Genomic DNA, 57,671 nt, shown 5'->3' with positions numbered 1-57,671 from the left:
CTGCCCGCCCAGGCTTTTGACAACGGCATCGCTGCCCGAATAGCTTGCATAGGCGATCAGGGCGAGCAGGATTCCGTTCGTCACGTTTTTCCATTTCCGGGGAGAGAAGCGTTGAAGATACTGGCGCTCGGCGCGCATCCTGACGACATCGAGATATTCATGTTCGGTACGATGGCGGCCTATGCGGCGCAAGGCGCAGAACTGACTTTTGCCGTGGCCACGGATGGTGCCAGGGGCGGCAAGAGCGATCCCACGGTTCTCGCCCGTGTCCGTCGCGAGGAGGCAACGGCCGCGGCCGCGCTGCTCGGGGCGGCGCCGCGCTTCCTCGACTTTCCCGACGGCGGGCTGACGGCGGATGCCGCACTGATCGGCGCGCTGAAGACGCTGATTGGCGAGAGCGGACCGGACCTGGTGATCACACATGCGCCCAACGACTATCACGCCGACCACCGCGCGCTGTCGGACGCCGTGCGCATCGCGGCCTCGTTCGCCGTGCCGGTACTGCATGCCGACACGATGGGCGGCACTGGATTCTCCCCGACCCACTATGTCGACATATCAGCCCAGGCCGAGATCAAGGCCAAGGCGATCCGCCTGCACCAATCGCAGGATCCGGAGCGCTTCGTCGAGATCGCCCGCACGCAGAATTATTTCCGCGCCGGCCAGTGCAACGGCGCGCCGGGATCACAGGCGGAAGCCTTCCGCTTCGAGCCCATGTTTCCGTTTGCAGACATTCGCGACCTGCTGCCGCCGGCGCCGCCGATCCGTCCGGTAATGGTGAGCACAAAAAGGGTCGACTGAGCCGGGAGACGGCTCCTCGACACGCTGACCGTGCTCGGCGACGAGACCGGCTTGGGGGGGACGCGCCGGTGCCCTTGGCCACGTGGGAACGCCCGGCCGGACGTTTCTTCCCGGAAGGCCACGATGCCGCACCTTTGCGGCCAGGACCGGACCGGATCAGACGAATTGAGGGAAGACATCGCCGGAAAAAACAGCATAGGCTATTGCCTGGACGGCAAATCTTTCCTGGGGAGGAAACGGATGGCTTCACGCTATCACGAGGTCTATGAGGGCTGGAAACGCGATCCGGAAAAGTTCTGGGCGGACGCGGCTGGCGCCATCGATTGGTACACGCCTTACGACAAGGTGTTCGATGCGGAAGCCGGCGTCTATGGCCGCTGGTTTACCGGCGCCACCTGCAACACCTGCTACAATGCCCTCGACCGGCATGTCGCCGGCGGGCGTGCCGACCAGATCGCGCTGATCCATGACAGCGCCATCACCGGCACCGTGAAGACATTCACCTATGCCGAGCTCAAACGCGAGGTGGTGGCGCTGACCTCGGTGCTGAAGAACCGTGGCGTCGGCAAGGGCGACCGCGTCATCATCTACATGCCGATGGTGGCGGAAGCGGCTATCGCCATGCTTGCCTGCGCCCGCATCGGCGCCGTGCATTCGGTGGTCTTCGGCGGTTTTGCCTCGCATGAGCTCGCCACCCGCATCGACGACGCCAGGCCGAAGCTGATCATCTCGGCCTCCTGCGGTCTGGAACCCGGTCGCGTCGTCGCCTACAAGCCGCTGCTCGACAAGGCCATCGAGATATCCCGCCACAGGCCGGACGCCTGCCTGATCCTGCAGCGCGACCAGTTGCGCTGCGAGCTCAGGGAAAACTACGACATCGACTATGCGGACGCGGTCGCGCGCGAGCGGGCGGCCGGCGCCAATGTCGATTGCGTTCCGGTGCTGGCCACCGATCCGCTCTACATCATCTACACGTCAGGCACGACCGGTCAGCCCAAGGGCATCGTTCGCGACAATGGCGGCCACATGGTGGCGCTCGAATGGACGATGGAAAACGAGTTCGGCGTCAAGCCGGGCGAAGTGTTCTGGGCGGCGTCCGACGTCGGCTGGGTGGTCGGCCACTCCTACATCGTCTACGGGCCGCTGCTGCATGGCTGCACCAGCATCCTGTTCGAAGGCAAGCCGGTCGGCACGCCCGATGCCGGCACCTACTGGCGGGTGATCGCGCAGCATGGCGTGGTCGCCCTGTTCACCGCGCCGACGGCGTTCCGCGCCATCAAGGGGCAGGATCCCAAGGGCGAATTCGTCGGCCGGTACGATCTGTCGAAATTCCGCACGCTGTTCCTCGCGGGCGAGCGCGCCGACCCCGAAACCATCAAATGGGCGGAGCAGAAACTGAACGTGCCGGTCATCGACCATTGGTGGCAGACCGAGACCGGCTCGCCAATGACGATCAACCCCGCGGGGCTCGGCCTGCTGCCGGTGAAATACGGCTCACCCGGCGTGCCGATGCCCGGCTACGACATCCGCGTGCTCGACGATGCAGGCCACGAGGTGCCGAACGGCACGCTCGGCAATGTCGTGGTCAAGCTGCCGCTGCCGGCGGGCTGCCTGCCGACGCTGTGGAACGCCGACGCCCGCTTCCGCCAGGCCTATCTCGACGAATTCCCCGGCTTCTACAAGACGGCGGACGCCGGCATGATCGACGAGGACGGCTACCTCTACGTGATGGCCCGCACCGACGACATCATCAATGTCGCCGGCCACCGGCTGTCGACCGGCGCCATGGAAGAGGTGCTGGCAACGCACCCCGATGTCGCGGAATGCGCCGTCGTCGGCATCGCCGACGCGATGAAGGGCCAGGTTCCGCTCGGCTTCGTGGTGCTCAACGCGGGTGTCTCGCGCGAGAGCGGCCTGATCGAGAGCGAAGTGGTGGGGTTGGTGCGCGAACGCATCGGCCCGGTCGCCGCCTTCAGGACGGTGGTGACGATCAAGCGGTTGCCGAAGACGCGGTCGGGAAAGATCCTGCGCGGCACCATGCAGAAGATCGCCGACAAGGAAGACTGGACCATGCCGGCGACGATCGACGACCCGGCCATCCTCGACGAGATCACGGCGGCGATGAGAGCGCGCGGGATCGGGGTTTAACAGGCGGTTCAATCACGTATGGCAGCGCCGGCCCCCTCTCCGTCTCGGCTTCGAGCCGGAGGGGGAGCGCCATATCCGATTGAGTGAGGCCGTCGCCGGAGCAGACGTCTTACCTGCGGCGCGCAATCTTTTATTGTGCAATGCAGCAATGCGCCCTACAGTCGAAGTTGGGGGGCCATCGACGAGGTCGCATGGCTCAGCAGACAAAAATCACATTCGGCGGCGTCGACATATTGCGTTTCCTGGCCGCCGTCATGGTGATGTTCTATCACTATGGCTTCTGGGTATGGGCATTCCCTGACGGCGTTTCGGCGCGCGCGACCGGCGGCATCCCGCCCCATCCCGAAATGGCCTTCGTCGGCTCCGGCTGGGTCGGCGTGCAGATATTCTTCGTCATCAGCGGTTTCGTCATCGCCTTTAGCGCCGAGAATTCGACGCCGCTGCGGTTTTTCGAGGCAAGGGTGAAAAGGCTGGCCCCGGCGGTCTGGATCTGCGCGCCGGTCACCGCGGCGGTGCTGCTGCTCACCGGTCTGAGCTGGCCGACCGATGCCGTGGTCAGGCTCGTCCGCACCGGCCTTTTCGCCCCCTACGGTCCCTGGGTGGACAGCGTTTACTGGACGCTCGGCATCGAGATCGCCTTCTACGCTGTCGTCTGGATCCTGTTGCGGCTCGGCCGCTTTCACCTGATGGAGACGGTGGCGGTTGTGATCGGCCTCGTCAGCACGCTGTTCTGGTGCCTCTATTATCCGCTCGGCTGGTCCGACCTTGCCGAAACGCGCTGGCTGCAGCTCGTCCTGGTGCACCATGGCTCTTTTTTCGCCGTCGGCGTGCTTATCTGGCTGATGCGGTTCAAGGCGGTGACGGCCTCGCGCCTGGCCTTCTGCATGCTGTTCCTGGGCGGGAGCATGCTGCAAATCGCCAGCTCGGTCGACGTCCACAGCGTCAAGGTCGGTGTCGTGATGCCCTATGCGCCGCCGATCCTCGTCTTCCTGGCCGCCATCGCCCTGATGGCGTGGTCGCTGCGGCTCGACCTCAGCTGGAGCGGCTGGCGCCGGATCGGCCTGATGACCTACCCGCTCTATCTGATCCACGACGTCATCGGCGCGGCGATGCTCGGCGCGATGGTCCGCGCGGGATTTCCCTATCTCCTGTCGATGGCAATGGTCGGCGCGACCATGATCGCGGCAAGCTGGCTGGTGGCGACCGAAGCCGAACCGCGCATCCGGCTGCTGCTCGACCACACGGTGTTCCGCTACCGGCTCAAGGCCGCGTAGAAGCGGACTATCGCAATGGCCGCGCCGTCCAGCGGCAGCAACGCGGCTTCATCGAAGTGCATCGCCCGGATCGCTCCATCGATGTCACCACGCTCCCGGCGCTGGACGATCCTGCGCAATACAATATTTCCCCGGATGTCATCGGTTGCTTCGATGAATGCGACGCGGACCAGAGGATCGAAATGCCTAACCCAGTTGTCGTGCCACTCGCGATCGCCGTTTCAGCATGTCGGTTTCGCTCGACTCTTTTGGAACAGGGGGCTATATTAGTCTTGTCTCAATTATTGGGGGAGGGGACAATGAAAGGGAAATTTTTGTTTACTATTTTACCTTTAACCGTTGCTGGATGCGGCACTTACACGCCCAAGGAAGTTGCCGATCCAAAGGCAATCACACTCAATGCTGCGATGATCGACGTCGCTGACAGCCTGAATGACATGCGAGCAAGGACGCGCGGTCGCGACAATTTTGGACTTATTGTCGACCAAGTTACAGTTACCTTCAACGTGAGTTCTCAGGCAACAAATACGGGAAAACTTGCCGTTACTGCCTCGAACATTCCCGTTGCCGCTGGCATTCTCGGCGCTTCAGCTGAGAATACCCTTGTTGCAACTGGTAATCGTGGGAACCAGATCATCATCACACTTAAAAACCTTGCGACGGCTGACACGAGCAAGGCCACGAACAAAAAACTGGTCGACAGGTGTGCTGTAAAACATCCGCCCCTTGATTGCATAAACATCGCCAATCAGCCGAAGAAACCGGGCGTCACGGGTTAGCATGGCGTCTTTGGATCGGACGCGGCTGCTTGAATTCGCCAGCAGTTCGGAAGCCATCTCGTTATAAATTGGATCATTGAAGATGCCAGTCATTGTTTCGCCGGCTTGTTCGCCTTACGAACGGCAATGACCCTTATCTCTCGCATTGCCGCCCTTGCTTTGCTCGCCGTCATTGTCTTCGCGACGCTGTCGCCAATCCAGATGCGGCCTCACCTGGGTGACCCAGATTTCGAACGCGCCCTCGCCTATGTTCTGTTCGGCGTGGCAATGGGTCTCGGCTTTCCAAACCGCCTGGCTGGAACTGTCACTATCGTCGTTGTCGTAGCCGCTACGCTGGAGCTGATGCAACTCCTCGAACCCGGTCGCCATGCGCGCCTTTCAGATGGCTCGCTGAAGGCTTTGGCAGGCATCCTCGGAATAGTTGTCGTCCATCTCAGCCTTTTGGTGGCCAGCCGCTATTGGCCGCGCAGGCTGACGTTGCCTGCCGAATGATGCCGGGTTTAGACTCCCACTGTAGCCCGCCGCGGCCACAAGGCGAGGACCTGCGTCGTCACTCAGGCACGGAAATCGCCACGGTCGATGTCAGACCGTTGTCTTGCTGCGCACTTCGGTCTTGTCGAGATAATAGCTCGAGTACTGGCCGAAGAATTTTTCGGACGCTCCGAACGAGCCGTATTTGGCGAGCTTCTTGAGATCGACCTTGTTCAGCACCGCGCCGACGATCTTGTTGGCGACATAGGGTTCGGATTCAAGCATCGACCTCACCATTGCGCGCGGGGTGCGGCCCCATTCGGTGACCAGCACGAAGCCGTCGACAAGCGGCGCGAAGGCCTTGGCGTCGACCACCGGCCCCAGCGGCGGCAGATCGACGACGATGTATTCAAATGTCTCCTTGGCGTTGTCGATGAAGCGCCGCATGCCGGCCGAGGAGAGAAGCTCACTGGTATGCGAGAAATTGCCGCGCAGCACGGCCGGAATGATCGCCAGCTTCGTCTGCCGGTCGATCTTGCCGACCGACTGCCAGGTCTGGCCGCTCACCACCGCTTCCATCAGTCCCTGCTCGGCCTCCATGCCGAGGCTACGGCTCAAGCCCGGATTGCGCAGGTCGCCGTCGATCAGCAGCGTCCTGGCGCCGTTGGCGGCAAGCAGTCCGGCCAGATTGGCCGCGACAGTCGACTTGCCTTCGCCCGGAAGGACCGAGATGACGCCGATGACGCGGCTGCCCTGCCCTTCCATGACGACGTCGAAGGCGATCTTTGCGCTGCGCAGCGTCTCGGAGAACATCGACGCCGGAGCATCGACGCTGACGCGCATGCGCGCGCGCTTCTCGACGGCTGCCGGCGATTTGGCGGTTTTGAGATCCGGATCGACCTGCTTTTCCTCCCTGGCGGTCTTGCCGCCGATGACAGGCAGGTAACCGAGAAATTTGAGGCCGACGCGGTCGCGGACATCCTCGCCGGTCCTGAAGAAACGTTCGTTGAATTCGTTGAGGCCGCCGAACCCGGCACCCATCAACGTGCCCAGCACAAGCGAGAGTGCCAGCACCACGATCGTGCGCGGGCTGGAGGCGCTGAGCGGCATCGATGCATCCGAGATGATGCGGATCTTGCCGACCGGGAAGGATTGCTGCTGGGCGGCTTCCTCGTAGCGGCCGAGGAATGTCTGGTAGAGCGTGGAGAGCGCCGTCGCCTTCTGGTCGAGTTCACGCAGCTTCACCTGCGACTGGTTGTCGATGGCACTCTTGCCTTGCGCCGCTGCGACATTGGCCCTGAGCGCGGTCTCGCGCGCCAGCGCCACTTCATATTCGTTGCGATAGCTTTCGGTCAGCTGCTTCAGCTCGCCGAATATCTGCGCCGATATGTCGGCCTTCTCCTTGGCGAGCGCCACCGCCTGCGGATGCTGCGGCCCGAAATTGGCCTCGACATCCTGCTGCCGCTTGGCGACGGCGAGATAGCGCGTCTTGAGCGCCGCGATGACCGAGCTGCTCGGCTGGTCGCTCGATATGGCGGCATCCTTGAAGGCGTTCTCCGAACCGCTTTCGACGATGGACTTGTACTGCTGGTAGCGGGCGCTGGCCCGGGCCGTATCGGCCTGCGCCACGATAAGCTGGGCGTTGAGGTCGGCAAGCTGCTTGGCGCTCATCAGCTGGCCGTCGCTGTTGGCGGACAGTCCGTGCTCGGCCCTGAATTTCTCGACCGCGAGCGATGCCGCCTGCGAGCTTTCGCGCAGTTCCGTCAGCCGGCCCTGCAGCCAGACCGCGGCGCGCTCGGTGGCATCGAAGGAGGCGTCGAGCTGGTCGGCGAGATAGGCATCGGCATAGGCCTTGGTGATCGCGGTCGCCAGTGCCGGATCCGTCGCCTGGTAGCCGAGCGCGATGACATAGCTTCGCCCGACGCGCTCCGCCTGCACTTCGTTCTGCAATTTGAGGATCGCGTAGTCACGACGTGAGGTCGCGATCAGCGCATCGCGGGTGGCCGGGTCGAGCTTGGTGACGTCGCCGACGCCCGGCATGGGAGGACTGGGGCGAACATACTGGATCAGGCCGCGGATCAGGCCGATGCCCTGGGCGAGCGCCGACTGGGGCGGGTTCATGAACGCGTCGTTGCGGTCGAGCTTCAGCTTGTCGACGACCACGGCGGCAAGCCGCGTCGAGGTCAGGATTTCGATCTGGCTCAGGATGGCCGAATCGGTCTGCATGGTCGTCGACGCCGCCGAAATGTCGTCGACGATCTTGTTCAGCCCCTCATCGATCAGCACGCTCGAGACCGACTGGTATTTGGGCGGCGTGGTCTGCAGATAGAGCAGGCCCATGACAAGCCCAATGACCGCGCCCAGGACAACCACCTTGGCCTGCCGCGCAGCCATGCCAAGCAGCCGCTCGACATCGATGAAGTCTTCGCCGTCTCCTGCTTCCGAATTCGGCAATGGCATCCTCTTGTCGAGAGGAAAGTTGGCATAGTTCATCTTCGGTCCAATTCCAGAGCCCGTCCATCCCAATCATCGGGATGGGCTCTATCTCACTGTTTGAACATGATCTTTTCCGAAAACCGCCTTGCGCTTTCCGGGATCATGCCTTGGCTCCCAGGCACTTCGAAGATCGGGAGCATTGCCGAAAAGCAACGCAAGTTCCATGCCGGACGCCACAGGGCCTTCCGGGCATCGAACCGTCAGCCGTCCGACAATGCTCCCGAAACATGGGCATTATGCGGCTTCTTCCTGTCGTTCATGCGACCGGACGAACTCCTGAAGCATCTCGAAAACCGGACCTTTCATGTCATCGCGTGCCAAGGCGAAGGCGATATTGGCCTGGATGAAGCCCTCCTTCGAGCCGCAGTCGAACATGCGGCCCTTGAAGGGCTGGGCAAAGAACGACTGCTCCTGCGCCAGGCGCACCATGGCGTCGGTCAGCTGGATCTCGTTGCCGGCGCCGCGCTGCTGGTTGCCGAGCAGGGCGAAGATCTCAGGCTGCAGGATATAGCGGCCGTTGATGTAGAAGTTCGACGGCGCAGTGGCCGGCGCCGGTTTTTCGACCATCGCCGTCACCTCGAAACCGCCGCCAATGTCGGCGCCGCGGCCAACAATGCCGTATTTGTTGGTCTCGGTCGGGTCACAGCGCTCGACCGCAATGACGTTGCCGCCGGTTTCGGCATAGAGGTCGGTGACCTCGGCCAGACAGCCGCGGCCGCCGAACGAGACCATATCAGGCAAAAGCAGGGCGAAGGGCTCGTTGCCGATGACCTCGCGCGCGCACCAGACAGCGTGGCCAAGGCCTTGCGGGGATTGCTGGCGGATGAAGCTGGTGGCGCCGGCCACCGGCAGCAGGCTTTCCAGCGACTGCAATTGCGCCTTCTTGCCACTCTGCTCCAGCGTTCCGATCAATTCCGGATGCAGGTCGAAATAATCCTCGATGACCGCCTTGTTGCGGCCGGTCACGAACACGATGTGCTCGATGCCGGCCTCGAAGGCCTCATCGACGGCGTATTGCACGACCGGCCGGTCGACGACGGGAAGCATTTCCTTCGGCATCGACTTGGTCGCCGGCAGGAACCGCGTTCCAAGCCCCGCCACCGGTATTACGGCCTTCCTGATTTTCTTCATCGCAAATTCCTTCTGAGGAGATCGATTTCAGTCCATTCGCAGGCCAGGAAAAATCCCTCCCTGTGCCTGCATCTTCACCTCCCCGCCCCCACGGCAAATTGTGCCGCTACTCGTCGCAACCGCACGGCGATCGGCATGCCCATATGCCTGACCGCCGCCGGGTCGCTGAGCGCCGTCCGGATCGCCTTGAGCGGGGACCGCGCCTTGATGTGCTGGACCATCGACAGGAAGGAGGCCGCCTTGCGCAGGCTGCGGCTGCGCCGGGCGAAGGCCGCCTGCGCGGCCGCGTCCATCTGATGGCTTTGAGCGAAAATTGCATCGGCCTTGCGCATCGCCTCGACGTGATGAGGCTCGAGCACGCGCGAAATGGAGCCGCTGCGGATGTGATAGGCATAGCCGATGTCAGGCTCGACCACGCACCTGCCGCCCATGGCCAGGGCGTTGGCCAGGAATATGTAGTCCTCGCCGATGATCAGGTCCTCGTCGTAGCGAAGTCGGTTTTCTTCCAGGAAGCGGCGCTCGAAGATCGGCTTGAGATAGCCGAGATTGAACTTCGATTCGAAGACGACGTTGCCGGCGATATAGCTGGCCAGCGAGATCTCGCCCAATTCCTCCAGATAGCGCGTCGGGAACATCGCATCCTCGATCACGCCGTCTTCGCGGACGACCTGGAGGTTGTCGACGGCGATTTGCGCGCCCGCCCTTTCAGCCCGCGCGATCATGGTGGCGATGCGGCCGGGATAGACCGCGTCGTCGGAATCGAGGACCGCGACCCAGCGGCCTCGGGCAGCCTCGAGACCGGCATTCCTGGCGCCGCCGGGGCCCTTGTTCTGCGCAAGCGCCACGACGCGCACGATGTCCTGCGGATAGGCCCTTGCCACGTCGAGCGTCGCGTCGCGCGACTTGTCGTCGACGACGACGACCTCGACGCTGACACCCTTTTGCGCGATGGCGCTGGCGATCGCCCGGTCGAGGGTCGCCTCGGCGTTGTAGGCTGCAATGACGAAGGAAACGTCCGGGACGAAGCTGACGTCAGGCTGCACGCTTGCCTCCTTCCTGTGGCGAGGGCTGGCCGTAGAGGCGGATCTCGCGGATGCCGACAAGGCCGCTGACGACGCCGACATGCATAATGCCGCGCAGCACGCTGCGGTTCCGCCGCACGGGGCTTCCAAGGAAGGGAAACGCCGCGGCGAAGCAATAGGCTGCCTTTGCTGCGGCAATGCCAACCTGTTTGACCAGGCGAATGCCGCTCGCATTGCGCCCCAGGAGATGGCCATGCGTCTGCCCGACGCGGAAGCGGCGGCGGCCAAGCCAGTCGAAGGCGGCCCTGGTCCTCGGCACGACCTCGTCCACCCAAGCCTCCGGAGAAAAGGCGATTCGGCCGCCTGTCTTGTGCATCTGGTCGAAGAACTCGGTGTCCTCGCCGCCGGTCTGGCCACGTGCCAGGCTGAAGCGGCGCCCGCGCAGGCTGTCCGAACCCATGTCGAGCAGCACGTTGCAGGTGTAGCCGGTGCGGATTTCGCCACGCACCCAGACCGGCAAGGTCGAATGGAAGTCGCCACGCCGCATCCAGTCCGGCGCATCGGCGCCGTAGCGCGCCTTGACCGGGCCCAGCACGGCGGCGGCGCCACTTGCCTGGGCCGTTGCGACGAGCTCGGCAAGCCAGCGCGGCGAAGCCGTCTCGTCGTCGTCGATGAAGGCGACGAAATCCGACGTGCTGGCGTCAAGGCAGGCGTTGCGGGCGATCGAGATGTTGCGCGCAGGGCAGTGGTGATAGCTGATCGGCAGCGAAAGTTCGCGCGCCAGCGCCGTCACCAGATCCCTGGCGCTCGGCGTGTCGTCATTATCGGCGACGATGACACGGACATCGAAACCGGCCGGCCTGTCCATGGCATCGAGCGAGCGCAGCGTGTCGGCCAGTTCCGGCCGGCGGAACGTGCACACGCCGATATCGATGCGGCGGTTCTTGCCTGGAATCGCCATCACGCGACCCCGCGTCGTGCACCGAGGCCGAGAAGCTGTAGCCAGAAACCGACGGACCAGCCGAAATGCATGACCATCGCCGAGACGCCGGCAAGCGCGATGTCGGCATTGCGTTGGCTTACCGCCGTCCACAGGCCGTAGCCGAGGCACACCGACGCCCAGATCAAAAGCGGCACCGCCGCCAGCCAGTGCACGAAGGAAAAGGCCGCGAGCATCACCACCGGCAATACCAGCAGCGGCACCATCTGCCGGACCTTCGGGATGACGCGGTGCTTCAGGACATTCTTGGCGCGACCGCGGCCGTAGCCGAGATACTGGAAGTAGAGGCCGCTGAGCGACGCGCGCGGATAGTAGACCATCTGCGTCCTGCCACTCATCCAGATCCTGTAGCCGGCCTGCCTCAGCCGGTAATCGAGCTCGGCGTCCTCATTATGGCTGAACGTCTCATCATAGCCACCGACGGCCTGGAAGGCAGAAATCCGCATCAGCGCATGATGGCCGTGATCGACCCATTCTCCGGCGGACAGATGCCGGTGCTTGGAGCCGCCGGTGCCGAGCTTTGAGTTCTGCGCGGCCGCGGCCGCCTTCTGCACGGTGCCGCTGCCGCTGGTCAGCATGGAAACCACGACCGAATCGGCGCCCGTGGCCAGCGCTTCCTCGACCAGCCGGTCGCAATAGTCGGCGGGGTAGCCGCCATGGGCATCGATGCGGATCAGATATTCGGCACCATCGCCGAATCTGGCGACGGCAAGATTGATCGCCGCGCTCTGGATGCGCTTTTCATTGTGGAGCAGGACGATGCGGGGATCCTCTTTCGCGCGCTCGCCGACAATGGCCGGGGTACCATCGGTGCTGCCGCCATCGGCAACGACGATCCTGGCGCCGAGCCTCGCCGCCGCGGGGCCGAGCTGGTCGAGCAGCACACCGATATGGGCTGCCTCGTTGAGGCAGGGAATCACGATCAGGCTGGAGGGGAGCGCTTGCATCATCGGGCGATCTCCATCCTAGGCCAAAGCCTCGGCCGCGAAGGGTTCGCGTATTGCGGCCAGGCTGCGGAGCTTCTCGACCAGGGCCCGGCAATCGCTGCGATCATAGCTCCATATCCTGGGGTTGCGCGACAGAACGCGCTCCTTCAACGTGCTGAAGCGGCGCTCCTCCATCTTGCCGATGGCGGCTTCGAGCGCGTCGGGTGAGGCTTCGGGCAACAGAATGCCGATGCCCTGCCGGCCGAGGAACCGCCCGGTTTCCGTGTTGGCCATCGAGATCGGCACCGCGCCGAAACGGCAGCCCTCATAGAGCCGGTTGGGCAGCAGCCAATCGGAATTCTGGCCCGCCTCGAAGAAATCGATTGCCCAGGAGAAATGCACGTCCCGGTAGATCGCCGCCATGTCCTCCGGGTTGCGGTAGGGTCCGCGAAACGAAAGCCAGGGCTCCGCCTCGACGAAGGCGTGGAAATCCGGGAATTCGGTCAAAGCCGGGCGGCCGCGCAGCACGATCTCGAACCGGCCGTTGGCGCGGCGCGAGAAATCGGCCAGGAGTTCGAGCGAGCGGCGGCAGCGCAATGCCCCGAACCAGCCGATGCGCCAGGGTGGTGCGACAGGCGCCTCGGCCATCTCATGCTCGGCCGGCAGGATCGCTGCTGCCTCGAAATATTTGTTTTCGACCAGTTCGACCGGCGCCGTCACCTGGCCGAACGGCTCGAAATAATTGGCGGTGAACGCGGGCGAGCTGGTCACCAGAAGCTTTACGTCCCTGGCAAGGTAACGTTCCGTGGCACGCAACGCCCTGCCGACCGCATCGCTGCGAAGCATCAGGCGATGGATGTCGAGGCATTCATAGACGATCGGCACCGCGGCGCCGAATGCCGTGTTGGCGCGGCGGGCGAGCGCCAGCATCTCCAGGTTGCGCGCGATGATGAGATCGGGCCTCGGCATGCCGCGGAGGCTGGTGCCGATCGAAACCGCCGCCTTGGCGACTGCCGCCAGACGCTGGGCGAATCGCCCGTCACGCGTCGCGCCGAGATCCAGCGGCCGCAATCCCTCGACGTCGGCAATGGGATTTGCCGTGCGGCGGAAGCCTGCGAGCGTGACCTGGGCGCCACCTGCCCTGAGCATTGTTATCCGCCGGCGCACTGCCGGGTCGGAAACGTCATGCACAAGGTACAAGACATTCAGCATGAAAACTCGACCGCTGTTGGCCCACCCATGGGGAACCTAGTACAGGTCTTGCTGCATCGCAACATTTTTGGTGCAGCGTAGCAAAATCCACGTTTTTTGTTGCACTGCAAAATAAATGCCGTAATTTGGCCGCGGCGGCGGTTGCATGGTTCCTGGGCGGAACCTGCACAAGAATCAGGAATCCTGAATTTGGAAGCCAATCCATTCGATCCGCCAGAAGGCTCGCTGCGCAAATCGGTCGGGCGTGGCGCGGTCGTGACGGCCTTGTCGCAGTCCGTGCGGGTCGCCACGCAGATCATTTCCGTCATCGTTTTGTCGCGTCTCCTGTTGCCGCAGGATTTCGGCGTCGTGGCGATGTGCGCGCCGGTGCTGGCCTTCATCGCGCTGTTCCAGGATTTCGGCCTCACCCAGGCGACCATCCAGAAATCGGGCATACGGCACGACGAGGTGAACTACCTGTTCTGGATCAATGTCGCCGTCAGCGCGATCCTGGCCTGCGTGCTTGCCGGCGCGGCACCGCTGGTCGCCGCCTTCTACGGCGAGCCACGTGTGGCTGGCCTGGTGGCGGCGCTGGGCCTGCAGATCATGGCCTACGGCCTCGGTGCGCAGCATCTGGCGCTCCTGACCCGCCGCATGCAGTTCGGCCGCCTGGCCATCATCGATGTCGCGGGCGCCGTGGCTGGTCTTGCCGTGTCGATCGCCTGGACCTTCATCGACCGCTCGTACTGGGCACTTTTCGCCGGCACGTTGACCGGAGCCGTGCTGCCGACGCTGTGCTACTGGGCCAGTTCGCGCTGGCGGCCCAGCCTGCCGCGCAAGGTCGCCGGAATCAGCGAGCTGATCAATTTCGGTGCCGGCATAACCGGCTTCAACTTCGCCAACTTCTTCGCCCGCAATCTCGACAACGTGCTGATCGGAAAATACTGGGGCGAGGCGCAGCTCGGCCTCTATGACCGTGCCTACAAGCTGCTCCTGTTCCCGCTGAGCCAGATCACGAACCCGCTGTCGAAGGTGATGGTGCCGGCTCTTTCCAGGCTGAAGGACGAGCCCGACCGCTACCGCAGCGCCTATCTTCGCGTCATGCCGCTGATCCTGCTGGTGGCGCTTCCCGGCGTCGCTTTCGCCACCGCCATGTCGGACATACTCATTCCGTTCGTGCTCGGCGAGCAGTGGCGCGCGAGCGCCGGCATTTTCCTGGCGCTGGGCTTCGCCGGGCTGCTGCAGCCGCTCAACAATCCGGCCGGATGGCTGTTCGTCAGCCAGGGCCGCTCCGGCGACTTCATGCGCTGGGGCATCATCACGGCGGTGACGTCGGTGCTCGCTTTCGTGCTGGGCCTGCCTTATGGCGCGCTCGGCGTGGCGATCGCCTATGCCGTCAGCGAATATCTGCGCACGCCTTTCCTGTGGCTTTATGTCGGCAGGAGCGGGCCGCTGCGGGCAAGCCACGTGCTTCGCGCGGCGACGCCGTTCGTGCTCGGCGCGCATGTGGCGCTGGCGGCGGTCTGGTTGGTGAAGCCGCTGCTGCCGCAGCAGCATGTCGTCGCCTTGGCCAGCGGCGCCATCCTTGCCTATCTCATCACCATCGTCATCGCGCTGGTCTTCGCAGCCGGCCGTGAAGCCTTGCGCGAGGCCTTGAAAATGCTGCCGGCAAGGCCGCCGGCGGCAGCCCCGCGCGAGGCGCAATAATTTCGGCGCTTTCGACCCTTACCGTTCACCCGAGCATCAGGCCTGATCCATGCATTACCGATCGATCTCAGACATGAACGACGCGATCGTCAGCAACCTTCACCGGTTGCCGCGCGACATCGACCTGGTGGTCGGCGTCCCCAGAAGCGGCGTGCTGGCGGCGACGCTGGTCAGCCTCGCAGCGAACATACCGATGACCGACCTGGACTCCTTCCTCGAGGGTCGCGTCTACACATCGGGCATCACCAAGCGCCGTGCGGTGCTCGACCGCAAGGTCGCGGAAATGCGCAAGGTGCTGGTGATCGACGACAGCGTCTCCGGCGGCAACGCCATGCGCGACGCCCGCGCCCGCATAGAAGGTGCCGGCATCGAGGCCGACTACACCTTTGCCGCCGTGTTCGGGCTTGAGCCGCAGCATGCCGAGACCGATGTCGTCTTCGAGGTCGTGCCGCATCCGCGCATGTTCCAGTGGAACTTCATGCATCACAAATTCCTTGCGCAATGCTGCGTCGACATAGACGGGGTGCTGTGCCTCGATCCGACCGAGGCCGAAAACGACGACGGTCCGGCCTACGAGAAATTCCTCAGCGAAGCGCGGCCGCTCCATACCGCGACCCGCAAGATCGGCTGGCTGGTGACCAGCCGGCTGGAGAAATACCGCGCGCTGACCGAGGCATGGCTGGCCAAGCACGAGATCAAGTACGATCATCTGGTCATGCTCGACCTGCCGAGCAAGGCGGAGCGCCAGCGGCTTGGCGCGCATGGCAGTTTCAAGGCCGAATTCTACCGCAAATCCGATGCCATCCTGTTCATCGAGAGCGAGCACGAGCAGGCGCTGAGGATCACCGAGCTGTCGGGCAAACCGGTGCTGTGCGTCGAAACGCACATGGTCAGCTTTCCCAACGCGCTGTCGCTCCCGGCGCTCGGCCAGGCGGCGCGCAACCTGCCGGCCAGGTTGCGACAGGCCAAGTCACAGGAAGGCCGCAAGGGCGCTGCCAAGGCCCTTGCCCGGGCCCTGCTCGGCGCCCGCGGCTACGAGACGCTGAAAAGCCGGGTCAAGCGCCTGGCCTGATCCGCCAAGGCTGCGAATCCAGATTAACGGGTTCCTTCGGAGTGTTCGCCGGCGCGTCGGTCGAGAGGTATCAAACGAAAAACCCGCCTGTGCGGCGGGTTTCCGGCGCAACTCAGCACCATGACTGAAAATCTACCATAGCTGCCTTCACCCTGTCAAGAAAAAATTCCTATCACGAGACTGCCGGGGTCGGCACCAGCCTGAGCCTTGGCTACGCCGCCTGTCGCGAACGCTGCTGTGTGGCCTTGTCCAGTATGGAAAAGAAGGTGAGGAATTGGCGGTCCGGATCGAGCTCCGGACGCTCGGAGAAGCTGCGCGCCGTGGCCGAGAGCCGGTCATATTCCCGACGGTCGTTCCACAGCAGCCTGACGGCCGCGATCCAGTCGGCGAGCGGCGCATCGTAATCCAGCACCACGCCGCCCGGGCCGATCGCTTCGGGCAGGCCGCCGCGCCGCGAGCCGATGACGGGAATGCCGCTGCAATGGGCTTCCGAGGCCACACGGCCCCAGGCCTCTTCCCATTTGCTGGGCGCAAGCAGGATCCTGGTGCGGCCATAGACGGTCTTCATATCGCCGGTGCGGTTCTCCAGCCTGATGTTGGAGAACGGGGCGATGGTTTGCTCGATGCGGGCGCGATGATCGTCGGCAAGCTTCCAGCTCTCCACGAACAGGAACGGAATCTCGGGGCAGGCGCCGGCGATGCGCACGGCGAGCTCGAAGCCTTTCTCCTCGTAAGGATTGATCAAGGTGACGAACTGGCCCGTGGTCGGCGTGCTGTAGAGGGCGGCATTGATGGTCGGCGGCAGCACCGCCGCATCGATGCCGAATTTCTGTTTGTAGGCGCGCGCGGTGAATTGCGAATTGGCGATGTAGAGCGCCGAATGCAGCTCGCGCAGATCGCCGCCCAACTCATGGAACTCGACGTTCCTGAGATAGACGACCAGCGGCACGCCTTCGGCCTGCAGCGCCTTGCCCACGGGAACCGACTTGTGGCACTGGACGACGGCCACGTCCGGCCTCAATCTGCGGACGGCAAACTCGGCCGCCTTCCAGGGAAACCAGGCCCGCACCACCGGGTAGCCGGGAAAACTGTCGATGACCGCCGGCTGACGCAGCAGCTTCATCTTGGCGCGCGCCTTGAAGCCGAAGACGCCGTCGCCGAACAGGGCGGCCAGTACGGCCGCCTCATGGCCGTGCTCGATCAACTGCTCGGCCAGATGATGGGTGCTCGACTGGACGCCGCCGCTGAATTCGGGCGTGTATCCGTTGCCGCCTGCAAAAAGAACTTTCATGGTTCTGGCTCCTGGTTCTTTCGCGTTTCGTTCAATGTGGCCCGAGAGCTTGCTCCGGCACCGCTTCAGGCATTCTGTTGCTCGAGATTGGCGAACGGATTGGTGCATGGCTGCCATCCGGTGAACCGGATCGGATCGCCCGGCGAACTGCGCCAGGCGTAGTCGGTCAGCATGTGGAATTCGGCGATCAGCCAGCGGTCGAAATGCAGGAGATCCTGCTTCTTCTGCTCCGGCAGCAAGGCGCGGGCCTTGCCCAGCCTTGTCTCCTCGAGCAAGGTGACGGCGTCGCTGAGTTTCTCGCTTGGGAATATCCACGGGTTCCTGTCGCGGAACGCCAGGACGAACTGCTGCAAATGCTCGATGCGCATGTTGAGCTTGCCGAGATATCTCTCGAGCGTGACGCGCACCAGATCCTCATCCGAAAACGAGGACACGGCCGCGTAGGCAATGCCCGTCGATACCACCCCGCCCGCCAGGACGGCCAGTGCGGAGCGTCGCGAGATCTCTATCATCCGGTTTGCTCCTTCACGCCATCCGGCTCGCCGCCCGCAGGGACAGCGCTGCCGCGGTCAGGCTCGGATTGGCGCACGAACAGCTCGGATAGGTGCTGGTGCCGACCACGACCAGGTTCCTGAGCTGGTGATGAATCATGCCGCTGTCGACGACCGAATCGGCCGGGCCCGTTCCCATCCGGAGCGTACCCTGGACATGCGATTCGGTTGGCCGGATGCCGCGATCGAAAAGCTGTTCGACCGGCAGCGGGGCAAGCAGCCCGGGCAGTTTCTCCAGCGCCCGCGCCATGCCCTTGACCGCGTAGTCCGACGGCGCCTTGAAGCTGACGAAGGCATTGTCGTCCTCGTCGAGCGTGACGAAATTCTCATGGTCGAGCAGGTTCTCGGTCACCACGACAAGCGGCAGCGCCTGGCGCAACCGCCCCTTCTCGGCGCGCATGCCGTGTTGCCAGCGGTTCTCGAAATAGACCAGCGCCGCGGCGTGCTCGGACCGGTGCGGACCGTCATAGAGGCCGAAATTCAAGCCGGTGGTGATGGTGCTGCCGTCGAAATTGTCGACACCGTCGAGATAGACCTCGAAATTCCAGCCATAGGATTCATGCAGGCCGCGGCCGACGAATTCGCCTCCCAGGCCGGAGCGCAGCATGATCGCCGCGCTCTGGATGGCATTGGCGCCGAGAACGAAGAGGTCGCCGCTGACCTGATATTCCTTGCCGGCGTGGACGAAGGTGACCGAGCGGACCGCCCCGCCGGCATGGTCGAGCCGGCGCACTTCCGAACCGAGGCAGACCGACACGTCGGGATGCTCGAAGACATGCATCAGGCCGTTATTGGCCGTGAATTTGGCGTCGACCGGGCAGAGCCAGCATCTGAGGTTGGCGCAGCACGAGGTGCGCTGCGCGGTCGGCACCCGGGCGCGCGCCGTCGGCATGACGAAATGCTGGCCGGGCTGCGCCGCCTTCATCATCCGGTCGGGCGTCGACATGCGGTGCGGCGGCTGCGGAAACGGCCTCGAGCGCGGCAGCAGCGCCGCCATGTCGGGATCGCCCGAGATCGACATGATGTCTTCGGCGTCGCAATAGAACGGCTCGACGTCGTCATAGCTGATCGGCCAGTCATTGCCGATGCCGTAAGTGCTTTTCAGCCTGAAGTCGTTGGGATGGAATCTCGGTGTCTGTGCGAACCAGCAGTTGGTGCCGCCGCCCAGCCCGATCGTGTAGTTCCACGGCTTGTCGGAATTGGTCTTGTAGGTCGATTCGTCCTCGATGTCGGTGTTGACGTTCTGCTTGAGCTGCCATTCATGCGTGTTGTGCCGGCCCCATTCCAGGAGCAGGACGCGCGCCTTACGCCGCTTCGTGAATTCGTGCAGGAAGAAGGCCGAACCGAAACCGGAACCGATCGCGACAACGTCAAAGTGGTCCCTGGTGATCTGCTCCGGCTTTACGTCCAGCACCATCAGCCGCAACTCCTTTCCGGGTCTTGTGCGTTCGTCATCGCAAGCAAACCGGCCGGTCGCGGCGATCCCACATTGGATTGCCCAAACCCGGTCTCATGCCGCCATCCTGCCGATCGAGTGATATTCGATGCCATGGCGGGCGATGACCTTGGGATCATAGAGGTTGCGGCCGTCAAAGATGATCGGCGTGGTCAGCGCGTCCTTCAGCGCGTCGAAGGACGGCGCGCGAAAACTCTTCCACTCGGTGGCGATCAGCAGCGCATCGGCGCCACGCAGCGCCGCTTCCTTGGTGCCGCACAGAAGCAAATCGTCGCGCAGCCCGTAGATGGCCTGGCATTCCTGCATCGCCTCGGGATCATAGGCCTGCACGGTCGCGCCGGCGTTCCAGAGCGCCTCCATCAGCACACGCGCAGGCGCCTCGCGCATGTCGTCCGTGTTGGGTTTGAAAGCCAAGCCCCAGAGCGCGAAGGTCTTGCCCTTGAGGTTGCCCTTGAAATAGCGGTTCACCTTGTCGAACAGCACGGATTTCTGCTCGTTGTTGCGCTCCTCGACGGCGCGCAGCAGCTTGGCGTCGAACTTGACGCCTTCGGCGGTCTTGATCAGGGCGCGCACGTCCTTGGGAAAGCAGGAGCCGCCATAGCCGAGGCCCGGATAGATGAAGTGGTAGCCGATGCGCGGATCGCTGCCGATGCCCTTGCGCACCTCTTCGATGTCGGCGCCGAGCTGTTCGGCCAGGTTCGCCATTTCGTTCATGAAGCTGATCTTGGTGGCGAGCATGCAATTGGCCGCGTATTTGGTGAATTCGGCGCTGCGCACGTCCATCACGATCATCTTCTCGTGGTTGCGGTTGAAGGGCGCGTAGAGCTCGCGCATCACCGCCTCTGTGCCCTCGCTCGATGTGCCGACGATGATCCGGTCCGGCTTCATGCAATCGGCGACGGCGGACCCTTCCTTGAGGAATTCCGGATTGGAAGCGACGTCGAAGGTCAGGTCCTCGCGGCCTCTTTTCTTCAGCGTTTCGGCGATCCTGGCCTTGATCTTCTCGCAGGTGCCGACCGGCACGGTCGACTTGCCGACGACGATCTTGGGCGCATCCATTTCCCGGCCGATCGTCTCGGCGACCGCCAGCACATATTTGAGATCGGCCGAGCCATCCTCGCCGGGAGGCGTGCCGACCGCGATCATCTGGATCTCGCCATGCTTGACGGCGGCCGCCGCGTCGGTGGTGAACTTGATGCGGCCGGCGGCGTGGTTCTCCCTGACGATGCTTTCGAGGCCCGGCTCGAAAATCGGGACGAGACCCTGGTTGAGCCGCTCGACCTTGTCTGCGTCGACGTCGACGCAGACGACCTGGTGGCCGACTTCGGCAAGCACCGCGGCCTGCACGAGACCGACATAGCCGATACCAAACACCGTCAGATTCATTCTGTTTCGTTCCTGTCCAGGGCAGCGGACCGTGGTCGGCCCAACCGTTTCAAATCGACTTTTCCAATAGGTTCTACTTTACGCTGCATGCCAGCGATTCCGGAAACTGGCAGGGGTCGCCCTGCGCGGTGAAGGCGACGCGCTCGATCTGCAGCGAGAGCTTGCGGCCGGGATCGGCGAATGCGCCCAACCATCCGGTCATCGTATCGCTGCCCCAGAGGCTGAAGAAGATCTTCTGCGCATGGCTGGGCAGCTTTGCCGGATCGGTGATGGTGTTCACCAGCTGGCCGTTGACGTACCAGCGCAAACTGTCCTTCTGCCAGACGAAGGCGTAGTCGTTGAAGGCCTTTTCCGTGCCGCCCGGCACGTCGACCAGCTTCTCGTTCTTGCCCTTGCCGGCGATGTAGGCATTGACCTGAACCTTGGACGTGTCCTTGGTCAGGATCTCGAAGTCGATCTCGTCCCAGGGCTGCTTGTCCGACGGGCCGATATAGGAAAAGAAAGCCGCGTTGAGGCCGGGACCGGTATCGGTCTTCATGCGCGCCTCGTAGGTGCCGTAACCGAACCGCTGCTTGGTCTGGATTTCGCCGCAAGCGTAGTCGCGGTCCTTCGTCTTCTGCTTCTCGAAACCGAGCGACAGCACGCCGTCCGCTAGGCTGACCTGCCCCTTCGCCCAGGTGCAATTCTGATGGCCGCCATTCGTCCAGCCATCGGAAACATACCAGCGCTGGCGGTTGAAGCTGGTGAAATCATCGACGAATGAGGGCGCCGACTTCAGATCCTGCGACCATGATGGCGCCGCCCCGGCGAACAAGCCAGCGAGAGCGACCAGCGCGACCAGGGCAGTTCTGCGTCCGGTGGAACCGCCCGGGCGGGCTTGCCTGGCCTGGCGCGTTGACGACATGCCGCGGACTGCGACGGTGGACGTGGTTCTCGGATCCGCATTCATACGAAACTCAACCTTTGTGCTGTGCATCCCCAACCCAAAGTAGACATTCGAGCGATTGCCAAACGGCGCTTTCCTTCTGTCGTCAGCCCCTCCCCAAGCTGCCTTCCCGCCTCGCGCCAAATCCACCCTTCAGCCTTCACCCTCTGCCGGCGCCCGCCGGTTTGGCGAGCCTCTGGCTGGCCGTCATATCGGACGACCCGTCCTCATCGAAAACCATATCCAGCGAATGACGAAGCTCACGGACCATGCCGTTCTGGCGTGACAACGCCGCGATGCGGCGCTCGCAATTCAGGATCGACGTCGTCAATTCATCGACCTCGGCGGAACGGCGCGCAGACGCCGAGCCGTTCTCCATGGCCTCGACCAGAAAGGCGGCGTTCGTGGCGGTCGCCTTGTAACGATTCTCCAGCCCGTTTCGCTCCGCCTCGATCTCCGCCGCGATCTGCTCGAACAGCTTCGCCAGGCGATCGAGACGCGAAATGTCGGTCTGCCGATCGCGGGCCGGATTCCTTGATCTGAAGCCGAATATCGAGGCCATGCGTTCAAAGTCCTGTGGTGGTCCGACCGTCGGCCGGGCCCCTTACCGGTTCAATATCGGGCAGTCCGATCGGAGGCCAGCTCGTTGGCCATCCTAATTGCTGCACCGCAACATAGACTGCCATTCCCGGGCCGCGTAGGCAACCACCCAATTCGTAAACTCATAAATCCGCCCGAAATGGTTTGCGCGACGCGCTGACAAGAGCGCGGCCGGACGACCGCATTCAAGGCTCTTTGCCCGTGCTGGTGCCGGCCATGAGAAAACGCGTTGGCGGCACATGCTGATGCCTGGAGCCAAGCCCGACGCGGCGAAACAGCGCCTCGAGCTTGTCGGACGCCACGCCCTGGACGATGGGAACCAGGTTGGATTGGCTTGCGAAGGCATAGGCCGCGGCCGACGCCAGGCCCCGCTCGGCCTTCACGTCGAGGAAATTGCGCAGCCGGTATTTGTCGCGCACGTGGCGCTCGTGGCGGCGCAGCACCGCTTTGGAGCCCTCAGGCAGGCTGTCGATCGCCAGCAGCGCCAGGTCGGCGTCGGCAAGACGCTTCAGGTCCTGCGTCTTGTGGCGGCCGCTCAGCGAATCGGCCCGCACGATGGCGCCGTAACCGCAGGAGCGGATGACCTTGAAACGCGCGCCCTTGGCGACAGCGCGCGCGTAGAGCTCGTAATCCTCGCCCAGACGCAAGCTCTCGTCATAGCGCAGGCCGTGCCTGTCGAGAAAAGCGCGGCTGATCACCGGCTTGAGGAAACCGAGTTCGCCTCTGCGCACGTTGCGTCTGGAGATGTTGCCTTCGACGAAACGCTCGAGGTCGAGGAATTCCGGCTCGGCCGCGAACTGCGGTGCGACGATCTTTGTGACGTCGCTCAAGGCGTCGTCCCTGATGAGCATGATGTTGTCGGCCGCAAAATCCCAGTCCGCGCCGGCAAACAGGTTGTGAAGCCTGCCCGCGAGAAAGAAGTCGTCGGCGTCAAGAATGGCGATGAACGGCGATTGCGAGGCCGCGATGGCGGCGTTGCGGGCGAAGGAGGGGCCGCGATTGACGTCGAGGCGCATCACCGCAAGCCGGCCGCTGCCGTCATCGGCGGCGCGGGCGGCTTGGGCCGTGTCATCGGTGGAGGCGTCATCGACGACGACGACTTCCGCCACTTCCGGTTCGCGCAGCGCGGACGCGATGGCCACCGCGATTGTTCGCGCCGCGTTTCGGGCAGCGATGATCACGCAGACCTTTGATTCCATCATCGACATGAATTTGCCTCTTGCACAGGTTCCGTTCTGCCCTCGCCCTGTACGTGTTCGATGTCCGACGGGCTTCCCGTCACGGGCTGCCCTGCCGTTCGAAGATGCGGCGGCTGATGTCGGCCGATGCCGCCCAGCCGGCCTCCGCCAGATAGCGGACCGGCGCACGACCGCACAACTCCCACAACACGGTGCGCCGCTGCGGCCATCGCAGGGATGACAGCCATGGCGCGATGACCATGTTGAGCAGATCCTCATTGCCGATGCGCGACAGCATCCGCGCGGCGCGCTGCGACAGGAGCGTGCCGGCGCCGCCAAGAAGCACGTCGGCGGCGCGTAGGCCAAGCAGCAGCGTGTCGTCCAGCCCCTGCGCCGCGGCGGCATCGAGCAGGCGCTGCTGCTCGGCTTCGTTCAGGCGGTCGGCGCTGGCACGTACGTCGCAGACGTAGCCGGCGCAGGGTTCTCGGTTGAAAAGCGCCTTGGCGACGCTGATGCAGGACAACAGCAGAGTGTCGGCCGCCGATGTGAACGGCACCTCGACGCCGGTGATCTCGACCTGCCGTTTGCGCCGCAGGAAGCCATCCGCGTCGCGCGGGCTGGGCGAGCCGGGTTGCTGGAGCCGATAATGCAGATCGACAGTGGATTGCGTCGGCCCGTCGCCGCGGATCATGTGCTGTTCGCCGAGGAAACGGACCCACCAGACGGAGCGCGACTTGCCGGCGATCTCGTATCCGATCGAGCGGAGCGCCTCGCGCGCCCTGAAAAACCCGGCCGGCGCCACCAATATGTCGACATCGCCCGAAGGCTTCATGAAATGATCGTCGTAAAGCAGATGCTGCTGGAAGGGACCTTTCAGGAAAACGAAATCGATCTGCCTGTCGCGCAGCGCCGTCTGGATCGCCATCGAATCCATGATGCAGGACGCGTTCATCGAAACGGTCTTCCGGCGGTAGGCGTCGAGCCATTGGGAGAGCTGGGCCGGCGGCCCGTTCGCGGGTGCGCGCGACAGCACCTTGAGGATAAAGATCGAGACCTTGTTCAACCTGGCTATGTCGGTGACATTGGCTACGGCGAGGCCGGAGGCATCGCCGGGCGCGGCGCCGGATCGCGTTGCGAAAAACAGCCGCAGACAGGCCTGCACATAGGCGATCTCGCCGGCGCAATCGGCGGCGCGCAGTCGCTCATATGAACGTTCGGTCAGGGCCATCGGGCCTACGGTTCTCCAGAAGCGATCGGCGTGACGCCTATTCTGCAGGTGCGAAGCAAAGCATCGCCAAAAACCTTGGCGCCGTCCAGTTTTTCCTTTTGCAGCGCAAAAATCCAGCCACGACGTTTATCGAAACCGGCTCGGGCGAACGGTGCGGAGAACCACTGGACCACAAGGGACGAGTGGCGTTTTCGGCGTTCCGTAGCAAACCTTATCGGGAGACCCGGTGCTGCGGCATTATTGTCGCCATGCCTTGAAGTGACAGGGCTTAAAAAGTTTATATTTGCAAATCAATTTCTTATGCTGACCTAGTGCATTAGGCCCATATGCAGGGATGTGAAGGCGATGAAGGCCGAAGCTTGAGATCGTTACTCACGACTGTGTCTGCGCGCGCAGGCCATAATTGATTAATGCGCGGTAAATCAGGCTTGACTCATAAATGCTGCCATGCAGCTATTGCATCGCAGCATGAAAGTGCCGCCGGCAATCGACAGGCCGTTTCCAGTCCTTGATGGAGTGTAAAATGGAACAGAATGTTGAAAAGCAGGAGTACGAAACGCCCAGCCTGACGGTTCATGGTTCGATTGAAACCATCACTCAGGGTGGTGGCGGCAATACGGCGCTCGACGCAGCATTTCCTGCGCACACGCCGATTGGCGACCTGACGTTCTCCTGAGCCTGTCCTGATTCTAGAGGGACACGTTGGGCCTCTGGAATCCAAGAACCATAAAGGGAGTCGGGGTGCAAATCCCGGCTTCTCTTCATTGCCTGACCCGGCTTTTCTTCATCGCCAGAATTGTCGGCACGCATTGCGGACAGTGTGTAGCAAACGAGGTTTTCGGATGAACTGGAACCCATCTGACCACGATCGTGTGAGTGCGACCAAGGAAGCGGTCGCCTGCGAATTCGGCAATGGCCTGGCGCTTCTCAACCTGAAATCCAACATCTACTACAGCCTCAACGGGGTAGGCACGTTCATCTGGGAGCTGATCCAGGAGCCGAAACCAATTGTTGAAATCCGCCGGGCCGTGCTCGCGCGCTATGATGTCGACACCGAGCGCTGCAAGGCCGATGTCGACGCACTGTTGAAAGGTCTGGCCGATAGCGGACTTGCGAGGCTGCATCATGAGGAACCTGTCTAGGCAGGTTCCGCAAAAGCGGGTCACGGTTTTGCGGCAAGAACCTGCGACGGAGAAAAGTCCCGGCCAGACCAAGCACCGGCGGCGTCGGCTTCGAGCTCTCTCCCTGAGCGGCCCGGAAATGCTGTTCCTCTGCCACTGCCTGCTGGTGGTCGCGGCCGTTCGGCTGGGGCTGACCCTGTTCTCCTACAACCGCCTCCGCGGCATCGTCACCCGGCTGGAGGCACGTGAATGCGCCAGCACGGGCGAGCTGCGCCGTGTCGCCTGGGGCGTTGCCGCCGCAGCCCGCCTGGTACCGCGCGCAAGCTGTCTCACCCAGGCGCTCGCCGGCCAGTACATTCTCGCCCGCCAGGGCAATGCCTCGAAGATCCGCATCGGCATCGAGCGCGACACCGGCCAGCAGCTGAAGGCGCATGCATGGCTGATCAGCGGCAACCATGTCATCCTTGGCGGCTCGATAGACAAGTTCGTCCCCCTCGTCGACTATGGTCAATGACCGATGAGCGGCGTGGCCGGAATCCTGCACGGGCACGAGGCGCCGGGGACCGCCGCCGATATCCAGCGCATGCTGGCCCGCATGCGTCATCGCGCCCGCGACGGCAGTTCATGGTGGACCGACAAGGCTGTCGCGCTCGGCCATGCCTGGCTCAACACGACCAATGAAGCCGGCCCCGGCCCGCTGACGATGGCGGGCGGTAAACTGGCCGTCACCGCGGATTGCCGCCTGGACAATCGCGACGAGCTGATGGCACGGCTCGGCGTCCCCGACGCATCGGTTGCCGACGCCGTGCTCCTGATGCGGGCCTATCTGCGCTGGGGCGAAGCCTGTCCCGTGCACCTGCAAGGCGATTTCGCCTTCGCCATCTGGGATGCCGAGCGGCAGGTGCTGTTTTGCGCGCGCGATCATTTCGGTGTCAAACCGTTCTATTATCACGCGGACGGGCAGCGCTTTTTCTTTGCCTCCGAGATCGGCCCGATCCTTGGCGTCACCGCCGGCGCCCGCCTCAGCGAACATCAGATCTCGGGTTTCCTGGCCGGGCTGCCAGACGATCCGCAAGCGACGCCTTACACAGATATTTTCCGCCTGCCGGCGCGCCACAGCCTCACTGTGACGGGGCAGCGCGTGACGCTGCAGCGATACTGGCAGATCGAGCCGTCGTCGCGGCCCATGCGGTCGGACGCCGCCGAGGAATTCGCCCACCTCTTCTCGCAGTCCGTGCGCAACCGCATGCGCGGAAGCGCGGCGGTCGGGGCCATGCTGAGCGGCGGTCTGGACTCCTCCTCGATCGCCTGCGTGGCGGGCCGGCAAAACCTGTCCGAGGGAAAGCCGAGGCTGCCCACCTTTTCGCTGGTTTTCGAACGCGGCTCGGCGATGGACGAAAGCCCCTTCATCGACGCGGTGCTGGAACAGGAGCGCGTCGACGGCACGCTGATCCCGGTCGGCAACTACGCGCCGTTCGCGGAATTCGAACGGGTGCTGGAAGAGCAGGAAGGAACGTTCCTGGCGCCGGGCCTTACGCTCACCCGGACCGTCTACAGGACAGCAGGCGCCAAAGGCGTCAAGGTGCTTCTCGACGGCCATGGCGGGGACGAGGTCGTGTCGCAGGGCCACGGCCATCTGCACGAGCTTGCCAATGCAGGCAAGTGGCTGGAGCTGTGGCGCGAGATCCGCAGCGCCTCCAACACCTATGGCGACGGCATGCTCGGCATGTACTTCCAGTTCCTGACCATCTACGGACCCGCCTGGCGCGTGGCCAGGCTCAGGCACACCGCGAACCGGCTCCTGCACAGGCTGCGAAAGCCGGCCCAGGCTTCGCAAGGCGGAAGCTGGCGCGACCTGATCAATGCCGATCTTGCCGGCCGCACCGAGCTTATCGAGCGGGTTCACCGAGCCGGCTACAAGCCGCCCGACGTAAGCGCCAGCGAGGCGCTGACCCACCGCTGGATTCTTTCCAACGGCTATGTGCCGCATGCTTTCGAAGTCCTCGACAAGGCGGCCGCCAATTTCGGCGTCGAACCTCGTTATCCCTTCTGGGACAAGCCGCTGGTCGAGTTCTGCCTGGCGTTGCCGGGCAAGGAGAAGCTCAGCCGCGGTTTTGGCCGCTACGTGCTGCGCCGCGCCATGCAAGACGTGCTGCCGGCGGCAGTCCAGTGGCGGCGTGACAAGATCGATTTCACCGGCAATCTCGTCAACGGCATGCTGCGAAACCACCGTGACCTTCTGGAACAGGTGCTCGGCCCGGACGCCGGCCGCATCGAGCCCTACATAAACCTGCCGGCCGTGAAGGCTGCCTATGCCCGGCTGCTCAGCCGGCCCGACCGGCCGGCGCCGCTCGATGTCCAGTATGTCTGGCGCTCGGCGTCGCTGTCGCTGTGGCTGCGGCAGGTGCAGCGTGCCGGGAGTGCCGCATGACGCCGTTGAACGAGCCGCTGGCCCTCCGCCCGCACGCGCAAGGCTGGCCGCGCGGACAGCGCCGTTTTTATCGGGCCTACGGCCTGACCATCGCGTCCGAGGTGGCCTTGCCAGAGCTGGAGCCGGCCGAACCGGCGGCGGCGGATATGCTGATCACCGTCGGCGCGATCGATATGCCGAAGCCTTCGCCAGAGGCCGCGACCATTTTCCGCTTCGAACCGGATCGGCAATATCTGGCGTGGCACGCCGTCGGCGCGTTCCTGATCAGCGACGCCTGCCGCATCGAGGTCGAGCCCGCGCCCGGCATCGACGACGCGCTGATCGCGTTCCCGCTGCTGGGACCGGTGATGGCCCTCATCCTGCACCAGCGCGGCCTGCTCGTGCTGCATGCCAGCGCCGTCGCGATTGCCGGCAAAAGCGCCATCTTCATGGGCGACAAGGGCGCCGGCAAATCGACGACGGCAAGCGCCATGATCCGTGCCGGGCACGAACTGCTTACCGATGACGTCGTGGCGCTCGATCTCAGCCATCCGGACGAGCCGATGATCGTGCCGGGTTTTCCCCAGATCAAGCTGGCGGCCGACGCGGCTGCCGCGATTTCGCTTGAAAGGGCACAAGTGCGGCCGCAAGTGCATCCGGCTATCAACAAGGCCCAGCACCGCTTGCACGGGCCGTTTTCGCGCGACAGGGTTCCGGCGACCCGCATCTATATTCTCGAGCGCGGCCAAAAGGCTGATATCTCACCTATGCCCGGCATCGCCGCTTTGCCGGCCGTGATCAGATTTTCATACGTCACGCGCTTCGGCCGAGCCGCCCTGGTCGGCGATTTCGCGGCGGCGCATCTCGGGCACTGCGCACGGCTCGCCGATCGCGTCGGCGTGTGCAGGCTCGAAGTGCCGACGGGCCTCGACAGGATCGGCGAGGTCGTGAGCCTCGTCGAGCATGATCTGATGGCCGGAAAGGGGTAGCAGGAGATGTCGAAACCGTCGCTCCTTCGCCCGTCATTGTTTCGGGAAATCGCAGGGTTCGGCGCCGTTATCGCCCAGATAGGCGGGAGGCGGGCCTGGACGGCGCTGCTCTTCCTGATCATGGGCAGCCTGACCGAAGGCATCTCCATCCTGCTGCTGGTTCCGCTCTTGCAGCTGGTCGGACGCTCCGGCCAGGATTTCGCGATCAAGCTGCCCGACAATGATTTCATGCGCTGGCTGGTGCCGGACGGCACGCTGAAGCTGACCACGATGCTGTGCATGCTGGTCGCGCTGGTCGCGCTGCAGGCCGCCTTCAACCGCTTCAAGTCGGTCTACATGGCCAGGCTTCTCTTCGATTTCATCAACCGCCTGCGCATGAACCTGTTCGAAAGCATCGGCAAGGCACGGTGGGGCGTCTTCACGCGCATGCGCGGCTCCGACCTCGACCATGCGCTGACCGGGGACATAGACCGCGTCCAGGGAGCGGCCTTCTCGCTGTTGATGCTGGTACAGATCGCCGTGCTTCTGGCCGGCTATCTCGTGATCTCCATGTTCATTTCGCCGGTCATGACGCTGTTCGCCGTGGTCATCGGCATCCTGATGTTCCTCGCGCTGCGGCCGTTCCGGTCGCGGGCCACCGCCTTTGGCCAGGTCCTGACGACCAACCGTCAGGATCAATACCGTACGGTCTCGGAATTCCTCGGCGGCATCAAGGTGGCCAAGAGCCTGAACATCGAGGCGACCTATTTCGCGCAGTTGCAGGCGACACTCGAAAGGATGAAGGCCGACAACATCGCCTATGTGCGCAACAGCTCGACCGGCACCGCCCTGTTCCAGGTGGCGAGCGTGATCGGCTTGAGCCTGTTCATCTATGTGGCGCTGGTTCGCTTCGACCTGTCCCTGGCCGAGATCGTCGTGCTGCTGCTGGTCTTCATGCGCATCGCGCCGCGCTTCATGGACATGCAGACGCAGGCGCAGCAGGTCCTGATCAACCTGCCCGCCTATGCCGCGATGCGCAGCCTGCAGATGCGTTTCGACGCCGAGCGGGAACCTGGCCATGCCGGGATCGAGGACGCTCGAAAGCTGTCGCTCGATTTCGGACTGAATGTTCGCGGCGTCTACTTCGCCTACGAGGACGGTGCCGCCAAGACGGTGGTGAGCGACATCACCTTCGGCCTTCCGGCCGGCAAGGTCACCGCCCTTATCGGCCCTTCGGGATCAGGCAAGAGCACGATCGCCGACATGCTGCTCGGCCTGCTCGAGCCGACAGCCGGCACGATCCTGGTCGACGGCGTCGAGATCGACGCCGCCAATCGCCGGGGCTGGCGCGACCAGGTCGCCTACGTGCCGCAGGACGTGTTTCTCCTGCACGACACGATCGCGGCGAACCTGCGCCTGGCCGCACAGCAAGCCAGCGACGATGAATTATGGGCCGCATTGCGATCGGCCCATGCGGCCGAATTCGTCGAACGGCTCGACCTCAAGCTCGAAACGGTGGTCGGCGACCGCGGCGTGCGGTTGTCGGGCGGCGAACGCCAGCGGATCGCGCTGGCGCGCGCCTTGCTGCGCAAGCCGTCGCTGCTCATCCTCGATGAGGCGACCAGCGCGCTCGACTGGCAAAACCAGGCGCTGATCGCGCAATCCATCGACGGGCTGCGCGGCTCGATGACGATCCTGACCATCGCGCACCGGCCATCGATGATCGCCTTCGCCGACTGGGTGGTGGCGATGGAAAACGGCCGTGTCGTCGAGGTCGGGCACTATCGGCGGCTGAAGGCGAAAGCCGGAAGCCGGCTGTCCCGGATGCTTTCGGGCGAACAGTCAGAGTCCGAACCCGCCGACGTTGCCTGAGGCCGGCCGATCTGGGTCAGTGAAGGCTTCGCCCGGCGCCGCCCAGCTTTTCACCCTCGGCCACCTCGGCCGAACCCAGCTTTCTTTCGGCCTCGCGTGTCCTGTCGGCAGGCGTCGGCGCGCTTCTGGCGATCATGGCATAGACGAGCACGAAGTAGCCCGCCTGGATGACCACGGCACAGATGATGACGCGCAGCAGCGTCGTGCCTATTGAAGCGCCGCCCAGCCATGACCAGCCGACGACGATCGCAAGAGCGAAAATCATCCCAACGATGAATTTTGGAAGCGACATACCCAACAGCCCACAAACCGGCCCGGGTATATCAAGTCATTGCCCCACCCGAGCGTCGTCCCTTGTCATGCGGGCTTATTAAGTCGCCCGCTCCCGGCCGGTTGCTTCCGGCCTTTCAACCTGCCGCCACTTTGACAGGTATAATTTGCAATTCTATTAAGGCGAGCAAATGGCCGCAAGGGCAACCGCATTTATTTTTAGGTGAGCTTTTGCGCTCGACTCGCTCGTGCTGCAACGCACACGGGGGGATTACGCGCAACTTCGGCTCTTCGGTGCTTTTCAGTAAACTCTACAATATCGGATAGTATTTTATTAGAATGCCCTCGTATATCGTGTCGCGCTAAAGCACCAACGAGTTCGGTTCAGGGGCATAAAGAACGCAGCGCCCAGAAGTTGCCCCAAAAGGGCCTCTATTTTTCCGGCTATGCCCATTTATTGTCATAAATGTGCTAAATATTCCGAAATTTGTGCAAGGCTCGCTTATTATTTAGTCAATTCATGACGTGACTATTTCAAGGGTGCGGGAAATTGTGTGTTGCGCTGCAACATTTTTTTGATATCGTGCGGTAAACCATCCGGTCAACGCATGGAGTTTTGGCATGAGGGACGTTGCCAAGTCGGCCACAGCGGAGTTTTCGCAGGCTGGCGTCGATTTTCCACCGCCGATCGGCGGCCTTATCAAGCGAAGTTTCGATATTGCCGGTTCACTGGCCGCCCTGATCGCGCTCAGCCCGCTGTTCGTGATGATAGCGCTGCTCGTCAAATTCTCTGATGGCGGATCGATTTTCTACGGTCACCGGCGAATCGGGCGTGGCGGACGGATTTTCCCTTGTCTCAAGTTCCGCACCATGGTGCCGGACGGCGAAAGGGTACTGGCCGCCTATCTGGCGGCCAATCCGGACGCCAAGGCGGAATGGATAGCCACCCGCAAGCTGAAGAACGATCCGCGCGTCACCCGGGTCGGCGCGGTCCTGAGGAAACTCAGTCTCGATGAGTTGCCGCAGATCATCAACATCCTTCAGGGCGACATGAGCCTTGTCGGACCTCGCCCGGTCGTGCGCGACGAACTGGAGATCTATGGCAGCGCCGCCGTGTATTACCTGAAGTCCCGCCCCGGCTTGACCGGCCTGTGGCAGGTCAGCGGCCGCAACGACGTCTCCTATGATAGCCGCGTCGCGTTCGATCGCCACTATGTCGAGAATTGGTCACTTTTCGAGGATATTCGCATCATCATCAAGACAGTTCCGGCTGTCTGGATGTCGCGCGGCTGCTACTGAGCGGTCGCGAACCGGATCGCACGCGGGGGATCTCTCCCGGCAGGCATCGGGCGCAGGCTCATCGGGCTGGTGGGGCCAAAGCGGATCGGAACGTTCAGTTGAAGATAGACATGTTCGAAGTTTTTTGCAGCGGCCCGCATTCGGGCCGCTCGCGGCGTTTGCGGCTCGTGGCCAGCTGCCTGGCCCTGTCGCTCGCCCTGCCTCGGATCGCCATTGCCGACGAATACCATCTCGGATCGCAAGACAAGCTCACCATCCGTATCGCGGAGTGGCAGACCGTCGAAGGCACGTTCCGCGACTGGTCGGCGGTGAATGGCGTATACACGGTCGGGCCGGCCGGAATGCTGTCGGTGCCTTTCGTCGGCGAGCTGCCGGCATCCGGCAAGACAACGGCCGAAGTCGCGGCGGCGATCGGCGAGGCGCTGCAGCACAAGCTCGCTTTGTCGGACCGGCCCGAGGCATCGGTCGAAATGGCGCAGTTCCGGCCGTTCTATATTTCGGGTGAGGTGCAGAACCCCGGCCAATTTCCCTATGTGCCCGATCTGACGGTGCTAAAGGCGGTCAGCATCGCCGGCGGCATCCGGCGAAGCGCCGACTACGGCCCGCAGCTCGGCAAGGACCTGGTCACCGCCAAAGGCAATTTCGACATATATGACGACCAGCGCGTTCGACTGATCGTCAAGCGCGCGCGCATCGATGCCGACCTTGCGGGCAAGTCGAGCTTCGAGGTACCGAAGGAGGTCGAGGGCGATCCGAGACTGCAGGCCATCGTCGCGGACGAGATGACGATCCTCACGGCTGACCAGAAGGCGCTGAAGCTGAAGCTCGAGGCGCTCAGCGACCTGAAAGGGGTTCTGCAGGCCGAGATCGAATCGCTGCAGAAGAAGATCGTCAACCAGCAGAAGCAGGTCGACCTGGCGCAGCAGCAACTCACCAGCATCGGTCCGCTGGCCCAGAAAGGCCTGGTCGCCAACGCAAGACTGCTGGATTCGCAGCAGTCCGTCACCGACCTTCAGGGCAAGATCCTGGACTACGAAACGGCCATCCTCACCGCCAAGCAAGCGATCAGCAAGGCAACGCAGGATGCCATCGATGCCCAGAACACGCTGAGCTCGAGCCTCGCCGCCGACCGGCAGCAGACCGAAGCCGACCTGAACGAGGCCGCGCTGAGGGTCAACATGCAGAAAGGATTGATGGCCCAGGCCACCGATCCCGCCACCGTGGCCGCCAGCGCAACCAACGAAGAGCCGACCCTGATCTATTCACTGCTGCGCGCTGCCGACGGCAAGACGAGCGAGATTGCGGTCAAGGAAGACACGCCCGTGCTGCCGGGCGATGTGATCAAGGTCAAGCTGGCGCCAATGCCTAGCCAGTAGGCCGCTTGTTTCCCGGGGAAGCCGTACACACTTTTCCTGGAATTGCTGGCGCGGGGCGGCGTTTGAGCGAATCGCCAGCCGCTCTATCGCCTTGTTTTGAAGCAAGCCCAGACGGGAAACCGATCCGCATTCATCGAGCCGCGTCGGTGCCGGGCTCCGGCCCGCTCCAGCCTCTGGCCGCATTTGCCTCCTCCATCCTTGCCGCAGACCGGCGAGGACGGGCAACGGGCAGTCGCGCCAGCTTGAAGAAGCTGAAATACATCAGGAAGGAACCCATGATGTAGGGGTTGAGGATCTCGACCTCGACGAAGGAGCGGATCAGGAGCAGCACCATGACGCCGGCCAGAACGACCGAATCCGCCCGCCATGTCCCGAACGCCACCGCCGAGACATGGCCGTAGAGCGTGCGCAGGATGACCAGCGAAACCAGCGTCGCGCCGACGAAGCCGAGTTCGACAAGGGCTTCGATGTAGGTATTGTGGAAGTGGAAGCCGGTGCGGGTGGTGATGTAGAACTCGTTCCACAGGCGCTCGGCCTCGGCAAAACCCTGGACCCAGTATGCGGCATAGCCGACGCCGAGCATGGGCGCCCTCTGCGCGGCGTTCCAGCCCTGCTCCCACAGATAGGTGCGCCCGGTGAGCGTCGAATCCTTGCCGAAGAGGCCGAGGACGAAGTCCATGAGGCCGAGGTTCAGCGCCACTAGGATAGTGACGACCAGCATGCCGGTGCCGACCAGGAAGATCACCCGGCGGTAGCGTCGCGACAGCACCTTGCTCATGGCAAGCAGCATCACCAGCGCCAGCACCGCCGGCGTCGAGGCCATCGAGGTGGCCGAATGCGAGATGACCAGCAGATAGGCCGACAAAAGCACGACCGGCACCGTCAGGAACAGGCTTAGCCGGCCGTGCCTGAGGAAGGCGATGAAGACGACGCTGAAATAGATGCCGAGCGAGGCGACGAAGCCGATCTGGTTCTTGGAGGCGAAAGCGCCGACGAAATTATACGTGCCGTCAAGGACGTCCTCGGAATAGGCCCCCACCTTGAGAGAATAGAGCAGGACGACGAATATGCCGACCAGGGCGCCTATCGTCAGGGTCCGCACGCTGACGGCGCGCGCCGCGACATAGGCGCAGGCGATGTGGGAGAAGTACTGGACGGCCGTCCTCGCGGTGATGCCGGGAGCGTCCGACCAGAAGACGGAGAAGCATACATAGGCCGCGAACGACAATGGCAGCCAGGCGCTGGACAGATGCCGCAGGAACCGCCTGTAGTCGACCATGATGAGGGGCAGCCACACCGCATAATAGGCCAGGATCAGCACCTGGCCGAATATGACGGAGTAGGAGAATGCCCAGACCGAAACGGCAACGGCAAAACTGCCGTAGACCGAGTTCCTCTCGGGATCGATCAGCAAGGACTTTGGAATCTTCATCTCAGGTTCTCGCCGAGCCTACCCCGGACCGCCGCGTAGCCGGCAGGCATCTCCGTAAGAAGGGTGCAATCGACGGCATCTCCATTGTGCAGTGCAATATAACCTATCGCGCCCCGCGCTCAATGGCAAATCCCGTCACCTTGTCTTACAGCCGGGCGAGCGCCGAGAGATCACGTCCGGGACAGCCGCCCGGACGGAATTGGAGTTCTCGTTCAGTGCCGGCCTCCTCCACCGAGGCCCATAGCCAGCCGTGCGCTACCAAAGTGCTCCGCCGGTGATCTGTATGTTTTCCATGGTGATGCCCTTGGCCATATCCGAGCAGAGGAACACGGCCAGCGCCGCGATCTCCTGCGGCTGGAGGATGCGCTGCTGCGGGTTGCCCCTGGCGATCTCGGCCATCGCGTCCTCGGCCGTGCGGCCCTTGCCCTCGCGCTCGACGACCTGCGCCACGTTGCGGCGCATCAGTTCGGTCTCGACCCAGGTCGGGCTGATCATGACGCAGGTGACGCCATGCGCCGCCCCCTCGAGCGCCACGCAACGGGTGAGGCCGAGGAGACCGGCCTTGGAGGCGCAATAGGCAGGATTGTCCTTCCAGCCGACCGAGGCGGCGGTCGAACCGATGTTCACGATGCGACCCCAGCCGCGCTCGATCATGCCGGCCAGCACGGCGCGGGTGGCGCGGAAGGCGCCGGTGAGATTGGTGTCGACGATCTTCTCCCACAGCGCGTCGGAGTGGCCGCAGACCGGCTGCTCCGCCGTGGTGCCGGCGGCGTTGACCAGGATGTCGACAGGGCCGACCGCCGCCTCGGCGTCGGCAGCGAAACGGTTCGTCACATCGCTGTCGCGCACGTCCAGATGGGCGGCGTAAATCCTCGTTCGATGCGCGCCGAGAGCCGAACGCACGCGCTCTATCTCGTCGGCGCCGGGATAGTAGGCGGCGTCGGATCTCTCGGCGCCGGCAGGAGCGACGTAGGAGCCGACGGCGACATTGGCGCCGGCCTGCGCCAATGCCGTGGCAATCGCCAGACCCATTCCGGAGAACCCGCCGGTGACGATTGCGCTGCGGCCGGAGAGGTTTGTCATCGGGCATAGGCTCCGCACGGTACGGGACGGCCCATCAGTCCCGAGAGGATCTGAACCTCATACGGCAAGATAGCCTCGATCGAAGCCCATTTCGGAGCCGGTGACGAATCTCGTGTCCTTGCCATCAGCTTTCCTTGTCCATCGGCTCCAGCGGCTTGCCCAGCCAGTCGCGGTAGAAACCTTCCAGGTCGGGTTCGAAATCATGGACGATGGGATAACCCGGCGCCGCTGCCTCGACCTCGTGCAGCGTGCCGCATTGCGGGCAGATGAACTCGCGGATTTCCATCCATTCGGGATCCGGCAGGTCGCTGTTGGGATAGATCTCGCGCAGCGCCTCCTCTGTGTCGCGCACGATGATCGAAGCCTTCAGCTTCCAGTTCTTTCGGTAGTCGCCGAAGGAATGGCCGCATTCGCAACGGGTTACCCGCTCGTCGCCGCTCTGGCAGATGAAGAGGTGGTCGCCAACAGGGAGCAGTATCGGATCGCTCCAGCCGACTCGGTCCTGCAAAACCGAAACATATTTGAAGAAGCGATCGTCGTCCTTGTAGGCGCTCATGACGCGGCGCGTCTGCGGCCAGGGCAGCGTGCCCGCGACCAGATCGGCGATGACTTCCTTGCTGTACGAGGTCATGATCCCTACTCCACGCCGAAGGTCGATTTGGCGTCGACATCCCAGAAGTTAGAAAAATCGCTGGCGAAGCGCGGCGAAAGCTTGAAGGCGCTGGCATACATCTTCTTCACCTCGGGCGCGAAATCGGCCGCCTTCACCCGCTCGCGCTCCTTGGCCATCCACTCCGAGACCGGCCTGGCCCGGACAAGCCGGCGCGACCGCATCTCGGCGCGGTGGCGCTTGGTGGTTTCGAGATCGGCGACGGGATAGCCGTCCTCGTCCTCGTCAAGCACGATACCGAAGACATTTTCGGCGGCTTCCCTGGTGAGATAGCCGTTCTCGACGTCCGATGCCGTCTTGACCGGATCGCGCTCCAGCACGTCGCCATAGCCGCCGCCGCCATTGTAGGAATGTGTGAACACGTCGCCGGTCTTGTGGGGCGCGGTGATATAGGGCCCTTCCATCGTCACGTGCTGGCCTTCGAGCCGGACCTCGAGTTCAGAACGATAAGGATTGGTGCCGGTATGGTGCGCCAGCGGCGCACCCTTCTGCGCAAGCTCGAAGATGTTGCTGTCGCGCACCGCGCGGTGTTTCTGGCAGGTCGGCGCCGGATAGCCGCCGCAAAGCCCGCCATTGTCGAAGACGCGCGAGGAATGTTCCGAGGTGACCAGACGGAGATGATCGGTCTTCGAAACCAGCCAGGTCGACAGGAAGGCGCAGCCGCCGCGATATTTGCCGGCGCCGCCGGAATTGGCAACGATCGAGCGGCCGATATAGACCATCGGCATGTTCTGTTCCCAGATCTCGATGTTGCCCATGTCGGATTCAGGGTTCCAGCCGACATAGGCGGTGTCCAGCCCGTCCTTGATGGCAAGCGCGCCGGAACCGGCGGCCGCGCATTCGAAATGCGCCATGCCGAACAGCGTGCCGTACTGGCTGGTGCCGCCCATCTCGATCATCGGGCTGTTGACCTGGCCGACGAAGGCCTCCTCGACGAAGCCGCGGGCGATGAACGAGCGCGACAAGAGCCGCTGGAAGACGCCATAGGCCGGCAGGAGCAGCGCCCAGGACGTGGCGGTGGCCACCATCTCGTTGTCGGGATTGGTCCAGGTGCCATGCGGCAACTTCAGCTCCGTCGCCATCCAGGCGCCGTCATTGACCAGGCCTTCGAAATTCATGTGCTGGGTCAGCGTCACGAACATGCCGCCATCCATGCCGGCCGGCGTGCAGTTCATGGAATGGTAGCCCCAGGGCTGCGTGCCCTCGAAATCCATGACGATCTTGCCGCCTGTGGTGATCTCCATTTCGATCGGAATGTTGTAGAGCCAGTCGGGATCGCCGAGCGGCTGGTAGCCCGGCTTGCCCCTGGTGACATGACCGTAAAAAGTATGCCCCCGATAGATGCCGGGAACGGTCAGTTGTCGCGTGCGGGCGAGCTGCGCGCGGCGGCCCTCCTCGATGAATTCCTTAGACACCTTCATCCAGTAGTCGAGGCCGATCTCGTCGATCAGCGCCTTGACGCTTTCGCGCATGTCGATGCAGGAGGCGACCTTGGCCTTCTCGTCCAGCACCCAGTAGATGGGCATGCGCAGATTGCGCTCGCAGCGGATCACGTAGTCGCGCCGCAGCTCGTCGTTCTGGCCGACTTTTTCGGCGCAGACGAACAGGCCTTCGGTGAAGCGCTCCTGTGCCAGCGCCACGTCGCCGCCCGGCGTGATGCCGCCGGCCTCGAGTTCGTGGCAGACCGCGCCCGCCCAGCCGACGAGTTTGCCCGAGTGGAAGATAGGCACCACGTCCATCACGTCGGGCACCTGCACGGTGCCGATGAAGGCGTCGTTGTTGGCGAAGATGTCGCCGTCGACGATGCGGGGATTTTCCTCGTAGCCTTGTCTGATCATCCATTTGATAAAGCGGCTCATCGTGTGCACATGCACCATGATGCCGTTGGAGAGCGCGATGGCGTCGCCTTCGGGCGTGTAGATGGCGACGACCATCTCGCCGACCTCGCGCACGCCGGGCGAAGCCGAGATGCGACGCGCCATCTCGCGCGCCGAGACGCAGTAGGCGCGCAGCTTGGTGTGCAGCGTCTCGAATTTCAGCGGGTCCTGGTTGCGCAGTTCGAGATCGGTAATGCCGTCATAGCAGCCGGTCTCGTCCATGAGCCGTTCGGATTCGATCAGCCGCTCGCGCAGACGCAGGGCGGAGGCGGGTTTGTCCAGCATGGCGTTCGCCCTCTCAAGCATGGGAGTAGTGGAGCAGCGTCCATTCGTCGACGAAGACACGGTCCTGCGGATGGACGACGAGCGTGGTGGCGGGGTGTTCGATGATGGCCGGGCCGGTCACCTCATGCCCGGGCAGCAGGAGATCCATCTCATAGAGATCGGCCTTGTGCCAGCGGCCGCCAATATAGGCCTCGCGCACGCCCTTGTGCGCAGATGCGGGGCTTGAGGGGCCGAGCGGCCGCTTGAGCAGCACGGGCTTGACCTTGTCGGCGGTGGCGATGAGGCCGAGCTCGGTGATCGAGAAGCCGGCTTCGCCATAGCGCGAGACGCGATGGTTGACCTTGGCGTAGACCGCTTCGAACTCGTCGATGACCTTGCGCATCTCGTCGGCCGAATGAACCGCCGAGAGCGGCGCCATCACCTCGACATCCTCGAGCTGGCCGGTGTAGCGCATCATCAGGAACGGCACCGTCTTGATTTTGCCGAGCGCATGGCCGTCGGCGACCATTTCGTCGACAGCGGCCTTGGTCAGGTCGTTCCAGACGGCGGTGACCTTGCTGCCGAAGGCGACCAGCTCGTCGTCGCTTGCGCGGGCGCCGATGTCGATCTGCGTCGACACCGAATGGCGGCGCATGAAATCCGCCGTGGTGCAGCCGAAGGCGGAGAAGGCGGCTGCGAACTGGAAGGTGATGATATCCTTGAAGCCGATGCCCCTGGAGCAGCCGGCCAGATGCAGCGGCCCCGAGCCGCCGTAGGAAAGCAATGTGAACTCGGAAGGGTGGATGCCCTGGCCGGAGATGACGCGGCGCAGCGCGTTGTTGGCGTCTGCCTCCAGCATGTCGATCATGCCTTCGGCGGCTTCCTCCACGCCGACGCCGAGCAGGCTGGAGCACTTCTCCTCGAAGGCCTTGCGCGCCTTCTCGACCTGCAGCACGACCTTGCCGCCGAGGAAATAATGCGGGTTCAGCCGGCCAAGGATGGCGTCGCAATCGGCGATGGTCGGCTCGGTGCCGCCCCTCGCGAAGCAGATCGGGCCGGGATCGGCACCGGCGCTTTCCGGCCCGAGCGAGACTTTTTTCGTCAGCGGATCGACCTTGAGGATCATGCCGGCGCCGGCGCCGATCGTATCGAGATGCAGCGTCGGCACATTCAGCTTGAAGCGGTCCATCAGCGGCTCGTTCTCGATCCGCGTCTGGCCGCGCGTGATGACGCCCATGTCGAAGGAGGTGCCGCCCATATCCGAGCAGATCAGCGAGTCGTTGCCGATCAGCTTGCCGACATAAGCCGCGCCCAGAATGCCGCCGATCGGGCCGGAGATCATGGTCTCGTGCAGGCGCGGATGGTTGATCGAGGTGAGGCCGCCGAAGGAGAGCAGCGTCTGGACGCCGTATCTGAAGCCGTATTTCTTCGAGACGTCCTCGATCCCCTTGAGTTGCTTGCGGCCGCGCGAGGTGGCGTAGGCCTCGATCAGCACCGAGTTCAGCCGCGACTGCTCGCGGATGACCGGGCGAACCTCGTGGCTGCTGTAGACGAGGATGTCGGCCCCGGCAGCAGCGATCTCCTCGCGGCAGATCTCGGCGATGCGCTTCTCATGCACGGGATTGACATGAGAGAAGATCGTCATGATGCAGACCGCCTCGACTTTGTCGGCGATCAGCTTTTTCGCCGCGGCACGGACCTCATGCTCATAGAGCGGCAGTATGATGTCGCCGAACTGGTCGATGCGCTCCGTGACGCCGTGGGTGCGGCGGCGCGGCACCAGCGGATCGGGGTGATGATGCGTCACCGCGTGCAGCCGGTCGGCATAGGAATAGTCGGCCCAGGCCTGCAGGCCGCGACCCATCAGGATCATGTCCTCGAGGCCCTTGGTGGTGATCAGGCCGAGTTTCCTGCCGGTGCGCGACAGCAGCGTGTTGAGCATGCCGGTGCCGGAATAGAGCACCACATTGACGCCCGAGAACAGCGCCTCGAGCGAGATGCCCCAGGCGTCCGCCGCGTCCTCGGCCGAGGCGAGGAACCCCTCGGCCTCGTTCTTCGGCGTCGTCGCCGACTTGCCGATCTTGAAGCGGCCGTCCTGATCGACAAGGATGGTGTCGGTCATGGTGCCGCCGGCATCGATGCCGATGACGATGGGATTGGTAGAGATCTGGTCCACGGGTCGCCTCCCCTTGCCGAGCATTGACCACAGGCTAGATTCGCGGGACCGGATCGCGCCATATGCCTAAAGGCACAATGACGGGTGGGAGCTCGTCGCCGAAAAAGGGGCATGCGCATGGGCAACATCTGGGCGCCGCTCGCCATGGCGATCGCCGCCACCGGCACCGACAGGCATGTCGACTGCCTGATCGACCTGATCGGCGCCGACATCGCGCATGACCTGGTGACGGTGACGCGCTACTCGGCCACGCAGACGCCGCAATTCGTCAAGCACCGGCGCTTCTCCGACGAGATGGTGCGGCGCTACCTTGATAATTATTACGTGTTCGACCCCTTCTACGCTTCCTGGCGGCGCGAGCGCCGGCTGGGGATCATGCCGCTCAAGCGGCTGGCCGACGACGAGGCCAAGCGCGGCCAGTACATAGCCGGCTTCCTCGCGCAATCGGAGATCTGCGATGAAGTCGGCATCATGCTGGCCGATGGCGGCGACTGGTGCCTCGGCATTTTCCTCGATCGTTCGACCACCGCGTTCAAGGACGGCGAGATCGCCCTGCTGGCCGAGCGGCTGCCGGTGTTCGAGGCGCTGCACGCGCTCGACATCAAGACGCGCGGAAGCGACTTCTCGCGCAGCTCGGCGCCCTCCAGCCCCGGCGCCCCGGCGCGCCAGCAGCCCACGATCCCGGCGAGCCTGTGGCCGGAACTGTCGGTCAGGGAAAGGGAGCTCGTGCAATTGATCCTGGCCGGCCATCCGACCGCCAACATTGCCGAGCGGCTCCGCATCACCGTCGGCACGGTCAAGAACCATCGCCGGCGCATCTATGAGAAGCTCGACATCACCACCGAGCGGGAATTGTTCCTGCAGTTCTTCCTGTATGGGTCGGACAAATAGCGATCCGCCGCTGGTGGCGATGGTGCGAGCGCTGGGCAGGCAGCTCGAGGGGAACCCGGCGTAACGCGCCTAGGGGATTGGCCCAGACGATCGAGTTGCATGCCGGCTTGAACTTGGCCGGCGGCGACCTCACAGTCACCGCAGAACATGGTTGCGCCGTGCGGAGCCGATTTGCGCCACGACAGGGGAAACGAGATGCCGACGACTTTCGCGGAACGGTTTGCCGGACGCTCGGCCGTGATTACGGGCGGCGCATCCGGCATCGGCCTCGCCGTCGCACAGAGGCTGGTCGAGGAAGGCGGGCGCGTTGCGGTTTGGGACCGCGACCCCGCCCAGATCGAAGCGGCCAGGGCCTTGATCCCGACACTGCATGGCCAGACCGTCGACGTCGCCGACCCGGCGGCGGTGGATCGGGCGGCGCGGTCGACGATCGAGGCGCTTGGCGGGGTCGACATCCTGATCACCAGCGCGGCCATCACCGGTCCCAACATGACCGCCTGGGACTATTCGGTGGAGGACTGGCGCCTGGTCATCGACATCAACATCAACGGCGTCTTCTACTGCAACAAGGCGCTCGTCCCGCACATGCTGGGGCGCAACTACGGCCGCATCGTCAACATCGCTTCGATCGCCGGCAAGGAAGGCAATCCCAACGCTTCCGCCTACAGCACATCCAAGGCCGCGGTGATCGGCCTGACCAAATCGCTCGGCAAGGAACTGGCCAGGACCGGGATAACCGTGAACTGCGTCACGCCGGCGGCAGTGCGCACGGCGATCTTCAAGCAGATGAGCCAGGAGCATATCGACTTCATGCTGTCCAAGATACCGATGGCGCGCTTTGGCGAGGTCGACGAGGTGGCGGCGCTGATTTGCTGGATCGCCTCGGAGGAATGCTCGTTCACGACGGCCGCCGTCTTCGACGCCTCCGGCGGCCGCGCCACCTACTGATGCAGCGCGGCGCGCCGCCCGACCGACCGGCGGCAAGCAACTACAATTGCGCGTGAGGAAGCAACCAACGGAGCTGGACAAGCGTACAATGGCCGAGGCCCGAATCGGCAACGGCAACAACGAGGGCGAGACATGACAAGGCGTGACAGTCCGGCCCGCGCGCAATTCCTGCACCGTTCCCCAGCAATCGCGACGACCAGGCTGGAGGTTGCCGCTTTTGCTTAAAGTCGAGCCTGCCATCCTGTCGGACGACGACCTTCTGGATCGTTTCCAGCGCGCGGCCTTCGACTATTTCCTGGAAAACGTGAACCTCGAAAACGGGCTGGTCGCCGACACGTCGCGGCCGAATTCACCGGCCAGCATCGCGGTTGTCGGCTTTGCGCTCTCCTGCTATCCGATCGGGGTCGAGCGCGGCTGGATGGCGCGGGAAGCGGCGGTGAAGCTGACGCTCGCGGCTCTGCGCTTCTTCTGGACCAGCACGCAAGGCAGTGGCGCTGACGTCACCGGCCACAAGGGTTTTTATTATCATTTCCTCGACATGCGCACCGGACTTCGGGTCTGGCGCTGCGAATTGTCGATGGTGGATACGGCATTGCTGATGGCCGGCATTCTCGTGGCAGGCGCCTATTTCCGCGGCGACAATGACGAGGAAGCCGAAATCCGCCGACTGGCCGAGGCGCTCTACCGGCGCGTCGACTGGCGATGGGCGCAAGGCAGCAGTGCGACCTTGCGACAGGGCTGGAAACCGAAGAGCGGCTTTCTCCACTATGGCTGGGAAGGCTACAATGAAGCGACGATCCTCTATGTCCTGTCGATGGCCTCGCCCGACTGCCCGACGTCCGACGACAGCTACGAGGGCTGGACGGCGACCTATCAGTGGGAAAACATCTACGGCTACGACGTGCTTTATGGCGGTCCGTTGTTCATGCACCAGTTCTCACACGCCTGGATCGATTTCGCCGGCATCCGCGACGCTTTCATGCGCGAGAAGAATTCGGACTATTTCGAAAACAGCCGCCGCTCGACCTACCTGCACCGCGACTATGCCCGGCACAACCCCTATGGCTATGACGGCTACGGAGAGAACCTCTGGGGGCTTTCGGCCGGGGACGGACCCGGCGGCTTTCGCAGCAGCATACAACGGCGGCGGCGCCGGTTTTCCGGCTACGTCGCGCGCGGTGCGCCCTTCGGGCCGGACGACGGCACGATCGCGCCGTGGTCCTATCCGGCGTCGCTGCCTTTTGCGCCCGACATCTGCATGGCGGCGCTGCGCCATCTCGCGGACCGCTATCCCCAGGTGATCGACAATTTCCGGTTGCCGAGCGGCTTCAATCCGACGCTGGCCAACCGGCGAAAATTCGGCCGCGACGGCTGGGTGTCGGAAGGCCATTTCGGCCTCGACCAGGGCATCGTGGTGATGATGATCGAGAACCACCGCTCGCGCCTGGTCTGGGAGCTGATGCGTTCTAACCAGTACATCCGCCGCGGCCTGGACAAGGCGGGGTTCACAGGCGGATGGCTGTCGCAGCCGGCAAGCCCGGGTGGCCGCGATGTCGCTTGAAAGGACGAAAGCTGCCGGTTTTCCTGCCGACCACAATGATGTCGAGCTGGTCAGGGGCGCCCATCCGCCGCATTGGCGAAACCCGCCGCCCAGCGGACAATACAATCTCGTCGTCGTCGGCGCCGGGCCGGCCGGCCTGACCGCGGCGAGCGAGGCGGCAAGCCTCGGCGCGAAAGTGGCGCTGATCGAACGCGGGTTGATCGGCGGCACCTGCATCAACACCGGCTGCATCCCGTCCAAGTCGATCATCCGCACATCCAGGCTCTATGCCGACATGCGCGATGCCGAAAATTTCGGCGCCGATACGCCGGACCATCTCCGCGTCGATTTCCAGCGCGCGATGACCAGGATGCGGCGCATCCGGCAACGGATAAGCCATGCCGACAGCGCGGAGGCCCTCGCCGCACTAGGCATCGACGTTTATTTCGGCGAGGCCCGGTTCGACGGACGCGATTGCGTCACCGTCGCGGGAACGACGCTGCGCTTCCGCAAGGCGCTGATCGCGACAGGCGCGAGACCGGAGTTTCCGTCCATTCCCGGCCTGGTCGAAACCGGCTATCTCAGCAACGAGACGATGTTCGACCTTGTCGACTGCCCGAAGCGGCTCCTGGTCATCGGCGGCGGGCCGCTTGGCTGCGAGACGGCGCAGGCCTTCTGCCTGCTCGGCGCGAAGGTCATCCTGGCGCAGAGCGAGCCGATGTTCCTGCCCGGCGAGGAACGCGACGCCGCGCAGATCCTTTCGGAGGCACTGGCACGCGAGGGGGTCGAGGTCCGCCTGAACACCGAAGTGGTGGCGGTGCGCAGGGACGGCGACAAGAAGCTCGCCGACCTGATGCGGGACGGCGACACGACGACCATTTCCGTCGACGAGATCATCACCGGCATAGGCCGCTCGCCCAATGTCGACGGTCTTGGCCTCGACGAGGCGGGGGTGGCCCACGACGCCAAAGGCATCAAGGTGGACGATTATCTCAGGACCTCAAACCCGCGCATCTATGCGGCGGGCGATGTCTGCCTCGACTATAAATTCACGCATACCGCCGAGGCAACAGCCCGCATGGTGGTGCAGAACGCCCTGTTTCTCGGGCGCAAAAGGCTGAGCGAATTGGTCGTTCCGTGGTGCACCTACACCGATCCGGAAATCGCCCATGTCGGCCTCTATCCGGTGGAGGCGCGCCGCGACGGCATTCCGGTCAAGACCTATACGGTGCTGATGCACGATGTCGCCCGCGCGGTGATGGACGGCGAGGAAGAGGGTTTCGTCAAAATCCATGTCAGGGAGGGATCAGACCGCATCCTCGGCGCGACGGTGGTCGCCGCCCATGCCGGCGAGATGATCAATGCGGTGTCGCTCGCCATCAGGTCGGGCATGGGATTGCACGCGCTGGCCGACGTCATCCATCCCTTCCCGACACAGGCGCAAGGCATCAAGATGGCCGGCGACGCTTACAGGCGAACGCGGTTCACCCCTTTCTGGAAGCATCTGGCGGCACGGTGGCTGGCGTGGTCCAGGCGATGACGCTTGCGTCCTGTCGGCGTTGGCGCGGGCTTCAGCCGTGCAGGTCCCGCGAAATCGGCGGGCCGACCGAAAAGCCGGTGAACGTGACCTCGAAGCCCTCGCGCTGCGGCGAACAGCACATCATGCCGACATCGACCGCCTTCGAGACCGGGAAGTAGGCGAGCCGCACCGGCTTCCAATGACCGTCGGAGACATCCAGATACTGGACGCGGATGGTCTCGGCGTGGCGGGTCAACCGGATCGCAACGCCATCCGGCCCGGCCGGAATCGTGGCCAACGACCAGTCCGAGGCATCGTTGGTGACGACGACCGAGAAATACATCACGCCGTCGGTATATTCGATGCCGGCCTTGATCCAATGCGTTTCGCTGAGGCGGAGCATCAGCCCCGCCTGGTCGTAGAGCACCTCATAGCGCCCGTTGACGGTGACTTCCGCGGTGAAATCGCCTTCCACCCGCTTGTAGAGGAAATGGCCGTTGTCGCGCCAGAAATCATAAAAGGTCTCGCGCCAGAAGTCCGTCTCCTTGCCGGTGCGCACATGAACCGCATCGCCATCGACGGAATGATGCGGCGGCGGATTGAGCCAGGTCAGATCCTCGTCTTGAACTGTCATCGCCTCGTCTCTTGATGCATGCGAAGGCTTCGCCGGCCCGGTCGGCCGGCGCCCCGATCAGCCTGCGAATGTGTAGGCGGTCTTCACGGTGGTGTAGAATTCCATGGCATAACGGCCCTGTTCGCGCGGACCGTAGCTCGACCCTTTGCGGCCGCCGAAAGGAACGTGGAAATCGACACCCGCCGTCGGCAGGTTGACCATCACCATGCCGGCCTCCGAATTGCGCTTGAAATGCGTGGCGTGCTTGAGGCTCGACGTGCAGATGCCGGACGTCAGCCCGAATGGCGTATCGTTGGCGACGGCGAGCGCCTCATCATAGTCCTTGACGCGGATGACGCTGGCGACAGGCCCGAAAATCTCCTCTCGCGAGCTGCGCATGGCGTTGGTGGCATCGGTCAGCAGCGCCGGCCGCAGGAAGAAGCCCGGCGTCTTGCGGTCGAGCCGCTCGCCGCCGAAGGCGAGCGTCGCGCCTTCCCTGACGCCGATGGCGATATAGTCTTCGTCCTGCTTGAGCTGCGTCGCATCGACGACGGGACCGATCTGGGTCTGCGCGTCGAGCGCATCGCCGATGACCAGTTTGTCCATCCGTTCCTTGAGCGCTTCGACGAAACGGTCATGAATGCCGTCCGTGACGATGAGCCGGGACGAAGCAGTGCAGCGCTGGCCGGTCGAGAAGAAAGCGCCGTTGATCGCGCAATCGACTGATGTAGCGAGATCGGCATCGTCGAGCACCACCAGCGGATTCTTGCCGCCCATTTCGAGCTGGAATTTGCGCATGTGCTCGACGCTCGCCGCGGCGACGCGTTTTCCCGTGCCGACCGAGCCGGTGAAGGTGATGGCGTTGATGTCCGGGCTGTCCAGCATCGCCTGGCCGACCACCGAGCCCTTGCCCATGACGAGGTTGAGCACGCCCTTGGGCAGGCCGGCGCGGTGCAATATGTCGACGATGGTCCAGGCGCTCTCAGGAACGAGGTCCGCCGGCTTGAAGACGATGGTGTTGCCATGGGCAAGCGCCGGAGCGATCTTCCAGGCGGGAATGGCGATCGGGAAGTTCCACGGCGTGATGATGCCGACGACGCCGACCGCTTCGCGCGTGATCTCGACACCGACGCCCGGCCGCACGCTTGGCACGACTTCGCCCGAGAGGCGCAGTGTCTCACCGGCGAAGAAATCGAAGATCTGGGCGGCGCGAATGGTCTCGCCAATGCCTTCGGCCAGCGTCTTGCCTTCCTCGCGCGCCAGGTTGCGGCCGATCTCGTCCTTGCGCGCCAGGATCTCGTCCGACGTCTTTTTCAGCACCGCGTGGCGGGCCAGCAGACCCGAGCGCGACCAGGCGGGAAACGCCGCCTTGGCCGCGGCGATCGCCTGTCCCGCCTGTTCGACACCCGCGGAAGCGTATTCGCCGACGATGTCGCCGGTATCGGACGGGTTGATGTTGCGGGAGCCGGCATCGCCGACCCACTCGCCGTCGATGAGGTTCTGTCGAAGCGGTGCCATGTCGTGTCTTTCCTGCTGGTTCGCCGCGAGGCGGCATCTGCTGATTTGTATTTGCCAGACAATTGCGCTGCGGGAAAGCGCGCTCTGCGTGGGCGACCGCGACAAAGTTTCTCGCTTCGCGGCCCCGCGCGACATGCTGCCCGCGCCGCATCGCCCTCGACCCAACAGCTTTGGCGACACATCGTTCCAATCAACGCGAACGGGTCTATACACATATGTCCATAGTCTTGATTTGCCCGGGGCGGCGTGTCATGCGTCGTGTCGATGGAAGCCACCGACACGACAACCCAGCGCGCCGGCGCCACCGGCAACATCAAGGTCACCCGGGAAGACTGGCTCAAGCTTGCGCTTGAAACGCTGATTTCGGACGGCGTCGAACGCGTCCGTGTACAGACGCTCGGCCAGAAGCTCGATGTGTCGCGTTCCAGCTTCTATTGGTACTTCAAGAGCCGCCAGGACCTGCTCGACCAATTGCTGGATTATTGGCGGCAGACCAATACAAGGTTCATCGTCGAACGCGCAGCGCGGCCTTCCGCGACCGTTATCCGCGGGGTGATGAGCATCTTCGAGTGCTGGGTGGACGAGAAGCTGTTCGATCCGCAGCTGGATTTCGCGATCAGGGCGTGGGCCCGGCGTTCGCCCGCCATCAGGCGGGCTCTCGACGAGGCCGACGAGGAGCGCGTCGACGCCATCCGCGACATGTTCAGGCGCCACGGCTATGACGAGGAAGACGCCTTCGTGCGCGCCCGCGTGCTCTACTTCATGCAGATCGGCTACTACTCGCTCGAGCTCAACGAACCGATGAGCAGCCGCTTGCCGCACGTCGCGTCCTATCTGCGCAGCTTCACCGGCCAGGAGCCCACGGCGCAGGATGTCGAGGAATTTTCGCGCTATGTCGAGGAAACGCTTTCGCGCAGCCGCTAGCAACAGCCGCCGCTTTCACATCACGGCACGAACTAGACATAAATGTACAATGGCGTTACGCCTCAATCCATTGAACCAACCTCTTCCGGCACGCCATGACCAGACGCTATTCCGCTTTGTCGCTTTTGAGGGAAGGCCTCGCCGGCCAGACCGGCTGGCAGCCGGCCTGGCGCTCGCCCGAGCCGAAGGCGTCCTACGACGCGATCGTCATCGGCGGCGGCGGCCACGGGCTGGCGACGGCCTATTACCTGGCAAAGAATCACGGCATCGCCAGAGTAGCGGTTTTGGAAAAAGGCTGGATCGGCGGCGGCAACACCGGCCGCAACACGACCGTGGTGCGCTCCAACTACTATTATCCGCAGAGTGTCGAGATCTATGGGCTGGCGCACCGGCTCTATGAAGGGCTGTCGAAAGATCTCAACTACAACGTCATGCTGTCGCAGCGCGGCATGGTCAGCCTGTGCCACTCGACCGCCGAAATGGAGATCGCGGCACGCACCGTCAATGCCATGCAGATCAACGGCATCGATGCGGAGCTGTTTTCGCCCCAGGATGTGCGCCGGGTGGCGCCGATCTACAATTTCACAGACAGTGCGCGCTTTCCCGTGTTCGGCGGCATCTGGCAAGGCCGCGCCGGCACGGCGCGCCACGACGCGGTCGCCTGGGGTTACGCGCGGGCGGCGAGCCGGCGCGGCGTCGACATCATCCAGAACTGCGAAATCACCGACTTCATCGTCGAGGGCGGCCGCTGCCGCGGCGTCCAGACGACGCGTGGCGCCATCCGCGCCGACCGTATCGGCATGGCCGTGGCAGGACATTCCTCGGTGCTGGCGGCCAGGGCCGGCTTCCGGCTGCCGATCAATTCCTATGCGCTGCAGGCCTGCGTAACCGAACCGGTCAAGCCGATCCTCGACACGGTGGTGCTGTCCCCCGGCACGGGCGTCTATGTCAGCCAGTCCGACAAGGGCGAGATCGTCATCGGCGGCGGGCTCGACCGCGTTCCTTCCTATGCCCAGCGCGGCAATTTGCCGACGCTGGAGGGAGTGATCGCGGGGCTGTTGGAAATGTTCCCGATCTTCGGCCAGCTGAAGCTGATGCGGCAGTGGGCCGGGATCGTCGACGTCGTGCCGGACTCCTCGCCGATCATCGGTGAATCGCCGCTGCCCAATCTGTTCCTCAATTGCGGCTGGGGCACGGGCGGCTTCAAGGCGATCCCCGCCGGCGGCACGCTGCTGGCAAACCTGCTGGCAACGGGCAGGCATAACGACATCAGCCGCCCCTTCGATCTCGACCGCTTCGCCAGCGGGCGGCTGATCGACGAAGCGGCCGGCTCCGGCATCGCGCACTGACATGCACAAAGACAAAGACCAGGACTAGGCGATCATGCAGCTTTTCCCTTGCCCGTTCTGCGGCCCGCGCGACGAGACCGAGTTCCACTATGGCGGCGATGCCGGCAATGTCAGGCCTGATGGCGCCGAGGTGCCGATCGAGCACTGGGCCAACTATCTCTATCTGCGCTCCAACCCAAAAGGCGCGGCGCGCGAGATATGGGTGCATATGAACTGCAGCGAGTTCTTCGTCATGGAACGCGACACGGTCACCCACAAGGTGCTGTCTTCGGCTGCCCTGGGCGGGGAGCGCGCGGCGTGACCGCCTCGCGCCGTAGCACGGGCGGCAGCGCCATCGACCGCTCGCACCCGATCCGCTTCAGCTTCGACGGCGCCGCCGTGCAGGGATTCGCCGGCGACACCATCGCCTCCGCGCTGCTGGCCGCCGATGTCGCGGTCGTCGGCCGCAGCTTCAAATACCACCGGCCGCGCGGCATCTGGGGCGCGGGCGTGGAGGAGCCGAACGCGCTGGTGGATATTGGCGGTCCGCGGGCCACGCCGAACACACGCGCGACGACCGAGCCGGCGCGCGACGGGCTGGTGGCCAAAAGCGTCAACGCGACACCCAATGCGCTGGCCGACCGCAACGCCTTCCTCGATCGCTTTTCCCGCTTCATTCCGGCCGCCTTCTACTACAAGACCTTCATGTGGCCGGACTGGCACATGTTCGAGCCACGCATTCGCGCCATGGCGGGACTGGGTCGGGTAGACAAGGACTGGACGTCGCCCGGCCCGGCAGACCAGATCAACCATCATTGCGACGTGCTGGTGATCGGCGCTGGACCGGCCGGGCTGGCAGCGGCAAGGCTGGCGGCCGGCGCCGGCCAGTCCGTCATGCTGGTCGACGACCAGCAAAAGCCCGGCGGCTCGCTTGGCCACCGCGCCGGCGAGATCGACGGCAAGCCGGCGGCCGTCTGGGTCGAAGAGACCGTTGCGGAGCTTTCCGCCGGCGGTCACCTGGTCCTGCCTTCGACCACCGCCTTCGGCATCTACGACCACAATCTGGTCGGGCTCAACCAACGCCATTTCGACGGCCGGCCGGACACGCTGTGGCGGATCAGGCCGCGCCGGATCGTGCTGGCGACGGGCGCCATCGAGCGGCCCCTGCCATTCGCCAACAACGACCTGCCGAGCATTCTCTCGGCGGACGCGGCACTCAGCTATCTCAGGCGCCATGCGGTGCTGGCCGGCCGCCGCATCGTCGTCGCCACCAACAATGACAGCGCCTATGAAGTGGCGGAGGCGGCCGCCGAGGCCGGCGCCGACGTGACGCTTGTCGACAGCAGGCGCGACGGCATGCCCGCTGCGCTCGGCAAGGTGCGGATGCTCGAGGGGCGTGCGCTCACCGCCGCAGCCGGCAAGCTGCGCGTCCAGGGTGTGACGCTGGACGACGGCACCAGGCTCGACGCCGATTGCGTGCTGGTGTCGGGCGGCTGGACGCCGACCATCCATCTCTTCGGCCAGGCCAAGGGCAAGCTCGCCTGGAGCGAGGCGCGCGCGGCCTTCCTGCCGGGCGATCCGGTAGAGGGCATGGCGGTGGCCGGAGCTGCCGCAGGCGCGGTCTCGTTGTCGGAGGTATTCGCCGGCTCGCAGAAAGCCGTCGCGTCGCTCGGTCCGACGAAGGCCGCAGTGCCGCGCAGCAGCGGAACCGAGGCGACCGGCGGCATAACAGCGGCATGGCCCACGCCCGGTTCGAAGGGACGCATCTGGATCGATTACCAGAACGACGTGACGGTGAAGGACATAGAGCTGGCGGCGCGCGAAAATTTCGTCTCGGTCGAACATCTGAAGCGCTACACGACGCTCGGCATGGCGACCGACCAGGGCAAGACTTCCAACCTGCCGGGCCTGGCGTTGATGGCCGGGATCACCGGCCGCACGGTGCCGGAAGTCGGCACCACAACCTATCGTCCGCCGTTCACGCCGGTGCCGCTGGCAAGCTTCGCCGGCGCGCGCGGCGGCGAACTGATGGCGCCGGTGCGGCGGCTGCCGCTGGAGAGCGTGCATCGCGCCGGCGGCGCCGTATTCCAGGAGTATGGCGGCTGGCTGCGCCCGGCCCATTACGGCGGCGGCGCCGATGCGGATCGCTCGATCCAGGAGGAGGCCCGCCGCGCCCGCCAGTCCGTCGCGTTGTTCGACGGCTCGACGCTCGGCAAGATCGAGGTGATCGGGCCCAAGGCGGCCGAGTTCGTCGATTTCGTCTATTACAATACCATGTCGACGCTGAAGCCGGGCCGCTGCCGCTACGGTTTCATGCTGTCCGAGAACGGCGTGGTCCTCGACGACGGCGTGCTGGTGCGCCTGGACAAGCATCGCTTCGTCGTGTCGTGCTCGTCCTCGCACGTGGCCGCCGTGCATGCGCGGCTCGAGGAGTGGCGCCAGGACCGGTTTGGACGCGGCGCCGTCTACATCCACAACGCCACCGCGGAAATGGCGACCCTGACCGTTTCGGGACCGAACGCCCGGAAACTTCTCGAGACGATTGATCTCGGCCTTTCGCTCGACGATGGCGAGCTGCCGCACATGGCGGTCGGCCAGGGCAGCTATGACGGCGACGAGGTGCGCATCGCCCGCGTCAGCTTCACCGGCGACAGAAGCTACGAGATCTCCATCCGCGCCGATCGCGCCGAGCCTCTGTGGGCGCGCCTGCGCGACGCCGGGCAGGCGTTCGATGCGGTTGTTATCGGCCTCGAGGCGCTGATGATCCTGCGCGCCGAGAAAGGGTTCATCGTGATCGGCAAGGACACCGACGGCACCACGCTGCCGCACGACCTTGGCGTCGGGGGCCCGCGGGCAAAGCGCCAGACCGAATTCGTCGGCCGCCGCTCGCTGCTCACCGAGGAGGCTTCGCGCGACGACCGCATGCAGTTGGTTGGGCTGACGGTCCCGTCCGGCGAAGCGCCGCTGCCGACCGGCGCGCATGGCATCAAGCGCAGTGGCGGCAAGCTGCGCAGCCAGGGCTTTGTCACCTCGAGCTACCGGAGCCCCGCGCTTGGCCGGCCGGTTGCGCTCGGCCTGATCGAGCGCGGCGCGGCCCGCCACGGCGAAACGATCGAAATCCAGCATCTCGGCAAGGCGATGACGGCGACGATCGCGGCGCCTTGCGCCTTCGACCCGGCAGGAGACCGGCTCAATGCGTGATCTCGCCCAAAAATGGCCGGCAGCGCCGGACTGGCAGTCGGCAACCATCGGTGCACCGGGTCTCGAAGCGCGCACGATCCCGGGTCTCCACCAACTGCTGGTCAGCGGCAACCTCGACGCCTGGGCGCGAATATCCGGCATGGACGGCAACGGCGTGGGCGCCTTCGGCTGCGCGCAAGGTGACCGCTATGCGGCACGGCTGGCGCGCGACCGCCTGCTCGTCGTGTCGAGCACACCGCTCGCCATCGCCGCGGGCTGGCACGCGGAAGGTTTCGCGGTGACGACGATCAGCGCCGGACTTCATGTGTTCGAGGTCAAAGGCTCGGCGATCGACGCTTTCATCGCGCGCGGATCAACGCTTGACCCAAAGCAGGAAAGCGCCAGTGCGGCACTTTCCTTCGCCGGCGTCAGTGCCATCGTCTACCGCCACCGGGACCGACTGCGCATCCATGTCGATCGCGGCCTGGCATCCTATCTCTGGACGTGGATGGAAACGGCTTTCAAAGCGTGAACGACCAGAACAGGCAGGCCAGCGTGGCCGCCGCGAAGACGACGAAAAACAGACTGCGCAAGAGCACGTTGCGGCGAAGCTCGTTCATGACGAAGTGGCAACCGACAATGGCCGCCGCAAACAGGAAACGCCAGTTCAGCAGCGCCCATAGGGCGTCGCGCTGGCCGAATGCCCATCTGGCGACGAGACAGCCTACGATGGAGGCAAGGAGCACGATCACGGTCCAGAAGATGGCATCGGCTGCATGGGTGAGCACGATGCTGGCGGCTCTGATCGGCAGGATCATCATCAGCAGCGCGCTGAAGAAATAGACGGCGGCGAGTGGTATGAACATCCCGGCATCGGCAATGCCGTCGAGGCGCCTGACGCCGATCGCACCGTAGGGGTAGCCATGCCTGGCCACCACCAGGCTCAAGGCCATGAGCAGCGCGGCCAGCACCGCGACCAGGGCGAAGGACGTGAGGGCTTTGCTCATGACGGTCCCGTTCAAAGCGAATCAATAGGAACCGTTTTAGTCAATGGCCGCATTTTGCGTAAGCACCGGCGCGCCCGACGGCGGCGAAATCGGCAGCCCAGCACCGCGCCGCGCTGCCGGCTCATCCTCACTTGCCATCCATTCGGCGGCGACGCTGCCCCTGGAGCGGGCGGCCAGAACGAAATCGACCCGATCGACCACTTGAGCGGCGCGCTTCAGGCTACCGCGCGCAGCGATGTTCGAAGCTAAAATCCGGTTTCACAACCCTGGAAATTTGAGAAGTGACTGTTTGGTGGAGCCAATCGGAATCGAACCGACGACCTCTTGAATGCCATTCAAGCGCTCTCCCAACTGAGCTATGGCCCCACTTCCGGCAGTCAACCGGCGCCGTTTCCGGCGAAGAGATCCGGCGCGGGTTGGAGACCGCGCCGTTAGTGCAGGCGGCTTCTAACCCCGCCCTTCGTCAATATCAAGCCTTCATCAGCGGCTTTTTCTTCACAAGCTGCGAAAGCCGGCAAACGCTTGCGTTCCCGGCCTTGTCAGACCTCGTCGTCGTCGTCGCCGACGCCGATCATGTCGGCGACATCGTCGTCTTCTTCCTCTTCGTCGGCGAGGAACGTATCGTCCTCGTCGTCACCCAGGTCGACATCATCCTCATCGTCGCCGAGATCGGGCAGATCGTCGCCCTTGACGTCTTCGTCGGCCTCTTCGAGCGAGACGACTTCTACGCCCTCCTCGTCCTCGGCGTCCACTTCCTTCTCGGCCACTTCCTCTTCCTCCTCGAGGGCGGCGATCTTGCCTTCCTCGAAATAGGAACGCGGATAGGTCTTGCCGGTATAGGGCGAGACGATCGGGTCCTTGTTCAGGTCGTAGAATTTTCGACCCGTTTCAGGGTCGATACGCTTTGTGCCAAGTTCGGTTTTTGCCACGGCAAGCCTCGTCGATAAAAGAGTGGTCCCCTTAACCACTGTTTGCAGCGCTGTCAAAGCCAAAAGCCGGCGTCACAAAACCATGTGTTGAAAGGCCTCGCGTCAAGTGATGACCATGGGGGATGACCATTTCGGCCCACCGTGATACGAGACCGCCGCAACAAATGAAAAGCGCCGGCCCGCCGGCATTCCGTCCAGGGAAATTCCATGTCTCACGCCGCCGCTTCCAAGCCGGCCACCGCCCGCAAATGTCAAGCGCTTTCCGGTACGGCGCGCGTGCCGGGCGACAAGTCGATCTCGCACCGATCCTTCATGTTCGGCGGGCTCGCCTCCGGCGAGACCCGCATCACCGGCCTGCTCGAAGGTGAGGACGTGATGCGCACGGGTGCCGCGATGAAGGCGATGGGCGCGCATATCGAGAAGCGCGGCGACGAATGGGTGATCCGCGGCACCGGCAACGGCGCGCTGCTGCAGCCGGAAGGGCCGCTCGACTTCGGCAATGCCGGTACCGGCTCGCGGCTGACCATGGGCCTGGTCGGGACCTATGACATGGAAACGACCTTCATCGGCGATGCTTCGCTGTCAGGCCGGCCGATGGGCCGCGTGCTGGAGCCGCTGCGCCAGATGGGCGTGCAGGTGCTGAAGGCAACGCCCGGCGACCGCATGCCGATCACGCTGCATGGGCCAAAACATGCCGCCCCCATCACCTATCGCGTGCCGATGGCGTCCGCGCAGGTGAAGTCGGCGGTGCTGCTCGCCGGCCTCAACACGCCGGGCATCACCACCGTCATCGAGCCTGTCATGACGCGCGACCACACCGAAAAGATGCTGAAGGGATTTGGCGCCAATTTGTCGGTCGAGACCGACGAGCGCGGCGTGCGCCATATCTTCATCGAGGGCCAGGGCAAGCTCACCGGCCAGACGATCGCGGTGCCGGGCGACCCATCCTCGGCCGGCTTCCCGCTGGTGGCGGCGCTGATCGTGCCGGGGTCCGACATCGTGATCGAAAACGTGCTGATGAACCCGACCCGCACGGGGTTGCTTTTGACTTTGCAGGAGATGGGCGGCCAGATCGAGATCTTGAACCCGCGTAACGCCGGCGGTGAGGACGTCGCGGACCTGCGCGTGCGTTATTCCGAACTCAAGGGCGTCACCGTGCCGCCCGAGCGGGCGCCGTCGATGATCGACGAGTATCCGGTGCTGGCGGTTGCCGCCAGCTTCGCCGAGGGCGAGACGCTGATGCAGGGGCTGGAGGAACTCAGGGTAAAGGAATCCGACCGACTGTCGGCGGTCGCCAATGGACTGAAGCTTAATGGCGTCGACTGCACAGAGGGTGAGGCATCGCTCGCGGTGCGCGGAAAGCCCGGCGGCAAGGGCCTCGGCGGCCATCCCAATGGCCCGGACACGACCGTGCAGACCCATCTCGACCACCGCATCGCCATGAGTTTTCTCGTGATGGGGCTGGCGACGGAGAAGCCGGTGACCATCGACGACGCCAACATGATCGCGACAAGTTTCCCGGAGTTTATGGGCCTGATGACGGGGCTGGGCGCGGAAATAGAGTGACGGTCGTGGCAACCAATAGCCTTGGCACGTTGGCGGGACAGCGCCCCCCTCTGTCCTGCCGGACATCTCCCCCACTTGGGGGGAGATTGGCAGCTTCGACGCTCTGCTCAATCCTGCGCCTTCGGCGATTGGCGAAAGCCGCGACGACGACTGATCTCCCCCCTCGTGGGGGAGATGTCCGGCAGGACAGAGGTGGGCGCGAAGGAACGCGGCATTCGCCGTATTCTTCGCACCTTTCAATCGCGGCGAGTGGCCAA

At 64.0% G+C, this 57,671-nt stretch carries 51 protein-coding genes and 1 tRNA gene (1 of these 52 running past the window's edge); 25 read left to right on the top strand and 27 right to left on the bottom strand.

All coding sequences use genetic code 11. The features are described 5' to 3' along the window. Nucleotides 1–84, bottom strand: partial view of a DMT family transporter gene (locus tag LB566_RS13875; RefSeq protein WP_224624801.1) — the 5' portion only. It extends 807 nt beyond the left edge of the window; the window shows 84 of its 891 coding nt (coding positions 1–84); the start codon lies at nt 82–84; the stop codon falls past the left edge of the window. A 27-nt stretch (nt 85–111) separates the two neighbouring features. Between LB566_RS13875 and LB566_RS13870 the strand changes: the two genes are divergently transcribed. From LB566_RS13870 to LB566_RS13860, 3 genes are all read left to right on the top strand, one after another. After that, nucleotides 112–801, top strand: coding sequence for a PIG-L deacetylase family protein (locus LB566_RS13870; protein ID WP_224624800.1), 690 nt, complete (start codon nt 112–114; stop codon nt 799–801). 240 nt (nt 802–1,041) lie between these two features. After that, a complete protein-coding gene (locus LB566_RS13865) occupies nt 1,042–2,949 on the top strand; it encodes a propionyl-CoA synthetase (protein ID WP_224624799.1) in 1,908 nt (635 codons plus the stop codon). 191 nt (nt 2,950–3,140) lie between these two features. Beyond that, nucleotides 3,141–4,223: an acyltransferase family protein gene (locus tag LB566_RS13860; protein WP_224624798.1), complete on the top strand. Its 1,083-nt coding sequence runs from the start codon at nt 3,141–3,143 to the stop codon at nt 4,221–4,223. Here the strand turns inward: LB566_RS13860 and LB566_RS13855 are convergent. After that, complete coding sequence (locus LB566_RS13855; protein ID WP_224624797.1) at nt 4,202–4,342, bottom strand: hypothetical protein; 141 nt, start codon at nt 4,340–4,342, stop codon at nt 4,202–4,204. The two genes, LB566_RS13860 and LB566_RS13855, sit on opposite strands and share 22 nt — an antisense overlap. 180 nt (nt 4,343–4,522) lie before the next feature. Here LB566_RS13855 and LB566_RS13850 point away from each other — a divergent pair, with 180 nt between their 5' ends. Then, the gene (locus tag LB566_RS13850) at nt 4,523–5,002 is read left to right on the top strand and encodes a hypothetical protein (protein ID WP_224624796.1); all 480 of its coding nucleotides are present in this window, start codon (nt 4,523–4,525) and stop codon (nt 5,000–5,002) included. Nucleotides 5,003–5,128: 126 nt separating this feature from the next. Next, entirely contained in the window at nt 5,129–5,494 is a 366-nt protein-coding gene (locus LB566_RS13845) for a VanZ family protein (RefSeq protein ID WP_224624795.1), read from the top strand. A gap of 90 nt (nt 5,495–5,584) precedes the next feature. On the opposite strand, the gene LB566_RS13840 is transcribed toward LB566_RS13845, so the two are convergent. The 6 genes from LB566_RS13840 to LB566_RS13815 form a co-directional block, all read right to left on the bottom strand. Further along, nucleotides 5,585–7,966 carry a polysaccharide biosynthesis tyrosine autokinase gene (locus LB566_RS13840; RefSeq protein ID WP_140550265.1) on the bottom strand — a complete coding sequence of 794 codons (2,382 nt, stop codon included), beginning with the start codon at nt 7,964–7,966 and terminating at the stop codon, nt 5,585–5,587. 237 nt (nt 7,967–8,203) lie between these two features. After that, the gene (locus LB566_RS13835; RefSeq protein ID WP_224624794.1) at nt 8,204–9,100 is read right to left on the bottom strand and encodes a UTP--glucose-1-phosphate uridylyltransferase; all 897 of its coding nucleotides are present in this window, start codon (nt 9,098–9,100) and stop codon (nt 8,204–8,206) included. A 74-nt stretch (nt 9,101–9,174) separates the two neighbouring features. Continuing rightward, complete coding sequence (locus LB566_RS13830) at nt 9,175–10,143, bottom strand: glycosyltransferase family 2 protein (RefSeq protein WP_224624793.1); 969 nt, start codon at nt 10,141–10,143, stop codon at nt 9,175–9,177. Beyond that, on the bottom strand, nt 10,133–11,083 hold the full coding sequence (locus LB566_RS13825; RefSeq protein WP_224624792.1) for a glycosyltransferase: 951 nt from the start codon (nt 11,081–11,083) through the stop codon (nt 10,133–10,135). The genes LB566_RS13830 and LB566_RS13825 overlap by 11 nt, the downstream gene beginning before the upstream one ends. Continuing rightward, nucleotides 11,083–12,072, bottom strand: coding sequence for a glycosyltransferase family 2 protein (locus LB566_RS13820; RefSeq protein WP_224624791.1), 990 nt, complete (start codon nt 12,070–12,072; stop codon nt 11,083–11,085). Before LB566_RS13820 ends, LB566_RS13825 begins: the two co-directional genes overlap by 1 nt. A gap of 15 nt (nt 12,073–12,087) precedes the next feature. Next, a complete protein-coding gene (locus LB566_RS13815) occupies nt 12,088–13,260 on the bottom strand; it encodes a glycosyltransferase (RefSeq protein WP_224624790.1) in 1,173 nt (390 codons plus the stop codon). Nucleotides 13,261–13,449: 189 nt separating this feature from the next. Between LB566_RS13815 and LB566_RS13810 the strand changes: the two genes are divergently transcribed. Both LB566_RS13810 and LB566_RS13805 read left to right on the top strand, forming a co-directional pair. After that, nucleotides 13,450–14,946, top strand: coding sequence for a lipopolysaccharide biosynthesis protein (locus LB566_RS13810; protein ID WP_224624789.1), 1,497 nt, complete (start codon nt 13,450–13,452; stop codon nt 14,944–14,946). Between the two features lie 49 nt (nt 14,947–14,995). Further along, entirely contained in the window at nt 14,996–16,018 is a 1,023-nt protein-coding gene (locus tag LB566_RS13805) for a phosphoribosyltransferase family protein (protein ID WP_318012844.1), read from the top strand. Between the two features lie 211 nt (nt 16,019–16,229). Here the strand turns inward: LB566_RS13805 and LB566_RS13800 are convergent, their stop codons facing one another. From LB566_RS13800 to LB566_RS13765, 8 genes are all read right to left on the bottom strand, one after another. Further along, nucleotides 16,230–17,309 (bottom strand): glycosyltransferase, encoded by a 1,080-nt coding sequence (locus tag LB566_RS13800; protein ID WP_224624787.1) that lies wholly within the window; start codon nt 17,307–17,309, stop codon nt 16,230–16,232. A 65-nt stretch (nt 17,310–17,374) separates the two neighbouring features. After that, a complete protein-coding gene (locus tag LB566_RS13795; protein WP_140550274.1) occupies nt 17,375–17,821 on the bottom strand; it encodes a hypothetical protein in 447 nt (148 codons plus the stop codon). 13 nt (nt 17,822–17,834) lie between these two features. Continuing rightward, entirely contained in the window at nt 17,835–19,277 is a 1,443-nt protein-coding gene (locus LB566_RS13790) for a GMC oxidoreductase (protein ID WP_224624786.1), read from the bottom strand. 93 nt (nt 19,278–19,370) lie between these two features. Beyond that, on the bottom strand, nt 19,371–20,702 hold the full coding sequence (locus tag LB566_RS13785; RefSeq protein ID WP_224624785.1) for a UDP-glucose dehydrogenase family protein: 1,332 nt from the start codon (nt 20,700–20,702) through the stop codon (nt 19,371–19,373). Between the two features lie 73 nt (nt 20,703–20,775). After that, complete coding sequence (locus tag LB566_RS13780) at nt 20,776–21,651, bottom strand: family 16 glycosylhydrolase (protein ID WP_318012740.1); 876 nt, start codon at nt 21,649–21,651, stop codon at nt 20,776–20,778. Between the two features lie 136 nt (nt 21,652–21,787). Beyond that, nucleotides 21,788–22,189, bottom strand: a complete 402-nt coding sequence (locus LB566_RS13775; RefSeq protein WP_140497183.1) for a hypothetical protein — start codon at nt 22,187–22,189, stop codon at nt 21,788–21,790. Nucleotides 22,190–22,412: 223 nt separating this feature from the next. Beyond that, entirely contained in the window at nt 22,413–23,435 is a 1,023-nt protein-coding gene (locus LB566_RS13770) for a glycosyltransferase family 2 protein (RefSeq protein WP_224624784.1), read from the bottom strand. Between the two features lie 70 nt (nt 23,436–23,505). Next, nucleotides 23,506–24,633, bottom strand: a complete 1,128-nt coding sequence (locus tag LB566_RS13765; RefSeq protein WP_224624783.1) for a nucleotidyltransferase family protein — start codon at nt 24,631–24,633, stop codon at nt 23,506–23,508. 523 nt (nt 24,634–25,156) lie between these two features. On the opposite strand from LB566_RS13765, the gene LB566_RS13760 reads away from it, so the two are divergent. The 6 genes from LB566_RS13760 to LB566_RS13735 all read left to right on the top strand — a co-directional run bounded on the left by LB566_RS13760 (nt 25,157) and on the right by LB566_RS13735 (nt 31,004). Further along, the gene (locus LB566_RS13760; RefSeq protein WP_140497189.1) at nt 25,157–25,309 is read left to right on the top strand and encodes a lasso peptide; all 153 of its coding nucleotides are present in this window, start codon (nt 25,157–25,159) and stop codon (nt 25,307–25,309) included. 166 nt (nt 25,310–25,475) lie between these two features. Further along, complete coding sequence (locus LB566_RS13755; protein WP_224624782.1) at nt 25,476–25,775, top strand: PqqD family protein; 300 nt, start codon at nt 25,476–25,478, stop codon at nt 25,773–25,775. 118 nt (nt 25,776–25,893) lie between these two features. After that, nucleotides 25,894–26,268, top strand: a complete 375-nt coding sequence (locus LB566_RS13750) for a lasso peptide biosynthesis B2 protein (RefSeq protein WP_224624781.1) — start codon at nt 25,894–25,896, stop codon at nt 26,266–26,268. A gap of 3 nt (nt 26,269–26,271) precedes the next feature. Beyond that, complete coding sequence (locus LB566_RS13745) at nt 26,272–28,185, top strand: lasso peptide isopeptide bond-forming cyclase (protein WP_224624780.1); 1,914 nt, start codon at nt 26,272–26,274, stop codon at nt 28,183–28,185. Beyond that, nucleotides 28,182–29,153 carry a serine kinase gene (locus tag LB566_RS13740; RefSeq protein ID WP_224624779.1) on the top strand — a complete coding sequence of 324 codons (972 nt, stop codon included), beginning with the start codon at nt 28,182–28,184 and terminating at the stop codon, nt 29,151–29,153. Before LB566_RS13745 ends, LB566_RS13740 begins: the two co-directional genes overlap by 4 nt. Nucleotides 29,154–29,159: 6 nt before the next feature. Next, nucleotides 29,160–31,004, top strand: coding sequence for an ABC transporter ATP-binding protein (locus LB566_RS13735; protein WP_224624778.1), 1,845 nt, complete (start codon nt 29,160–29,162; stop codon nt 31,002–31,004). Nucleotides 31,005–31,020: 16 nt separating this feature from the next. Here LB566_RS13735 and LB566_RS13730 read toward each other — a convergent pair whose 3' ends face one another. Continuing rightward, nucleotides 31,021–31,296, bottom strand: a complete 276-nt coding sequence (locus tag LB566_RS13730) for an exopolysaccharide production repressor exox (RefSeq protein WP_224624777.1) — start codon at nt 31,294–31,296, stop codon at nt 31,021–31,023. 599 nt (nt 31,297–31,895) lie between these two features. Between LB566_RS13730 and LB566_RS13725 the strand changes: the two genes are divergently transcribed. Further along, nucleotides 31,896–32,573 carry a sugar transferase gene (locus tag LB566_RS13725; protein ID WP_140550286.1) on the top strand — a complete coding sequence of 226 codons (678 nt, stop codon included), beginning with the start codon at nt 31,896–31,898 and terminating at the stop codon, nt 32,571–32,573. Nucleotides 32,574–32,683: 110 nt separating this feature from the next. Continuing rightward, entirely contained in the window at nt 32,684–33,949 is a 1,266-nt protein-coding gene (locus tag LB566_RS13720; RefSeq protein ID WP_224624776.1) for a polysaccharide biosynthesis/export family protein, read from the top strand. Nucleotides 33,950–34,079: 130 nt separating this feature from the next. On the opposite strand, the gene LB566_RS13715 is transcribed toward LB566_RS13720, so the two are convergent. The 5 genes from LB566_RS13715 to LB566_RS13695 all read right to left on the bottom strand — a co-directional run bounded on the left by LB566_RS13715 (nt 34,080) and on the right by LB566_RS13695 (nt 41,475). Continuing rightward, entirely contained in the window at nt 34,080–35,381 is a 1,302-nt protein-coding gene (locus LB566_RS13715; protein ID WP_224624775.1) for an O-antigen ligase family protein, read from the bottom strand. A gap of 255 nt (nt 35,382–35,636) precedes the next feature. Beyond that, the gene (locus tag LB566_RS13710; RefSeq protein ID WP_224624774.1) at nt 35,637–36,464 is read right to left on the bottom strand and encodes an SDR family NAD(P)-dependent oxidoreductase; all 828 of its coding nucleotides are present in this window, start codon (nt 36,462–36,464) and stop codon (nt 35,637–35,639) included. A gap of 124 nt (nt 36,465–36,588) precedes the next feature. Next, on the bottom strand, nt 36,589–37,095 hold the full coding sequence (locus LB566_RS13705) for an acetone carboxylase subunit gamma (protein ID WP_224624773.1): 507 nt from the start codon (nt 37,093–37,095) through the stop codon (nt 36,589–36,591). 5 nt (nt 37,096–37,100) lie between these two features. Then, nucleotides 37,101–39,296: a hydantoinase B/oxoprolinase family protein gene (locus LB566_RS13700; protein WP_224624772.1), complete on the bottom strand. Its 2,196-nt coding sequence runs from the start codon at nt 39,294–39,296 to the stop codon at nt 37,101–37,103. Between the two features lie 13 nt (nt 39,297–39,309). Next, nucleotides 39,310–41,475, bottom strand: a complete 2,166-nt coding sequence (locus LB566_RS13695) for a hydantoinase/oxoprolinase family protein (RefSeq protein ID WP_224624771.1) — start codon at nt 41,473–41,475, stop codon at nt 39,310–39,312. Between the two features lie 87 nt (nt 41,476–41,562). Here LB566_RS13695 and LB566_RS13690 point away from each other — a divergent pair, with 87 nt between their 5' ends. From LB566_RS13690 to LB566_RS13675, 4 genes are all read left to right on the top strand, one after another. Further along, nucleotides 41,563–42,342 carry a helix-turn-helix transcriptional regulator gene (locus LB566_RS13690; RefSeq protein WP_224624770.1) on the top strand — a complete coding sequence of 260 codons (780 nt, stop codon included), beginning with the start codon at nt 41,563–41,565 and terminating at the stop codon, nt 42,340–42,342. Nucleotides 42,343–42,537: 195 nt separating this feature from the next. Continuing rightward, the gene (locus LB566_RS13685; RefSeq protein WP_140550294.1) at nt 42,538–43,290 is read left to right on the top strand and encodes an SDR family NAD(P)-dependent oxidoreductase; all 753 of its coding nucleotides are present in this window, start codon (nt 42,538–42,540) and stop codon (nt 43,288–43,290) included. A gap of 217 nt (nt 43,291–43,507) precedes the next feature. Continuing rightward, nucleotides 43,508–44,851: a glucoamylase family protein gene (locus LB566_RS13680; RefSeq protein WP_224624769.1), complete on the top strand. Its 1,344-nt coding sequence runs from the start codon at nt 43,508–43,510 to the stop codon at nt 44,849–44,851. Continuing rightward, the gene (locus LB566_RS13675) at nt 44,841–46,370 is read left to right on the top strand and encodes a mercuric reductase (protein WP_224624768.1); all 1,530 of its coding nucleotides are present in this window, start codon (nt 44,841–44,843) and stop codon (nt 46,368–46,370) included. Before LB566_RS13680 ends, LB566_RS13675 begins: the two co-directional genes overlap by 11 nt. A gap of 31 nt (nt 46,371–46,401) precedes the next feature. Here LB566_RS13675 and LB566_RS13670 read toward each other — a convergent pair whose 3' ends face one another. Next, nucleotides 46,402–46,983, bottom strand: a complete 582-nt coding sequence (locus tag LB566_RS13670; protein WP_140550297.1) for a DUF1349 domain-containing protein — start codon at nt 46,981–46,983, stop codon at nt 46,402–46,404. Between the two features lie 57 nt (nt 46,984–47,040). After that, nucleotides 47,041–48,480: an aldehyde dehydrogenase family protein gene (locus tag LB566_RS13665; RefSeq protein WP_140550298.1), complete on the bottom strand. Its 1,440-nt coding sequence runs from the start codon at nt 48,478–48,480 to the stop codon at nt 47,041–47,043. A gap of 264 nt (nt 48,481–48,744) precedes the next feature. Here LB566_RS13665 and LB566_RS13660 point away from each other — a divergent pair, with 264 nt between their 5' ends. The 5 genes from LB566_RS13660 (at nt 48,745) to LB566_RS13640 (ending at nt 54,444) form a co-directional block, all read left to right on the top strand. After that, entirely contained in the window at nt 48,745–49,404 is a 660-nt protein-coding gene (locus LB566_RS13660) for a TetR/AcrR family transcriptional regulator (protein WP_224624767.1), read from the top strand. Between the two features lie 95 nt (nt 49,405–49,499). Then, nucleotides 49,500–50,753, top strand: coding sequence for a sarcosine oxidase subunit beta family protein (locus LB566_RS13655; protein ID WP_224624766.1), 1,254 nt, complete (start codon nt 49,500–49,502; stop codon nt 50,751–50,753). A 34-nt stretch (nt 50,754–50,787) separates the two neighbouring features. Continuing rightward, on the top strand, nt 50,788–51,054 hold the full coding sequence (locus LB566_RS13650) for a sarcosine oxidase subunit delta (protein WP_224624765.1): 267 nt from the start codon (nt 50,788–50,790) through the stop codon (nt 51,052–51,054). Further along, nucleotides 51,051–53,933 carry a sarcosine oxidase subunit alpha family protein gene (locus LB566_RS13645; RefSeq protein ID WP_224624764.1) on the top strand — a complete coding sequence of 961 codons (2,883 nt, stop codon included), beginning with the start codon at nt 51,051–51,053 and terminating at the stop codon, nt 53,931–53,933. Before LB566_RS13650 ends, LB566_RS13645 begins: the two co-directional genes overlap by 4 nt. Continuing rightward, the gene (locus tag LB566_RS13640) at nt 53,926–54,444 is read left to right on the top strand and encodes a hypothetical protein (RefSeq protein WP_224624763.1); all 519 of its coding nucleotides are present in this window, start codon (nt 53,926–53,928) and stop codon (nt 54,442–54,444) included. Before LB566_RS13645 ends, LB566_RS13640 begins: the two co-directional genes overlap by 8 nt. Here LB566_RS13640 and LB566_RS13635 read toward each other — a convergent pair. The 3 genes from LB566_RS13635 to LB566_RS13625 form a co-directional block, all read right to left on the bottom strand. After that, on the bottom strand, nt 54,434–54,919 hold the full coding sequence (locus tag LB566_RS13635) for a hypothetical protein (protein WP_140550304.1): 486 nt from the start codon (nt 54,917–54,919) through the stop codon (nt 54,434–54,436). The genes LB566_RS13640 and LB566_RS13635 overlap by 11 nt on opposite strands. A gap of 290 nt (nt 54,920–55,209) precedes the next feature. Next, nucleotides 55,210–55,285: transfer RNA gene (locus LB566_RS13630), tRNA-Ala, on the bottom strand. Between the two features lie 173 nt (nt 55,286–55,458). Beyond that, complete coding sequence (locus tag LB566_RS13625; protein WP_140497238.1) at nt 55,459–55,848, bottom strand: TIGR02300 family protein; 390 nt, start codon at nt 55,846–55,848, stop codon at nt 55,459–55,461. 207 nt (nt 55,849–56,055) lie between these two features. On the opposite strand from LB566_RS13625, the gene aroA reads away from it, so the two are divergent. After that, nucleotides 56,056–57,414 carry a 3-phosphoshikimate 1-carboxyvinyltransferase gene (gene aroA / locus LB566_RS13620; protein ID WP_224624762.1) on the top strand — a complete coding sequence of 453 codons (1,359 nt, stop codon included), beginning with the start codon at nt 56,056–56,058 and terminating at the stop codon, nt 57,412–57,414. The last annotated feature ends 257 nt before the right edge of the window (nt 57,415–57,671 follow it).

Origin of the sequence: Mesorhizobium sp. CA13 (assembly GCF_020165235.1) — a bacterium.
Taxonomy (GTDB): Bacteria; Pseudomonadota; Alphaproteobacteria; order Rhizobiales; family Rhizobiaceae; genus Mesorhizobium.
Note: the sequence above shows the minus strand (reverse complement) of the source record. Positions and strands in the feature narration are given on the sequence as shown.

Coding starts and splice junctions, on each gene's coding strand:
- LB566_RS13865 (WP_224624799.1), top strand. CDS start 1,042: ATGGCTTCACGCTATCACGAGGTCTATGAGGGCTGGAAACGCGATCCG.
- LB566_RS13860 (WP_224624798.1), top strand. CDS start 3,141: ATGGCTCAGCAGACAAAAATCACATTCGGCGGCGTCGACATATTGCGT.
- LB566_RS13850 (WP_224624796.1), top strand. CDS start 4,523: ATGAAAGGGAAATTTTTGTTTACTATTTTACCTTTAACCGTTGCTGGA.
- LB566_RS13845 (WP_224624795.1), top strand. CDS start 5,129: ATGACCCTTATCTCTCGCATTGCCGCCCTTGCTTTGCTCGCCGTCATT.
- LB566_RS13840 (WP_140550265.1), bottom strand. CDS start 7,966: ATGAACTATGCCAACTTTCCTCTCGACAAGAGGATGCCATTGCCGAAT.
- LB566_RS13835 (WP_224624794.1), bottom strand. CDS start 9,100: ATGAAGAAAATCAGGAAGGCCGTAATACCGGTGGCGGGGCTTGGAACG.
- LB566_RS13825 (WP_224624792.1), bottom strand. CDS start 11,083: ATGGCGATTCCAGGCAAGAACCGCCGCATCGATATCGGCGTGTGCACG.
- LB566_RS13820 (WP_224624791.1), bottom strand. CDS start 12,072: ATGATGCAAGCGCTCCCCTCCAGCCTGATCGTGATTCCCTGCCTCAAC.
- LB566_RS13815 (WP_224624790.1), bottom strand. CDS start 13,260: ATGCTGAATGTCTTGTACCTTGTGCATGACGTTTCCGACCCGGCAGTG.
- LB566_RS13805 (WP_318012844.1), top strand. CDS start 14,996: ATGCATTACCGATCGATCTCAGACATGAACGACGCGATCGTCAGCAAC.
- LB566_RS13800 (WP_224624787.1), bottom strand. CDS start 17,309: ATGAAAGTTCTTTTTGCAGGCGGCAACGGATACACGCCCGAATTCAGC.
- LB566_RS13795 (WP_140550274.1), bottom strand. CDS start 17,821: ATGATAGAGATCTCGCGACGCTCCGCACTGGCCGTCCTGGCGGGCGGG.
- LB566_RS13790 (WP_224624786.1), bottom strand. CDS start 19,277: ATGGTGCTGGACGTAAAGCCGGAGCAGATCACCAGGGACCACTTTGAC.
- LB566_RS13785 (WP_224624785.1), bottom strand. CDS start 20,702: ATGAATCTGACGGTGTTTGGTATCGGCTATGTCGGTCTCGTGCAGGCC.
- LB566_RS13780 (WP_318012740.1), bottom strand. CDS start 21,651: ATGAATGCGGATCCGAGAACCACGTCCACCGTCGCAGTCCGCGGCATG.
- LB566_RS13775 (WP_140497183.1), bottom strand. CDS start 22,189: ATGGCCTCGATATTCGGCTTCAGATCAAGGAATCCGGCCCGCGATCGG.
- LB566_RS13770 (WP_224624784.1), bottom strand. CDS start 23,435: ATGTCGATGATGGAATCAAAGGTCTGCGTGATCATCGCTGCCCGAAAC.
- LB566_RS13765 (WP_224624783.1), bottom strand. CDS start 24,633: ATGGCCCTGACCGAACGTTCATATGAGCGACTGCGCGCCGCCGATTGC.
- LB566_RS13760 (WP_140497189.1), top strand. CDS start 25,157: ATGGAACAGAATGTTGAAAAGCAGGAGTACGAAACGCCCAGCCTGACG.
- LB566_RS13755 (WP_224624782.1), top strand. CDS start 25,476: ATGAACTGGAACCCATCTGACCACGATCGTGTGAGTGCGACCAAGGAA.
- LB566_RS13750 (WP_224624781.1), top strand. CDS start 25,894: ATGCTGTTCCTCTGCCACTGCCTGCTGGTGGTCGCGGCCGTTCGGCTG.
- LB566_RS13745 (WP_224624780.1), top strand. CDS start 26,272: ATGAGCGGCGTGGCCGGAATCCTGCACGGGCACGAGGCGCCGGGGACC.
- LB566_RS13740 (WP_224624779.1), top strand. CDS start 28,182: ATGACGCCGTTGAACGAGCCGCTGGCCCTCCGCCCGCACGCGCAAGGC.
- LB566_RS13735 (WP_224624778.1), top strand. CDS start 29,160: ATGTCGAAACCGTCGCTCCTTCGCCCGTCATTGTTTCGGGAAATCGCA.
- LB566_RS13730 (WP_224624777.1), bottom strand. CDS start 31,296: ATGTCGCTTCCAAAATTCATCGTTGGGATGATTTTCGCTCTTGCGATC.
- LB566_RS13725 (WP_140550286.1), top strand. CDS start 31,896: ATGAGGGACGTTGCCAAGTCGGCCACAGCGGAGTTTTCGCAGGCTGGC.
- LB566_RS13720 (WP_224624776.1), top strand. CDS start 32,684: ATGTTCGAAGTTTTTTGCAGCGGCCCGCATTCGGGCCGCTCGCGGCGT.
- LB566_RS13715 (WP_224624775.1), bottom strand. CDS start 35,381: ATGAAGATTCCAAAGTCCTTGCTGATCGATCCCGAGAGGAACTCGGTC.
- LB566_RS13710 (WP_224624774.1), bottom strand. CDS start 36,464: ATGACAAACCTCTCCGGCCGCAGCGCAATCGTCACCGGCGGGTTCTCC.
- LB566_RS13705 (WP_224624773.1), bottom strand. CDS start 37,095: ATGACCTCGTACAGCAAGGAAGTCATCGCCGATCTGGTCGCGGGCACG.
- LB566_RS13700 (WP_224624772.1), bottom strand. CDS start 39,296: ATGCTGGACAAACCCGCCTCCGCCCTGCGTCTGCGCGAGCGGCTGATC.
- LB566_RS13695 (WP_224624771.1), bottom strand. CDS start 41,475: ATGCTCGGCAAGGGGAGGCGACCCGTGGACCAGATCTCTACCAATCCC.
- LB566_RS13690 (WP_224624770.1), top strand. CDS start 41,563: ATGCGCATGGGCAACATCTGGGCGCCGCTCGCCATGGCGATCGCCGCC.
- LB566_RS13685 (WP_140550294.1), top strand. CDS start 42,538: ATGCCGACGACTTTCGCGGAACGGTTTGCCGGACGCTCGGCCGTGATT.
- LB566_RS13675 (WP_224624768.1), top strand. CDS start 44,841: ATGTCGCTTGAAAGGACGAAAGCTGCCGGTTTTCCTGCCGACCACAAT.
- LB566_RS13670 (WP_140550297.1), bottom strand. CDS start 46,983: ATGACAGTTCAAGACGAGGATCTGACCTGGCTCAATCCGCCGCCGCAT.
- LB566_RS13665 (WP_140550298.1), bottom strand. CDS start 48,480: ATGGCACCGCTTCGACAGAACCTCATCGACGGCGAGTGGGTCGGCGAT.
- LB566_RS13660 (WP_224624767.1), top strand. CDS start 48,745: ATGGAAGCCACCGACACGACAACCCAGCGCGCCGGCGCCACCGGCAAC.
- LB566_RS13655 (WP_224624766.1), top strand. CDS start 49,500: ATGACCAGACGCTATTCCGCTTTGTCGCTTTTGAGGGAAGGCCTCGCC.
- LB566_RS13650 (WP_224624765.1), top strand. CDS start 50,788: ATGCAGCTTTTCCCTTGCCCGTTCTGCGGCCCGCGCGACGAGACCGAG.
- LB566_RS13640 (WP_224624763.1), top strand. CDS start 53,926: ATGCGTGATCTCGCCCAAAAATGGCCGGCAGCGCCGGACTGGCAGTCG.
- LB566_RS13635 (WP_140550304.1), bottom strand. CDS start 54,919: ATGAGCAAAGCCCTCACGTCCTTCGCCCTGGTCGCGGTGCTGGCCGCG.
- aroA (WP_224624762.1), top strand. CDS start 56,056: ATGTCTCACGCCGCCGCTTCCAAGCCGGCCACCGCCCGCAAATGTCAA.